The organism is Grimontia sp. AD028, assembly GCF_000973155.1.
Classification (GTDB): domain Bacteria; phylum Pseudomonadota; class Gammaproteobacteria; order Enterobacterales; family Vibrionaceae; genus Enterovibrio; species Enterovibrio indicus.
This window is the reverse complement of the sequence record NZ_LASY01000027.1, coordinates 1-57,671: the sequence shown is the minus strand read 5'-3', so window position 1 is coordinate 57,671 and position 57,671 is coordinate 1. Positions and strand designations below refer to the sequence as shown.

Sequence of the window (57,671 nt, the reverse complement as noted above, 5' to 3'; positions counted from 1 at the left end):
ATGCAAATTGATCAATCCCTACCCCGGTGTTAGCGTTTTTGTTAAAGAGGTATTAACGAAATCGCCATGGACGCTCAATACACCATTGTCATCGCTGACGACCACCCTTTGTTTCGCAATGCACTGTTTCAATCTGTGCATATGGCGATCAGTGGTGCCAATTTGCTGGAAGCAGACTCGCTAGACAGTCTGACTGCCCTGCTGGAAAAAGAACCCGACATTGATTTGTTGCTGCTGGATCTGAAAATGCCCGGCGCTAATGGCATGTCCGGTCTTATCCACCTTCGCGTCCAATACCCAGAGCTTCCCATCGTGGTGATTTCAGCCAGTGAAGAGGCCAGCGTAGTCCGCCAGGTGAAAGCCAATGGCGCGATTGGTTTTATTCCGAAATCCAGCGACATGCGTGAGCTGATAAATAGTCTCAACCACGTGCTTGAGGGCGAAACCTGTTTCCCTTCCGGGATTGATTTCAGTGATGACAGCGATGAAGAGTCACTGATGGATAAGATCTCTTCTCTCACACCACAGCAATACAAAGTGCTCAACATGCTCAATGATGGCCTGCTGAACAAGCAGATTGCCTATGAACTAGATGTGTCTGAAGCAACGATTAAGGCTCATATGACAGCCATTTTCCGCAAACTTGGGGTGAAAAACCGCACTCAAGCGGTCATTCTCTTGCAGCAAATGGACCAAGACGCTTAACGTCTCCCCGCGCACTTAAATCGAAGATTTTCTCAATCCCCTTCAGGCGCTGTTCAGTCAACTCGTGTACAATCACGCCTCATGGCTCGTCGCCCTGACGAGCCCCAATTGACCTTCTCTTGATTCCAAGGAGGCCAACATGTTAAGCGCACTTATCACCCAATTTGTTGTTCTCTGGGCTGTTATCGATCCTATTGGCTCAGTCCCTGTTTATCTCTCACAAACCAGCCATATGACTGAAAAGCAACGGCGAATCGTGGCTTTGAAAGCCGTTGGTATTGCAGCGCTGATACTACTGTTCTTTCTGATTGCCGGGCAGTTTTTACTGGAAGCCATGCAAATCCCTTTACCTGCCTTTCAGGCAGCAGGTGGGCTTGTATTACTACTGTTTGCCTTGAGCATGATTTTTGGTGAGAGCAAACCCGATCAGGAAACCAAACTATGCAGTCACTCACTATCACATTCTGATCTGGCCGAAGCCGCGGTATATCCTTTGGCGGTGCCTTCTATCGCCTCACCAGGTGCCATGATGGCGATTGTCATGTTGACCGACAATCATCGTTTCGCCGTAATGGAACAAGTCGTCACCGCAGGCATTATGCTACTGGTATTAATCGTCACTTTATTACTGCTTTTCAGCGCTGGATTTATCCATCGAATCATCGGCCGCGTGGGCGCTTCGATCATAAGCCGCGTTATGGGTCTCATCCTTGCAGCCGTTGCAACAAGTAATTTGCTACAAGGCATACTCGACTTTTACACCTTAGCCTAAAGCCTATTAGACCTTGGTCTAGCTTAACATTTCATTAACACGACGCTTTCTTGCCTCAAATCACAGAAACCCCCTAATAGCAGGGGGTTAGCTTCATTCCTCAGTCGACTAAAGTTGCAGTGTCTCCTTGTACCTTGGCTGCTATTGTCGAATCGTAACAATCCGTTAACTCGTCACTTAAGGAGATGGTGATGTCTGAGGAACAGAAACAAGATAACGCCAAAGCCTATTGGCAAAAGAACGTCAGGCTGATGATTTATTTGCTTGCCGTTTGGTTCGTGGTGTCGTTTGGATGCGGCATCCTGTTTGTTGATCAACTCAATGAAATTCGTATCGGCGGCTACAAGCTGGGCTTCTGGTTCGCACAACAGGGGTCAATTTATACCTTCTTGGCCATCATTTTTATTTACGCCTTTCAGATGCGCAAACTCGATAAAGAGTTTGGCGTAGATGATGACGAGTAAGGAGCAGTAGTCATGGATTTGAAAACCGTTACTTACCTTGTCGTAGGTTTCACGTTCGTTCTCTACATCGGGATCGCAATCTGGGCCCGCGCAGGTTCAACGAAAGAGTTCTATGTTGCAGGCGGTGGTGTAAACCCTGTTGCAAACGGCATGGCAACGGCAGCGGACTGGATGTCTGCAGCTTCGTTTATTTCAATGGCAGGTCTGATTGGTTTTATGGGATACGGCGGTTCTGTATTCCTGATGGGCTGGACAGGCGGCTACGTACTTCTGGCACTGCTGCTTGCGCCTTACCTGCGTAAGTTCGGTAAGTTCACTGTTCCAGAGTTTATCGGTGAGCGTTTCTATTCGAACACAGCACGTGTGGTAGCAGTTATCTGTCTGATCATCGCATCGGTGACTTACGTTATCGGTCAGATGAAAGGTGTGGGCGTGGCATTTGGCCGCTTCCTGGAAGTTGACTACGCAACGGGCCTTTACATCGGTATGGCGATCGTATTCATGTACGCAGTACTTGGCGGCATGAAAGGTATCACTTACACCCAGATTGCTCAGTACTGTGTACTCATTCTGGCTTACACCATTCCAGCGATCTTTATCTCGCTGCAACTGACTGGCCACCCTCTGCCACAAATTGGTTTGGGTAGTACCATGTCCGGCACGGATACCTATTTGCTCGACCGGCTCGATCAGGTGGTCTCTGAACTTGGGTTTAGTGAATACACCACATCAGTCCGCGGTGACACCCTTAACATGTTCGTTTACACCATGTCACTGATGATCGGTACTGCAGGTCTACCACACGTCATCATTCGTTTCTTCACAGTACCAAAAGTACGTGATGCGCGTATCTCTGCAGGTTGGGCACTGTTCTTCATCGCGATTCTGTACACCACTGCACCAGCAGTTGCAGCAATGGCGCGTCTGAACTTGATGGACACCGTTAACCCTGCACCAGGCCAGCACCTTGCTTATGACGAGCGTCCTGACTGGTTCAAGAACTGGGAAAAAACGGGTCTGCTTGGCTTTGATGACAAGAACAACGACGGCAAGATCAACTACACCTCTGATAAGTCTACGAACGAGCTGAAAGTTGACCGTGACATCATGGTTCTGGCGAACCCTGAAATCGCGAAACTGCCTAACTGGGTTATCGCGCTGGTTGCAGCGGGTGGTCTGGCAGCGGCACTGTCAACGGCAGCAGGTCTGCTTCTGGCTATCTCGTCGGCGGTATCACATGACTTGTTGAAAGGGGTCTTCAGGCCTGATATTTCAGAGAAAAATGAGCTCATGGCGAGTCGGATTGCGATGGCGGTGGCGATTGCCTTCGCGGGTTATCTGGGTCTCCATCCACCGGGCTTCGCAGCCGGTACGGTCGCCCTCGCCTTTGGCTTGGCCGCCTCGTCAATCTTCCCTGCACTGATGATGGGTATCTTCTCGAAGTCCATCAACAAGGAAGGTGCGATTGCCGGTATGATCGCAGGTATCAGTGTGACACTGTTCTACGTATTCCAGCACAAAGGCATCCTGTTCATCGCGGACTGGAAATACCTGGAAAGCTGGGGCAGCAACTGGTTCCTGGGCATTGAGCCAAATGCATTTGGTGCAATCGGTGCACTTGTGAACTTCACGGTTGCTATCGCGGTATCGCGCGTTACTGCAGAAACCCCACAACACGTTAAAGATCTGGTTGAGCACGTTCGTATCCCTGGCGGTGCGGGTGAAGCGCAAGACCACTAATCAATAACGCTGAGCACTTAGATGAGAGCGTCACGTTAACGCTAAAAAGCCCCGCTCAGGGGCTTTTTTTATCCTCGAGGGACTACCGCACTATGGTATGTTACCCCTTAGCCCAAGGACGAAAGCGAACTCTTTATCATGTTAAAAAACAAACACGTAATTGCCGCCATGCTCGTGGCCCCAATTCTTGCCTTGATAGCCTATTTTGGCGTGGACTTAGCAGTCAGTGAGAAACCCCACGCAGCAAAAGAAGGGGAAACCTACAAACTCGCCGCTGACTCAAACTGTCGATACACCAGTGGTATTTGCTCGCTGGAAAATGGCGACTTCAAACTCAAGCTGCGTTCAGAAAGTCTGTCTGACAGTGAAGTGGTGTTAAAGCTGACGTCAGAATACCCATTGGAAGGAGCAAAAATCAGTCTTATCCAGAAAGAAGGCGACCGTTCAAATCCGGTCGATATGGATGTTAACGGAGCAAACACGAAAGAATGGTGGGTTGATCTGCCAGCACCGAACTCAGAAGACAGTGAAATCCATCTGGTCGTGAAATCAGACGGCACGCTGTATTACGGTGAAACGACGGCGGTTTTCGTCGAGTACAAAACACTGTTGAACGAGGAGCAGCAATAAGCCGCTCCTAGCTTTCCAGCAGTCATTTTATTGAGTGACGAGGTAGAGTTTGGTGGCGGTTAGAATTTCCGCCACTCTCGCTTCGTGTTCTTGCTCTGACAGCCAAAAAGTTACATCCACCCAACCGTCTGTGCCCATCTGATCAATTTCAACCAGTTGGATTTCTCCGGTCACTGGATCCCAGGTCCCTTCGACCCGTACCAAGCCCACATCGGTGTCTAATCGGGGAATCGTAAACGCTTCCATATCAGCTTACCCCTTGTTGAAGCAGCGCTCTTAGTTTCAGCGGTTTTACTGGCTTGGCGATATAACCAAAGCCTAGCTCCCGCACCAGATTTCGTGTTTCTTGTGTTCTGTCGGCGGTGATCACTGCACCGACAAAGTCATCTCCCAGCATTTCACGACAACGTTGCAAAACGTCGAGCCCCGTCAGTTCCGGCGCCAAGTGATAGTCACTGAGAATGGCATCCGGCCTCTGGCCTTGTTCAATCAACGCAACAACGCCATCGAGATCTTCTGCCACATCAACCTGACACCCCCACCGTGTCAGCAGACTTTCCATACCCGCCAGGATGTCCCTTTCATTATCTACACAGAGCACGCGAACCCCAGCGAGTGGCTCACTATTTTTGTCCTTTTCTTCACGCTCAACGCCAGTGTCACAAACCTGAGGCGCAGATTCGATGCGGGCTGTAATGGAAAAAACTGTGCCTTCTCCCGGCCAGGAACGTAGGTTGAGAGGCTGGTTCAGAATGCGGCTGATCCCGCGGGCAATCGCCAGACCGAGGCCTAAACCAAGCTCAGCACCTTTACGGTCAATGCGGGTAAATTCATTGAAGATGTCCTGCTGCATTTCTTGTGGAATACCCGGACCGTTATCCCACACCTCTATGCGGCACTGCGAACCATGACGACGCACGCCCAACAGCACACGGCCATTCGGGTTATAGCGAAAGGCATTGGTGAGAAAGTTCTGCAATACGCGGCGTAGTAATCGTCTGTCAGAGCGAATGCGAAGGCCCGTTGGCTGAACACGGAAATCGATGCCCTGCTCGTTAGCGATAACGCCAAATTCTGCGGCCAGCGTTGAGAAGACTTCATCGAGCTCGAAGTTGGTGATTTTGGCCTTCATCTTGCCCGATTCAATGCGGGAAATATCCAGCAAATCACCAATAAGATCTTCTGCCGCTCCCAACGCACTCTCGATGTGACCCGCCATTTTTTGGGTTTCTTTTTCTTCCGCCATTTCGTTCAGAGAGGACGCAAAAAGACGCGCGGCGTTCATCGGCTGCATCAAGTCATGACTTACTGCCGCCAATAGCCGGCTTTTCGATTGCGATGCCTGCTCGGCTTTGGCGGTGGCACTGATAAGGCGACGGTTCAAGGTTTCAAGCTCTTTGGTCCGCTCTATGACCCGCGCCTCCAGCGTTTCATTGGATTGCTTCAGCGCTTCTTCTGCGTCCCGGAAGGCGGTGATGTCAGTAAAGCTCATGACAAATCCACCGCCCGGCATCGGATTACCCTGCACCTCAATCACCCGGCCATCAGGGTGAACACGGGAAGAAGTATGCGGCGAACCTTGACGCAAATAGCCCACGCGTTTTTTTACGTGTTCTTCAATATCACCAGGGCCACACAAACCGCGCTCGGCGTTGTAGCGGACCACATCCGCAATCGGTCTGCCGACCTGAATCAAATCCGGCGGGAAATTGAAAAGCTCCACATAACGCTGGTTCCATGCCACCAGCCGCAGCTGTTTATCGACAACGGAAATACCCTGACTGATGTGTTCGATTGCACCTTGAAGCAAGCCACGGCTGAAGTCGAAAAGCTCGGAAGCTTCATCCACAATGGTGGCGATTTCCTCCAGCTGCATGTTTCTGCCCTGCAGCGCAGAAGTCAGTACCAGCTTGGCGGAAGATGCACCGAATACACCAGCCAATACACGTTCGGTATGACGAATCAGCGCTGCACTCGCCTGCTGTTGTGGCAACAAGACTTCACCTCGTTGCTCGCCGAAGGTGCGAAACGTCTGGCGCATACGGGTACGGCCAACAAAGCGAGCGGCTAACATTTCAAGCTCTGCCACTGTCACACGGCTTTGATACAGGCTTGAATCATCCCCTTCTGGGAGCGGCGTACCAACAAAACTCGCTGCTTGCAGACGCTCACTGAGCGAAGGTCTCGTCGCCATCGACACCAGCACAAAGCAGAAGGTATTGACCATCACACTCAGGATCATGCCCCAGTTCACCGGGCTTAATGACTGGAAGAACGGGATATCCGGCGGTGCCAGAATCCAGAGCACCAGGTTGGTATCTTCGTTGCCGGCCAACATGCCCGTCTGCATCATCAGGGTCATCAGCCAGACAATGAAACCGGCGAAGAGCCCGGCATATACGCCTTTCTTATTGGCCTGACGCCAGTAAATTCCCGCGACCAGTGGCGGCGCGAACTGGGCAATTGCAGCAAAGGAGAGAAAACCAATCGCCGAGAGTGACGGCACTTCGAGGATCAGTTGATAGAAGCCCCAAGCCCCGATAAGCAAGAGGAAAATCAGCGCGCGGCGCACGTTCAGCAACAAACCGGAGAATTGGGTAAAGTTGCGATTCGACACCCGCATGCGGCGAAGCAGTTGTGGCAGTACCAGATCGTTCGACACCATGATCGCAAGGGCAATGGTCGACACAATGACCATGCCGCTTGCCGCCGATGCACCACCCAAGAATGCCAACAGTGCAATGCCCTCATTGCCGGTGGAAAGCGGCAGTTGAATAACATGGGTTTCAGCAGACATATTAGGCAGGAAGGCCTGACCTGCATACGCCAATGGCAAAACGAACATGCCCATCAACACAAGGTAAAGCGGAAACACCCAGCGTGCGGTGTGCAAATCCTGCGCACGGGCGTTTTCTACTACCATGGTGTGGAACTGGCGCGGCAAGCAGATAATCGCCGCCATGGTCAGCAGAGTATGAACCAGCAATGCGCCCCAATCTGGTGCTCCGACGACATTGGCTTCTTTCAATGTCGGCAATGGCCCTGGAGCATCGAGTAACAAGCCCACAGCAAAGAAGCCCACAACCAAAAACGCCACCAACTTGACGATAGACTCAAAGGCCACCGCCATCATCATGCCGCGGTGGTGCTCGGTAGAGTCGATATGGCGGGTACCAAACAACACGGTAAACATCGCCAGTGACATGCAGACCAGCCAGGCAATTTGTCCTTCGTTAAGCCCTGCACTCTCGCCAATGTCAGGCGCAATCACATCCAGTCCCATGGTGATCCCGCGAAGCTGCAGCGCGATGTATGGCAGAATACCGACCACCGCTATCACAGTGACCATCACCGCTAGGCCTTGGGATTTCCCATACCTGGCGGCAATAAAGTCGGCAATCGAGGTGATGTGCTCGCGCTTGGCGATCAGGATGATCCGGGCGAGAAACCGCCAGCCAATGGTAAAAACAAGGATCGGCGCAAGGTAAATAGGCAGGAATGACCAAGGCTGACTCGACGCCTGCCCCACGGTGCCAAAGAAGGTCCAGGAGGTACAATAAACGGCGATAGAAAGGCTGTATATCCACGGACGCCAGCCACGTAGCCAGCGCGGTCGACTATCTCCATACCAGGCGATAAGAAACAAAACGCCTAGGTATGCCAGTGCCACCGGCACCACTATCCATCCCGCCGACATAATCCCTTCCATGACAAACTTTTAACTAGAGTCTGTTTACCATGCTCTCAGTTGTACAACAACGCGCCACTTTATCTCCGTGAGCGAGCTCTAAATGCGTACCGCAAATTCAGGACCTTACTGCTTCTTCCGCGGTGTCGGCTTTCAATGTCAGCAGGAGAACAGGCAAGCCAAGAAGCGCCATGACATAGAAGCTGTCCCCGCCTAACTGTTCGTAGAGTTCACCGCTCACGACCGTCAGCAGTGCCATGACCACCCCCATGGGGATTGCGCTATACAATGCCTGCAACGCCATGATCTTGTCGCTTGCCTGTTGCTGGATATAGCGCATCGCGGCGATATGGGCGACGCCAAACGTCAGGCCATGAAGTGACTGTGCCGTAAACAGCACACCGAGATCGGTGCTCCACCCAGTCAAACACCAACGCAGAATCACCGCCAGCGCTGCCAGTCGAAACAGTGATTGCACCTGCCAACTTCCGAATAACTTTGCGGCCAGTGCAAACATCATCACTTCCACCACTACGCCAAAGCTCCACAGGTAGCCCACCATCACGTCGGAAACGCCTGCCTGGGTCCAATGAATCGCGCTGAATGCATAATAAGCGGCGTGGCTGCCTTGAATGAAGGAGACGATGGCAAGAAACACCAACACGGATTTCACGCGAAGTACCTGAAGCAATGGCGTTCTAACCATCGCTTGGGTTTCTTCCTTCGCGGGTAGTTGCTGAGGCGAAGACAGGCTCCAACACCAGGTCAACAGTAACGCCCCAGCAGCGAGAGGTACAATGATTGGCGGCCCAAAGCGCTCCACCAAGGTTCCTGCCATCATGGAACCCACCACAAACGCCAGCGAGCCCCAGAGCCTCGCCCGCCCGTAATCAATCAGCTTCCGGCGGTTGTAATGATTGGCTAATGCATCTGAAACGGGAATAGACGGCCCTATCACGCTGTTAATCGCAATAGAAAGCGCGGTTAGCCAGAGTAAATCCGGCGTTGCCATCAAATGCAGAAAACCAATCACTGTGGCTAAAAATGACAGCCACCGAATAGCGGGAAGCAAATGCTCAGGTAAGTGAAAACGAGGCGTGAGGGTCAGGTTCACCACAAAGCGCGCCATAACGCCTGCGCCCAACACGATACCGATGTCATCTGCAGAGAGGCCAAGCCACGCCAGCCATACTGACCAAAAAGGCAGATAAACCCCGAACGCAAAGAAATAGGCGCCGTAATAAATAGATAGCCAATGGTAGGGGGTGGGACGGGGGTAACTCATTCTGGCGCATCCTTTCTGCCGCAACGAGGATGGCTATTTTGACAGCGATTCATCCAAACTTACAGTCTCAACTTAGCATGGATTAATAGACTAAAGTCGGCTGGCAAGGCAACGGGTCGTACGACACACTGAGAGTTGCAAAGACGCGCTGCGCGCGTGGTTAATAACACGGAATTTGCCGCCATGCCTGAACCGTTCGACACTTCCTCTCCCCCATTTGACCGCCTTGATGCCAAGCAAGCAAAGCATCTGCTGTCCTCATTGGATATCGCCTATTACCGCCGTGGTGATGTACTGATAGAAAAAGGGGAAGGCAATAATGCCCTTTATATCGTCATCAAAGGACGCGTTCAGGAGGTTAACCCTGATACCAAGGAAGTGCAGGCGCAGTATATTAAAGACGATCTGTTTGATGCCCGTGCACTACTGAAAGGCCATGCACACCACAGATACCGCGTGGTGGAAGACACGCTTTGCTATGTACTGCCCAAAGCCGTGTTTCTCGAACTCTATGACCAAAACCAGTCGTTTGCTGACTACTTCAATACCAGTTTCAGTAAACGAAAACGCATGCTGGAAAAGGCGCAACAACAGCAGAACCTTGCCGAATTCATCCTGACTCAAGTGGATGAAACCAACATCCAGCCCATCATGACCATGCCCCACGGCACCTCGATTCAGGATGCCACGTTAAACCTTCGCCGCGAGCGTCAGGACTGCGCACTGGTCGCCCTCGAAGGCAAGCCGCACGATATTGGCATCATCACCCGAACCAACTTGCTGCACGCATTGGTTGAGGATGGCTGCACCTTAGAGTCTCCCGTGGGTGAAGTCGCCACTTCTCCAGTCATCAGTGTCGAGATGGGCGAGTATCTTTTCAACGTGATGATCCTGATGACCCGCGACCGGGTAAAACGGGTGCGCGTCACCGAAGATGGCGAGACGGTCGGCATGCTGGATATGACTCAGGTACTGAGTCTCTTTTCCACGCACTCTCACGTACTCACACTCCAAATCAACCGCGCGCACTCGATTGAGGAACTCGCGCTCGCAGCCAATAACCAACATCAGCTCGTCGCCAATCTCACGAATAACGGTATCCACACCCAATTTGTCATGGAACTGATTTCCGCCGTCAACGAACAGATCATCGAAAAAGCCTTCCGTCTCACCATTCCAGAAAGCTTCCACAATCAATGCTGCCTGTTTGTGATGGGCTCGGAAGGGCGCGGTGAGCAGGTGCTGAAAACCGATCAGGACAACGGACTTATTCTCGCTGACGATGCCGATTGGCCCGACGTTCAACATTACATGGAAAGATTCAGTGAAGTGCTGAGTCGTCTCGGCTACCCGCCCTGCCCCGGCAATGTCATGGTTAACAATCCGCGCTGGGTGAAAACCCAATCTGAGTGGATGAAAGAAATGGTCGCCCTGAGCAAAATTTCTGACGAACGCACCTTGATGGACCTAGCCATCATTGCTGACAGTCATGCTGTGGCTGGCAATAAAACGTTGCTGGAGCCTGTGATGGAAAAGCTTCATGCCACACTCAAAAACAATATGCTGACGCTCAATACCTTCGTCCGCCCCTGCCTTGCGTTCCGTGTTCCTCTGACGCTTTTCGGTAGCCTAAAGGCGGATAAAGAAGGGTTGGATGTCAAAAAAGGCGGCATCTTCCCGCTGGTGCATGGCGTTCGCACCTTGGCACTGGAAAAAGGGCTCACCGAAACCAATACCTTTGAGAGACTGGATGCACTGGTCGAATGCAAGGCACTGGATCAGGAAACCGCCAACAACCTCTCCGAAGCGTTAAAGCTTTTCGTGAAAGTGCGCCTGAAACAACAGCTCGACAGCGATGCCAGCACGGGCAACCAGTTAGACGTCACCCAGCTTTCTCGGACAGAAAGGGATTTGCTGCGAGATTGCCTCGGCGTTGTCAAAAAGTTCAAAGAACGGCTGGCTTCGCACTATCAGGTAAGGGACTAGCATGAACCTGGTGGAAAGGCTCTGGCTCAGGTATAAGTGGCGCGACAGCGAGTATGCCCCCCTGTTTTCTTCACCCAGTGATGAAGAGTTGGTTTCATTGGATTGCGAAACCACCAGCCTGGACCCGCACAAAGCCGAGCTGGTCACCATCGCCGCCACCAAAATCCGCGGCAATAAAATTGTCACCAGCGAGCCTTTCACCATTTCCCTCCGCGCGCCCAACTCGCTGAGCGCCCAATCGGTAAAAATTCACGGCATCCGACATCAGGATCTGAGTGATGGCGTCTCAGAAAAAGAAGCCATGCTCAAGCTGATCGAGTTTATTGGTAATCGGCCTATTGTGGGTTACTACATCCAGTACGACAAAGCGATACTTGACCGCTATGCCAAAAAGCATCTTGGCTTCAAACTGCCCAACCGCACGATAGAAGTGAGTGACATATACCGTCGCAAGCTGGAACACATTTTGCCGAATGCCTATTACGACCTGAGTATGGAGGCGATAGGACACCACCTCGACCTGCCCCTTTCCGGGCGGCATGACGCCCTCGATGATGCCATTAGTGCGGCGCTGATCTATGTTCGACTAAAGTACGGTGATGTACCAATGCCCACTTATTGATAATTTCCCCGCAACCCGCTGCATGTAAATGAGAGCGACGCCTCACTGTGACTGTTGAAAGGTCACAAAACCCAGAGAAAACGGCCTCTTCATCCTAAAGTCTAATTGTCGAGAATCCCTAACTATCCGACCTTAATGGAACAAGACCGTTAGACCGTACCCTATATTCTAATTTGTCGTGGTCGAATATTTGACGATGCCAGACAGCATCACGCAGGAACACAAGGAGAAAGATAATGAGTGAGGTTCACCTGCATCCGGTAATGCCGGAAATCGAAGCCAAAGCGCACGCAAACAACGACACCTACCGCGAGATGTATCAGCAGTCTGTTGTTAACCCAGAAGGATTCTGGCGTGAGCATGGCCTGATCGTAGATTGGATCAAACCTTTCACTAAGGTGAAGAACACCTCTTTTGATACCGGACACGTCGACATCAGATGGTTCGAGGACGGCACATTAAACGTTTCTGCCAACTGTATTGACCGCCACCTTGAGACAAAAGGCGACCAGGTTGCCCTGATCTGGGAAGGCGATGACCCGAACGACGACAAATCCCTGACTTACAAAGAGCTGCACACTGAAGTGTGTAAGTTCGCCAATGCACTAAAAGGCCAAGGCGTGCGCAAAGGCGATGTTGTGTGTCTTTACATGCCTATGGTAATGGAAGCGGCGATTGCGATGTTGGCATGTACCCGCATCGGTGCCGTTCACACCATCGTATTCGGTGGCTTCTCTCCAGAAGCACTGGCTGGCCGTATCGTCGACTCCAACGCAAAAGTGGTTGTCACTGCCGATGAAGGCGTGCGCGGCGGCCGTGCGGTACCATTAAAACAAAACGTGGATGCAGCGCTTGCAAACCCATCAGTCACGTCAGTTGAAAAAGTCGTTGTTTACCAACGCACTGGTAACACCATCGAGTGGAACTCAGACCGCGATGTATGGTGGCACGAAGCAACAGCCGTGGTGTCTGCGAACTGTGAACCAGAAGAGATGAACGCAGAAGACCCGCTGTTCATTCTGTACACGTCAGGCTCTACCGGCACACCAAAAGGTGTTCTTCACACCACCGGTGGTTACCTGGTTTACGCGACCATGACCTTCAAATACGTGTTCGACTATCAGGAAGGCGAAGTCTTCTGGTGTACTGCTGATGTAGGTTGGATCACCGGTCACAGCTACCTGATCTACGGACCGCTGGCAAACGGTGCGAAAACCATTCTGTTCGAAGGCGTGCCTAACTACCCATCAACTGCCCGTATGAGCGAAGTGGTTGATAAGCACCAGGTGAACATTCTGTACACCGCACCAACCGCAATCCGCGCCCTGATGGCGAAAGGTAACGAAGCGGTTGAAGGCACCAAGCGTGACTCACTGCGCATCATGGGTTCTGTGGGTGAGCCAATCAACCCAGAAGCGTGGGAGTGGTACTACAAGACAATCGGTGACAGCAAGTGTCCTATCGTGGATACCTGGTGGCAAACCGAAACCGGCGGCATCCTGATCACTCCACTGCCAGGTGCAACGGCACTGAAGCCAGGTTCGGCAACTCGTCCATTCTTCGGTGTTCAACCAGCACTGGTTGATAACATGGGTAACATCATCGAAGGCGCGACCGAAGGCAACCTGGTCATGCTGGATTCTTGGCCGGGCCAGATGCGTACCGTTAATGGTGACCACGAGCGTTTCGAGCAGACTTACTTCTCCACCTTCAAAGGCATGTACTTCACCGGTGACGGTGCACGTCGTGATGAGGACGGTTACTACTGGATCACAGGCCGTGTAGATGACGTACTGAACGTTTCCGGTCACCGCATGGGTACCGCAGAAATCGAATCCGCACTGGTGGCATTCGACAAGATTGCAGAAGCGGCAATTGTTGGTGTTCCACACGATATCAAAGGCCAGGCTATCTATGCCTACATCACGCTGAATTCAGGTGAAGTGCCAAGTGCAGAGCTGACCAAAGAAGTGAAAAACTGGGTACGTAAGGAAATCGGTCCTATCGCAACACCAGATTTCATCCACTGGACAGACGCACTACCGAAAACCCGCTCAGGCAAAATCATGCGTCGTATCCTGCGTAAGATTGCAACCGGCGATACTGGTAGCTTGGGTGACACTTCTACCCTGGCGGACCCAAGCGTGGTCGACAAACTGATCGCAGAGAAATCCAGCGTGGTATAACCACCAAGGTTTGATCCCGAAGGGCCGCTATACGCGGCCCTTTTTTTGGCTGAAATGCATGACCACAGGCTTGGGCGGCATCAATCGCGCTAACAGGTTATCGCGAAGCCAGAACTGGTGATACAAGGCGGCACCGATGTGCATGACCACGACAATCCCCAACACCGCACAACTCGCTCGATGAACAAAGAAGAAGAAATCATTAATGACCATATCAGTGACCGGATTAGGTATCTTAACCAGCCAGAAGAACCAGTAAGGCTCTTTGAGCATCAAATAACCGGAAACAAACACTAAGAACATTAAAAGGTAGATAACACTGTGGATGAACTTGGCGATGTTTTTTTCAAACGTAGTCGTTGAGTTAACCGACTCAACCTTTGGGCGAAAATAACTCCAAACCCATCGCATGATGAACAAGACAGTACCTATCGTTGCAAATGACATGTTCAGCACGGATAGCACATCAAACGCCTTTGTCCCCACCACCAAATGCATGACATAACCCGCCACCGTCGTATAAATGATGATGGCCGCCATACTCCAATGTAACAATCGACTCAATGAGTCATAGCGCTTCTGAATCATATTCCCCTCCCAATAATCTTGGGGCTCGCACCCAATGACGCTTGCTAAAACGAGGTGTTGCAGCACCTCAATGCCTTAATTATCGTACAGGTGAATCATTTTTTGAGCACTTAATTGATTAGTTTTTAGATAGTGCGGTATCGCTTCCGTAAACAGAACGACATCCCATTTAAAAACCTAAAACCCCGCTACATTGAGCCAGAAATAAAAAAATAGTGGATTATATGGCATGAAAATTGAGCCTAACTGCTCACCTTGACTAACTATTTCATCCTTAAGATGTTTCGATTTAATGTCTCAAGAATCAGACAAAAAGAGCACCAAAGAGGTCGGTAAGATGAGTGGCGAAAAACAGTGCGTTTAAAACGCCGGATGAGATCTGCCTAACAGATTCACCCTCCTAACTGGTCATTTCGTGAACTACTGCCACGAAATGTCTGTCATATCTGCGTAATCTTTACGCTGGATTGTCAGATTTTGTCTGATAAGACCAGTATTTTGCTGCCATTTGCGGTGAATTCTCTATAATTGCGAATCAGCAGATGGCTGGAGTGCCATTTTTCAGGTTCTCGCACCCTTGGGTGCTGAAAAGCAGAAGTTAACGCCTTTTCGCAACAAGAACAGGAACAAAGCGATCAATATGACGACAAATCGCAAAGTTTTACTTATTAATGGTCCGAACCTGAACATGCTTGGGGTTCGCGAACCAGGCCATTACGGACAGCAATCGTTAGATCAGATCGTCGCCGATCTGACGACACTAGCAGCATCCTTCAATATCCAACTTGAACACGTGCAGTCCAATGCGGAGCACGTCCTGATTGATACCCTCCATCAGGCCATGGGAAAGGTTGATTTCATCATTATCAACCCAGCTGCGTTCACGCACACCAGCGTGGCGTTGCGAGATGCCATTCTCGCTGTCGGCATTCCCTTTATTGAGGTGCACCTTTCAAACGTTCACGCCCGTGAGCCATTCCGCCATCACTCTTACTTCTCTGATAAAGCGGAAGGTGTGATTGTAGGACTGGGCGCTGACGGTTATGAATTTGCTCTGCGTGCAGTCGCCAAGCGTCTGCAAGCAGAGAACAACTGAACAATAACTTCAAAGAGATAGACATCATGGATATTCGTAAAATCAAAAAACTGATTGAGCTTGTTGAAGAATCTGGCATCGCTGAGCTGGAAATCTCTGAAGGTGAAGAGTCAGTACGCATCAGCCGCGCAACTGCGCCAGTTGCCACTCAGGTTTACGCAGCACCAGCAGCCGCTCCTGCTCCAGTAGCGGCACCAGCAGCGCCTGCGGCGGCTCCGGCAGCAGCAGAAGCACCAGCAGTTGAAGCAGAAGTTGCGGGTCACCAGGTTCTGTCTCCAATGGTGGGTACTTTCTACCGCTCTCCAAGCCCAGAAGCGAAGTCTTTCGTTGAAGTGGGTCAATCAGTCAACGTTGGCGATACCCTTTGCATCGTTGAAGCGATGAAAATGATGAACCAAATCCAAGCAGACAAAGCGGGTGTAGTGAAAGCTATCCTGTGTGAAGACGGCCAAGCAGTAGAGTTTGACCAAGCTCTGGTCATCATCGAGTAATCGAGGACAGCTATGTTAGATAAAATTGTCATCGCTAACCGCGGTGAAATTGCGCTTCGCATCCTTCGTGCGTGTAAAGAGCTCGGCATCAAAACGGTTGCCGTTCACTCCACTGCCGATCGCGATCTGAAGCACGTATTGCTGGCAGACGAATCTATCTGTATCGGTCCTGCATCAAGCGTTGAAAGCTACCTGAACATCCCACGTATCATCAGTGCTGCAGAAGTGACTGGTGCGGTGGCTATCCACCCAGGTTACGGCTTCCTGTCAGAGAATGCAGATTTTGCAGAGCAGGTAGAGCAATCAGGCTTCATTTTCGTCGGTCCTCGCGCTGAAACTATCCGCCTGATGGGTGACAAAGTGTCTGCCATCAACGCGATGAAAAAAGCGGGCGTACCTTGTGTACCAGGTTCTGATGGTCCACTTGACGACGACGAGTCTAAGAACAAGGCTTTCGCAAAACGCATCGGCTACCCTGTGATCATCAAAGCATCCGGTGGTGGTGGTGGTCGCGGTATGCGTGTGGTTCGCTCTGAAGCTGAACTGACTGACGCTATCGCCATGACCCGCGCAGAAGCAAAAGCTGCCTTCAACAATGACATGGTTTACATGGAGAAATTCCTGGAAAACCCACGCCACGTTGAAGTGCAGGTTCTGGCTGATGGTCAGGGCGGTGCGATTCACTTGGGTGAGCGTGACTGTTCGATGCAGCGCCGTCACCAGAAGGTTGTTGAAGAAGCGCCAGCGCCGGGTATCACTGCAGAAATGCGTAAGTACATCGGTGAACGTTGTTGCCGCGCATGTCTGGAAATCGGCTACCGCGGTGCAGGTACGTTTGAGTTCCTTTACGAAAACGGTGAGTTCTACTTCATTGAGATGAACACCCGTATCCAGGTTGAACACCCTGTGACCGAAATGGTCACTGGCGTTGACCTGATCAAAGAGCAGCTCCGCATTGCCGCTGGCCAGCCTCTGTCATTCACGCAAGATGACATCCAAATCCGCGGTCACGCGATTGAGTGTCGTATCAATGCGGAAGACCCAGAGCGCTTCCTGCCAAGCCCAGGTAAAATCGATCGCTTCCATGCGCCAGGCGGCATGGGTGTGCGTTGGGAATCTCATGTGTATTCCGGCTATTCAGTGCCACCACACTACGATTCTATGATTGGTAAACTGATCTGCTTCGGTGAAAACCGTGATGTAGCGATTGCGCGTATGCGTAACGCCCTGCAGGAAACCATCATTGATGGCATCAAAACCAACATTCCTCTTCAGCTGGAAATCATGAAAGATGAGAACTTCCAGCACGGTGGTGCAAACATCCACTACCTTGAGAAGAAGCTGGGCATTCAGAAGTAATTCTGAGCCAAAGCCAAAAGGTCGCGTTTACGCGGCCTTTTTTGTTTTTCGCGCCCAAACCCTGCACGTATAAATCTGTCACATTCTCCGTGGTTTTGTCACAATAGACCCCTTATCAACACTCTCTTATCGCGTTAAGTAAGAAGGCTCTAATGAAGACACTTAGCAGCCGATACCGCCAGGCTCATAAGGAAGCCAAATGGGCGATTGCACTCGCACTCGCGTATTTTGCATGGTGGTACGGATTTGCCTATGGTCTGGCCCCAGAAGGAATTGAACAGACTCCCCCGACGCTCTATTTCGGTTTGCCACTTTGGTTTTTGCTGGCCTGCGTTATCGGCCCCCTTTTATTTACCCTGCTGTGTGCATTGATGGTGAAATACCTCTACAAAGACATGCCACTCGACATCGAAGAGGAAGCGTCTGATGAATAGTCAGCTTCTTATCCCGATGGCGTTGTATCTGGTCGCCGTGTTTGCGCTGGCCATTTATTCGCGCAAACAAGGAGATCGCAGTGGCGGGTTCCTGAATGAATACCTGCTCGGCAGCCGAAGCATGGGCGGTTTTGTACTCGCAATGACTCTCGCTGCCACCTATGCCAGTGCAAGTTCATTTATCGGCGGCCCCGGTGCGGCTTACAAAATGGGACTCGGATGGGTGCTGCTGGCGATGATCCAGTTGCCTGCAGCCTGGCTGACGCTCGGTGTACTCGGGAAGAAGTTCGCCATTGAGTCTCGTCGCCACAATGCGCTCACCCTGAATGACATGCTCTATGCACGCTACAAAAACCGCGCTGTGGTGATTTTCGCCTCTCTGGCTTTATTACTGGCCTTTTTCGGCACCATGGTGGTTCAGTTCGTTGGTGGTGCACGCTTGCTGCAGACTGTCACCGGGCTTTCATACACCCACGGCCTGATGCTGTTTGCCTTTACGGTGGGCGTTTACACCACCATCGGCGGATTTCGCGCTGTGGTCATGACCGACACCGTGCAAGGCATCATGATGATCATTGGCACTATTGCGTTGCTGATCGGCATCATTCACGCCGGCGGCAGTCTGGGTGAGATGATTACTGACCTTCATGCCATCGACCCAGCACTTGTAACGCCCTACGGGCCGAATAACTTTCTGTCAGAGCCGTTTATGCTGAGCTTCTGGGTGTTGGTCTGTTTCGGTGTGATTGGCCTTCCCCATGCAGCGGTGCGCTGTATGTCTTACAAATCCAGTAAGTCTCTCCACAAAGGCATGGTGATCAGTACAGCGATGGTCGCGCTATTGATGCTTGGCATGCATTTGGCTGGAGCGCTGGGGCGTGCGATTGTTCCGGAGATTGATAATCCGGATCAGATCATGCCGACCCTGATGATGACAGTTTTACCCCCTGTCGTTGCCGGTGTGTTTCTGGCAGGCCCAATGGCGGCGATTATGTCGACCATTGACTCGCAACTCATTCAGGCATCCGCAACGCTACTGAAGGACTTGTACCTCAACTACATCAATCCCAATGCTGCCAAAGCGCCGGATGCAGAAAGCAAACTGCCAACACTCTCTTTGTGGGTAACGGGTATCTTCTCGCTGCTGGTATTTGTCGCGGCCACCAATCCGCCCGACATGATCATCTGGCTGAACCTGCTCGCCTTTGGCGGTATGCAGGCGGTGTTCCTGTGGCCTTTGGTGCTTGGCCTTTACTGGAAGAAAGCCACCGCCTCAGGCGCGTTAGCATCCATGATTACAGGCCTTGGCAGCTATGCCGCGCTTTCGACCTTTAAACCGGACATGAGCGGTGTACACGCCATTGTGCCTTCACTAACCATTAGTCTGTTTGCCTTCCTGCTTGTTAGCAGCCTGCAATACAGGAAGACGCACCCAGCAACCGCATAACTCCTCAGGGCAGCATTCGCTGCCCTTTTTCTTCCTTTCTTAACCCTGACAGTGCTAAGGCTATGCGGTCTGACTACTTTTTATGCTAGACTCCGCGCCTTAAAATCGTCGTTAAACGAAGAAGTGAAGAAACCATGCCTTGGATTCAAATCAAACTGAACGCAACCGCAGAAACCGCTGAAGCCATTGGTGACATGCTGATGGAAGAAGCTGGTGCGTTGTCAGTCACTTTCCTTGATGCCAAAGACACCCCGGTGTTTGAACCTATGCCGGGTGAAACCCGTCTATGGGGCGAAACCGACATCGTCGCACTTTATGACGCAGAAACCGACATGAATGCGGTGGTGGCCATTCTGAAAACCAGCCCACTACTGGGTGAAAACTTCACGCACAAAATTGAACAGTTGGAAGACAAAGACTGGGAACGCGCCTGGATGGATAACTTCAAGCCGATGCGTTTTGGTCAGCGTCTTTGGGTTTGCCCAAGCTGGTGTGATGCACCAGAGCCAGATGCCGTCAACATCATGCTTGATCCTGGCCTGGCGTTCGGTACCGGTACTCATCCAACGACAGCACTCTGTCTCGAGTGGCTAGACGGGCTGGACTTGTCTGGCAAGACAGTGATCGACTTCGGTTGCGGCTCAGGCATTTTGTCGCTAGCTGCGCTTTTGCTGGGCGCAGAGAAAGTCATCGGTATCGATATCGACCCACAAGCACTGCAAGCATCTAAAGCCAATGCAGAGCGCAATGGTGTCGCAGATCGCCTTGAGCTTTACCTGCCTCAAGATCAGCCAGAAAACCTGCAAGCAGAAGTCGTGGTTGCCAACATTCTGGCAGGTCCACTTCGTGAGCTTTCTCCAATCATCAAAAGCCTGATCGCCCCACAAGGTGTACTGGCGATGTCCGGTGTATTGGATAGTCAGGCTGAGTCTGTTGCCGACTGCTACCGCGATGAACTCAGTGTTGACGCGATTGATGAAAAAGAGGAATGGTGCCGCATTACTGCGCACAGAGCCTAACCCAGTGATAATTGAACAATTTTTATACTAAAAAATTGAATTATCTGGATTTTTGAAAAATCAAGGCAAAACGCTCAAATATTGGCCTTTTCAGAGCAGGAAAAAATGCGTAAAATGCGCGCCCTTGCTGACATAGAAGGTATCCCCTTGCAGATCGGACCATACAAACTGGAAAACCAACTTATCGTGGCGCCTATGGCAGGCGTGACTGACAGACCTTTCCGCGAACTCTGTTTGCGCTATGGGGCTGGCATGGCGGTAAGTGAAATGATGTCTTCCAATCCGGCGATGTGGCACACAGCCAAATCAAAAAACCGGATGGTTCATCTTGATGAAAAGGGGATCCGTTCTGTTCAGATCGCTGGCGCTGAGCCAGCACTGATGGCAGATGCCGCACGCTTCTGTGTTGAAAACGGCGCGCAAATCGTCGACATCAACATGGGTTGCCCGGTAAAGAAGGTCAATAAGAAACTGGCTGGATCAGCATTGCTGACCCGACCGGATATCATTGAGCAAATCCTGAAAGCAGTGGTTTCTGCAGTTGACGTTCCCGTCACGCTGAAAACCCGGACAGGCTGGGATCCGGACAACAAGAATTGTGTCCAGATCGCCAAAATGGCCGAAGACTGTGGCATTCAGGCGTTGGCCCTTCACGGCCGCACACGCGCTTGCATGTATAAAGGGGAAGCTGAGTACGACAGCATCAGAGCGGTCAAAGAAGCTATCTCTATCCCGGTTATCGCCAACGGGGATATCGATTCGCCTCAGAAAGCCAAATTTGTGCTGGATTACACAGGTGCCGATGCCTTGATGATTGGCCGCCCCGCACAAGGGCGTCCTTGGATTTTCCGCGAAATCCAACATTACCTTGCCACGGGTGAAGCACTCGATGCGCCACCGATGGAAGAGGTAAAAGCAATTTTGTTGGGCCATGTTCAGGGGCTTCACCAGTTTTATGGTGAGCTAAAAGGACTGCGTATCGCGCGTAAGCACGTGAGCTGGTACCTGAAAGAACATGACCAAATTGGCGATTTTCGCCAGACTTTCAACGCAATCGAAGACGCTCACGAGCAGATCGATGCGCTGCAAGATTACTTCGAAAACGTTGCATAAATACGAGAAGAGCTGACAGAGTATGTTCGAACAAAACCTGACTTCAGAAGCATTGACAGTGACTACTGTGACTTCACAAGATCAAATCACCCAGAAGCCACTGCGTGACTCAGTAAAAGCCTCCCTGAAAAACTACCTAGCGCAGTTGAATGGCCAGGAAGTCAATGACCTGTACGAGCTGGTACTGGCAGAAGTTGAGCAACCACTGCTGGACACCATCATGCAATACACTCGCGGTAACCAAACCCGCGCAGCAACCATGATGGGTATCAACCGTGGTACTCTGCGTAAAAAACTGAAAAAGTACGGCATGAACTAAGTTCCGCTAACTTAACAGTTTTCAGTAAAAGCCAGGCTGCGAAGTCTGGCTTTTATGTTTTCTAGCCCAACGCAGAATCACACTGCCCCTCTGATGCCCCTTCGTTATATACTCCCTGCTGACTTTGCAGCTTTTTATCTAGCCGCACGATAGACTTTTTCGGGAGAACACCATGGCTCAGGCTAACGCCTCAACGAGTACCTCAGACAACAAACCGGGCATTTTACATATTTGCCTGTCAACGGGCTGGGGCGGCTTGGAGATGTACCCATCGCGTATGGGCAAAGAGTTTATCGATAAAGGTTACCGCGTCTTTGGTCTTGCCTCGGAAAACTCCCGTGTAGCCAACGCGATGAAAGATGCCGGCATGGACGTTTTTACCGTACCGAAGAAAGCTGCGCTTTTCGGCCCAACACTCTTCAGCCTCAATAAATGGCTAAAAGCGAACAATGTGCAGATTGTGCATTGCCACAAATCCGGCGACATCCTGATTTCTGCACTTCTAAACATTCTGACCCGTCGCTACACCCTGTTTACCGAACACATGGGTGTGAAACGCCCTAAAAAAGACATCTATCACCGCTGGGTTTACCGACACGTTGACCAGGTACTGTCTATCAGTAATGAAACCTATCAACGTAATATCAAGGCACTGCCCGTAGCAGAAAGTAAAATCGAGAGACTGTGGCTTGGCACCTACATCGAGCAAAAGCAGTTTAACGAAGACAATCGCCCTCACCTGTTAGCCGATGAATATGGGCTATCTCATGACACCACTTTTATCGGCTCCGTTGGGCGGATTTGTGATGGTAAAGGCCAGGCCGATTTGCTGGCAGGATTCGAACTTATCGCTGCCGATTACCCGAACGCCCATTTAGTGCTGATTGGTGGACTAAACCCCGATGAGGGCGCAGACGAAGCCTTTTCAAACCAACTGCAGGAAAAGGTGAAAGCCTCTCTTTTTGCTGATCGGGTTCACTTGGCTGGTTACCGCAAAAACGTACCTACCTTGTTGGAGGAAATTCAGATTGTCTGCCTGCCGTATTGGAACGAGGCATTTGGTCTGACGGCCATTGAAGCTATGGCACAGCACTGTGCTTTGGTGGTCTCCAACACAGGTGCGCTGCCAGAAATTCTTGAAGATACCGGTGTGTACTGCACACCACAGGATGCCGAATCAATCGCTGTAGGGCTCAAACGCTATCTGGATGACGAGTCATTGCGTGCATCAAACGCTGCCAATGCCTATCAGCGAGCGCTGGAACATTTCTCCATGCAGGGTCATGCGGATAAGCTAGAGCAGATTTACCTTCGCGGTCTTTGATAGATCTCAGAAACAGAAAAAGCGCCGTTTAGGCGCTTTTTGCTTATCATTTGCAGTGAATTACAGGTATTCACAAAGGTATGCGGTCGTTTGCTCTACCTTCACCTGGAATGACGATTCACCCGGGACTTCGAAGTTATCACCTGAACCGAAGGTTTCCCACTCAATGTGGCCTGGCAGCTTCACTGTCAGTTCACCTTTCACGACATGCATACGCTCAGGTGCCGCAGTACCGAAGGTGTATTCACCGACTTCCATCACGCCCACGCTCAATGGACCTTTGTTTTCAAAGCTGATGGACTTTACGCCACCATCAAAATATTCGTTAACCTTTAACATCTGTTTCCCTACTTTCGTACTCCTGTCGAGTTTCTCCGACGCTACCATACAATTTTCACGTTCCCAAACAAATTTTCCGGGTTACCGGGTCTATTTTCGCGTGGCTGAGGTAAGTTGCTTATTTCTCAGTCATACCGTGATAAATCTGGCTATGATTGGCTAAAAGGAAAATTAACTAAAAGGAGAACAAAATGTCTCAAATCCTATTTCAGGGTCAACCAATACCGCTGAATGGCTCGCTCCCCCAAGCTGGCTCAGAAGCTCCTTCGTTTGTACTGACAGCGGGCGATTTGTCAGACCTCACTTTAGACACCTTTCGTGGTAATAAAGTGGTACTGAATATCTTCCCAAGTATCGACACTCCAACGTGCGCAAACAGCGTGCGTAAATTCAATGAAAAAGCCGCCTCACTTGGTAATACCAAGGTCGTTTGTATCTCAGCGGACTTACCTTTTGCTGCCAGTCGATTTTGTGAATTAGAAGGGTTGGAAAATGTGCAGCACGCATCAACGTTCAGAAGTCCATCTTTCATCGAGGACTATGGCTTAGCCATTGCAGAGGGGCCACTTAGAGGGCTATCAGCCCGCGCGGTTGTCGTGCTTAACGAAGGTGGTGTCGTTAAACATGTTGAGCTGGTTAATGAGCTGGCGGATGAGCCTGATTATGATTCAGCGTTGGCCGCGCTAGCTTAACTATGTAAACAGGGAAAGAAAGAGGCGCCTCTTTCTTTCCCTCTCTTGGTTAGCTATCTGAGCCAAGAGCCTCCAAAATCGAACAGTGGCTGGCATCGTCGTCCACATGCCCACAGCAAGCATCGTTGAGCTTTTTTAGCGCAGCGCGGATCTCAGTCAGCTCAGCGATTTTCTCGTCCAGTTCATCAAGTTTTTTCTGGGTAATTCCCTTCACCTCTGCACAGCTGTGTTGGGTAGCCTCTAAACGGATTTCGAGCAGTTCCTGAATCTCTTCCAACGTCAGTCCAATGCGTTTGCCTTTAATAATAAAGTGCACTCGAGACACTGCATCTTCATCATAAAGACGGTAACCACTTTCACTTCGGGATGCTGGCTGCAACAGGCCGACTTTTTCGTAAAACCGTAGCGTATCACCCGACACGCCTGCGCGTTTGGCTAACTGCCCGATTTGTAACATCTTCATAGATCCCTTCTCGCGTATTTTTGTGACAAAACCACAAAAGCAATCGATTGCGTCAATAAATTAGGTTAGAATGTGCGCCGATTCAATCAAGGCTTCGCCGTAGCGGGTATTTGGCAAAGCGGCTCTCACAGCGGCGGTTTTGCCAAATATCCTATCCCCACATTTAAAGAGATGGTAGCAATGGAAAACGCTCGTCCTATTCGTCGCGCATTGATTAGCGTATCTGATAAAACCGGCATTGTAGAATTTGCCAAAGCTCTCGCAGAAAAAGGTGTCGATATCCTGTCGACTGGCGGTACCGCTCGCCTGCTGGCAGAGCAAGGCCTGGCAGTAACTGAAGTGTCTGACTACACCGGTTTTCCTGAGATGATGGATGGGCGCGTGAAAACCCTGCACCCGAAAGTACACGGTGGCATCCTTGGCCGTCGTGAAACAGATGATGCTGTGATGAACGAGCACGGCATTTCACCTATCGACATGGTTGTCGTCAACCTGTACCCATTCGCGGAAACCGTCGCCAAAGAAGGCTGTACGCTGGAAGATGCGGTTGAAAACATCGATATCGGTGGCCCAACCATGGTTCGCTCTGCGGCGAAAAACCACAAAGACGTGACCATCGTGGTGAATGCATCAGATTACGACCGCGTGCTGGCTGAGCTTGATGCCAACAACGGTTCACTGACACTGCAAACCCGTTTTGATCTGGCTATCTCTGCATTTGAACACACGGCTGCTTACGACGGCATGATCGCCAACTACTTCGGTACCATGGTTCCGTCTTATGGCGACAACAAAGAGGGCGACGAGGAGTCGAAATTCCCACGCACCTTCAACCAGCAGTTCATCAAAAAACAGGACATGCGCTACGGCGAGAACAGCCATCAGGCTGCGGCGTTCTACACCGAAGCTAATCCGGAAGAAGCATCTGTCTCTACGGCTACCCAGCTTCAGGGTAAAGCACTGTCTTACAACAATATCGCAGATACCGATGCCGCGCTTGAGTGTGTGAAAGAGTTCATCGAGCCAGCGTGTGTGATTGTTAAGCACGCCAACCCATGTGGTGTGGCACTCGGCAAAAACATCCTTGAAGCATACGACCGTGCTTACAAGACTGACCCAACTTCCGCGTTTGGCGGCATCATCGCGTTTAACCGTGAACTGGATGCGGAAACCGCACAAGCCATCGTTGACCGTCAATTCGTAGAAGTCATCATTGCACCAAGCGTGTCAGACGCAGCGGTAGAAGTGGTTAGCGCGAAGAAGAATGTTCGCCTGCTGGTTTGCGGCGAGTGGAGCACACAGACAACTGGCTTTGACGTGAAACGCGTTAACGGCGGTCTGCTGGTTCAGGATCGTGACCAAGGTATGGTCTCTCTGGATGACCTGAAAGTTGTCTCCAAGCGTCAGCCTTCTGACGAAGAACTGCGTGATGCGCTGTTCTGCTGGAAAGTCGCGAAATACGTGAAATCCAACGCGATTGTTTACGCGAAAGGTAACATGACCATCGGCGTAGGCGCAGGCCAGATGAGCCGCGTTTACTCGGCGAAAATTGCGGGTATCAAAGCCGCTGACGAGAATCTGGAAGTAGCAGGCAGCGTGATGGCGTCTGATGCATTCTTCCCATTCCGCGATGGTATCGATGCTGCTGCAGAAGCTGGCATTACCTGTGTTATCCAGCCAGGCGGTTCAATGCGTGATGACGAAGTGATTGCCGCTGCAGACGAGCACGGCATGTCAATGGTCTTCACTGGCATGCGCCACTTCCGCCACTAAGCATTTTTCACAGCCCAGAGTCACTCTGGGCTGCTTTGATTGAAGGATTCAAAATGGACGTATTGGTTATTGGCAGCGGCGGCCGTGAACACGCTCTGGCGTGGAAAGTCGCACAGTCTGCAAAAGTTGAGACCGTTTTTGTCGCGCCGGGCAACGCAGGTACCGCACTGGAGCCAAAGCTTGAAAATGTCGCCATTGGCGTCGAAGACATCGCTGCGCTGGTCGCTTTTGCTCAGGATAAAAATATCGGCCTGACCATTGTCGGCCCGGAAGCTCCACTTGTTATTGGCGTGGTTGATGCTTTCCGTGAAGCGGGCTTGCCTATCTTCGGCCCAACCGAAGCTGCTGCGCAGCTTGAAGGCTCAAAAGCCTTCACCAAGGACTTCCTTGCCCGTCACCAAATCCCGACAGCGGAATACCAGAACTTTACCGAGATTGAGCCAGCACTGGCGTACGTGCGCGACAAAGGTGCACCTATTGTTGTTAAAGCAGACGGTCTGGCAGCAGGTAAAGGCGTTATCGTTGCGATGACCCTGGAAGAAGCGGAAAACGCGATTCGTGACATGCTGGCAGGCAATGCTTTTGGCGATGCAGGCAGCCGTGTGGTTATCGAGGAATTCCTTGATGGCGAAGAAGCGAGCTTTATCGTTATGGTTGACGGTGAAAACGTTCTGCCAATGGCCACCAGCCAGGATCACAAGCGTGTCGGGAATGGCGACACGGGCCCGAACACTGGCGGTATGGGCGCGTACAGCCCTGCACCTGTGGTCACCGCAGACATTCACGATCGCGTGATGAATGAAGTGATTTACCCGACCGTTCGCGGCATGGCGTCAGAAGGCCACCCATACACAGGTTTCCTCTATGCAGGCCTGATGGTGATGGCTGACGGTACACCGAAAGTGATTGAATACAACTGCCGCTTTGGCGACCCAGAAACCCAGCCAATCATGTTGCGTCTGCAATCTGATCTGGTTGAACTTTGCGAAGCTGCGGTAGCAGGTAAGTTGGATACCGTAGAGTCCAAGTGGGACCCACGCGCATCCATCGGTGTTGTGCTAGCAGCGGGCGGCTACCCTGCGTCATACAACAAAGGCGATGTCATTTCTGGCTTGCCAACCACTGAGTTGGATGCAGCGAAAGTGTTCCATGCCGGTACCGCAAAAAAAGACGGTAATGTTGTGACTGCTGGCGGTCGTGTGCTGTGTGCAACCGCAATGGGTGACACCGTTTCAGAAGCGCAAAAACGTGCTTACGAGCTGGCATCACAAATCAGTTGGGACGGTATGTTCCACCGCGATGACATTGGCTACCGTGCGATTGCACGTGAGCAGGGTGAGTAATCCCTCAAGCTAAAATGCTGTACTAAAACCTCAAAACGCGCCAATCGGCGCGTTTTTTCTTTCTGGGAGAAGCAAACTTTAGAATTCCGGTCTTTCGAAACAATCCGCACTGTCGTTATCCAGCACGATAATGGTTTCTGCCGTATTCGTGTTACGGCCGACTTTGCCGACAGCTGCGATGAAATTATCTTCTTTCTTCAGCCTGTGCAGAATGTAATCTGGAAACTCTGCACTGAACCTCAGTGTCTTTACTTCACCAGAGCCACACTCTTCAAACACGCCTTCATTCCAGTAACCTTGGAAGAAGCTTTTGTTGTTCTTTCCGAGCGCCTTAGCGGTCTCTAAGGCCTTTTCTGCTTGCTGGTAATACCTTATCAGCTCAGTGCTCCGTATTGGCAGCAACGCACCATCGAGGCGATATTGCTGATACACCGCTTGCCCTTCAGAGTCATAGCGGATCAGAATCGACTGATGCTTTAGCTCACCATCAATCAAAGCATTCCCTTCGCGCTGAATCTCACGCACGACACCTTTGCGCCAGCGGTATTCAGATGAATACTGACCATAGTCACCCATCATCACTGTTTCAGTGAGGGTTTCGGGAAAGCGTTGACGTTCATCAAGCCAGAAAATACTCGTGGCATCACCCTGCACAGAGGCAGTGACGGTTTGAACAGGAGGTTGGATTTTCTCTGTCGAGCTACAGCCCGCCAAAGTAAGAATAAGAGATGAAACGAGGAGAGACGCTTTAACGCGCATAAATATCCGCCAAAACAAAAAATTGCTTTGGCGGAGTATAACTTACTTAACTGCGTCTTTAAGCGCTTTGCCCGCAACAAACGCAGGAACGTTTGCAGCTGCAATTTGGATTTCCTGACCAGTTTGTGGGTTACGGCCAGTGCGCGCAGCACGGTGGTTAACTTTAAACGTACCGAAACCGATCAGTTGAACCTGGTCACCGTCTTTCAGTGCACCTTCGATACCCGCCAGAGTTGCTTCCAGTGCAGCTTTAGCTTGTGCTTTAGACAGGTCTGCTTTTTCAGCAATCAGGTCGATCAAGTTGGTCTTGTTCATTAGGTCTTCCCTTCTTAGGTTTTCTTGAGACAAGTGAACTCTAATTCAAAAGAAGCCCAGCTGGCAAAGGTTTGTGGCGCTACAAGTGACTGTATGCAGAGTCTTTAACCACAAACTGAGCGCATCCTCACAAAATATTGGGTATATTTTGGCGGCAACTCTTGTATTTACTGCCCTCAGACCCGATCTTTGGCGCTACTATTGGTTCTGTTTATTACATTTACGCTGGAAAAAGATGATCCTGCTATTCATGTTTGTGGCACTTTCTATTGGTGTCTCATTTATCTGTTCGGTGCTCGAAGCGGTGCTTTTGAGTATTACCCCGAGTTATCTCGCCCAAATGCGACAGCAAGGTCACCCGGCTGCCGGACGTCTGTCTTCGTTGAAAGATGATATCGACCGTCCATTGGCTTCTATTCTGACCCTGAACACCATCGCTCACACCGTAGGTGCAGCAGCATCCGGTGCACAAGCAGCAAAAGTCTTCGGTGATGCCTGGTTAGGCGTGTTCTCCGGCGTACTTACGCTAGCGATTCTTGTGTTGTCTGAAATCGTGCCAAAAACCATTGGTGCAACCTACTGGCGTCAACTGGCACCGGGCGCAGCCACCGTGCTTCGTTGGATGGTATGGGCATTGACCCCTTTCGTTTGGGCTTCGGAGCAACTGACCCGTCGACTGGCGCGCGGTAAAGAGCAGCCAAAGCTGCGTGATGAAATTTCTGCCATGGCGATGCTGGCGAAAGAAAGCGGCGAGTTGGAAGACGATGAGTCAACCATGCTGACCAACCTGCTGAGTCTTCGCGACGTGCCGGTTACCAAGCTGATGACACCGCGTCCTGTTCTGTTCCGTGTTGATGCGACCATGACTATTGAGGATTTCCTGCGTGAGCACCACGACACGCCGTTCTCCCGTCCGCTGGTTTACGCAGAGTCACGTGACAATATTCTGGGCTTTGTTCACCGTCTCGAGCTGTTCTCCGCCAGCCAGCACGGTAAAGGTCAGAAGCAACTCGGCAGCCTAATGCGCCCAATCCCTGTGGTTCATGATTCCACTATCGTGCCGAAAGCGTTTGACCGCCTGATGGCACAGCGCTCTCAACTGGCGCTGATCGTCGACGAGTACGGCGACGTTCAGGGCATCATCACGCTGGAAGATATCTTCGAGCACCTGATGGGCAAAGAAATCATGGATGAGGCGGACAAGACTTCAAACATGCAAGCGCTTGCGCATGAACGCTGGGAAGACTGGAAAGAAGCCCACGGCGTGATTGAAAGCAAAGATGATGACGAAGAAGAAGCGGATAAAGCGGCGGAAGAATTGGCAGAAGCCTCAGAAAAAGAAGAGGCCTCTCAAAAGAACACCGAGGACGGGAAAGCGACTTCGCTGAACGATGAAGAGAAAACCTCCAAGTAATCGACACCAAAAGAAAACGGGCCTTCAGGCCCGTTTTTTATTTTATCAGTACTATGCTGGCTTAGAGTGATAAGCCGAGGTTACTCACGCCTTCTTCACGCAGTTCATTGCGAATGCCGCGAATCATCTCAACATCGCGCTCTTCCGCTTCTTTTAGTGCACGGAAGATAGCCCACTGCATGTCCCACTCGGCACACACAGATTCTATTTCTTTCTGGTTCTCGTTCGTCACTTCAACGCCGGTTTGCGCTTCTTCAAGCTGCGCCACACTTGCCACTGATTGCTGGCTGACTTTCAGCACAGATTCCAGCAACAGGTCGCGGTCCAGCAGCGTGTGGATCAGCGTTGACATCGACACACAGGCATCAATCGCTGGGTAAACCAGATAAATATCGAATTCTTCCGTGGTCGGGATCAGCTCTTCCAACTTCTCCAGTTGACGCTCAAAGTTGATTTTGGCGTTCTTAACCGTCAGCACTTCCCATACTGCATCCAAAAGCTGGCGGAATGCCTGAGGCTCCGCAAACTCAGTCTGTTGGCAAAATGCCGCGTAGTTGGGATACATGCGCTCCACCAGCGCCGTCATAAAAGTGATATGCTGCCATGAGTCGAGTTTTTCGAGTCGCAGCTGGATCGGATTCTGTAACATGGTCTGCCGTCTACAGTGATTGCCGACGTGTAATGCCGGATAGGATTTCCGCGCAAGTGTACTTTATATACTGCAATAGCAAAAGGAACAGATTTGAACCATCTTTATCTTTGCTCAGCCCAACAAAAACGTTATCTGGCGTTATTGGAAGACGCCGCCTTACCCGATCTGCAAATCACCGAAGATATCAGCAAAGCCAATATCATCCTCGCCGACCCGCCGAAATTCGCGCCGGAGCTTGATAAGGCAGAGAACCTACAGTGGTTACAGTCAACCTTTGCAGGTTGTGATGCCCTGTTGGCCAAACCAAAAAGTGACTATCAACTTACGAATGTGCGTGGGATTTTCGGCCCCTTGATGTCGGAGTATGTTATCGGTCAGCTTCTGACATTAACCCGCCATTTTGCCCATTACCGCGATGCACAGCAGGAAAGCAAATGGTCACCAGTGCCTTATCAAGGCCTGACCGGAAAATGCATGGTGATACTTGGGACAGGCTCGATTGGTGCGCATGTTGCTAAGACCGCACGCCATTTTGGGATACAGGTGATTGGTGTGAGCCGCTCCGGAAAAGCCGTAGAAGGGTTCGATAACGTCATCACCAACGCCAACATGACTGAGGCTTTTTCCAAAGCAGATGTGATTGTCTCAGTATTACCTTCCACGCCGGAAACCAAAGGCTTACTCAACCGGGATACGCTGTCTGCTTGCAAACAAGCCATTCTGTTTAACGTTGGTCGTGGACCTGTGCTGGAAGAAGAAGGTCTCCTCGAAGCGATCGAAGGCGCAAACATCCAGCATGCGGTGTTGGACGTGTTCAGCAAAGAGCCACTCGCACCTGAGCACCCGTTTTGGACGCATCCTTCCATTACGGTCACGCCTCATATCTCAGCCGAGAGCTTCCCGGAGCAAGTGTTTGGTATTTTCGTCGACAACTACACACGCTGGCTAAATGGCGAGCCATTAAACTATCAAATGGACTTCACGCTGGGGTATTGATGACAAACACGCCTTTGGGAATCTTGTTGAAAGAGGTGCAAGAGTGCCGCCACTGCGAAGCCCATTTACCATTGGGTCCGCGTCCTGTGGTGCAGGCTGAGTCTTCCGCTAGGTTGCTGATTATCGGTCAGGCACCAGGAACCCGCGTGCATGAAACCGGGATTCCGTGGAATGATCCCAGCGGTGATCGGCTGCGCGACTGGCTTCAGATGGGTAAAGCAAGATTCTATGACCCTGCTCAGGTCGCCATCATGCCGATGGGATTTTGCTATCCGGGGCGCGGCAGTTCCGGCGACCTGCCGCCAAGACCCGAGTGTGCACCCAAGTGGCACGCTGCGATTAAGTCCCATCTTCCCAATGTGGAACTAACCCTTCTGATTGGCGATTATGCGCAGCGCTATTATCTGGAAGGGAAGCCCAAGACTCTGACTGAAACGGTGAAAGCCAACGCTAACTGGTCACCGGATTTTATCGCGCTCCCCCACCCTTCTCCCCGCAATAATCTGTGGCTGAGGAAAAATCCATGGTTCGACGCAGAGATCCTGCCCATGTTGAGAAAACGCATTGATCAGCTTTTCTTGTGACAATCAGCTTTTTTCTGAACACCAAATAGCATCGAATAGCAACTAAATTTTAATTGCATGATTTTTAAATCATTAATTGGACTGTACAGCTTTGCGAGGAATTTTACTGGTGAACCTGTTCGATGCAATTTCGGTTAAATAACCAAAAATTTTCATCCCCAAATAATTTGATCAGCATTTAACAAGTCAAACAGCTTTAACCTGTACATCATTTTTTAAATGAAAGAGCAAACAATCTAATTATTTGTTTTTAAAAGAAATAAATATCATGTACAGCTTTCTTAGGAAAATCCCCGAAGAACCCTGAACAAGACGGCAGAAACGAAAAAGGCCAGCATCTGCTGGCCTTAATAAACGTATACTGTGTTACTTGTGGTAAGGCTTGGAAAGCTCGTGTACCGCATCCACAAACACACCTGCATTTTCAGGTGGCACGTCCAAGTGAATGCCGTGACCTAGGTTGAACACATGGCCAGTGCCATTGCCGAAACCTTCCAGAATCGTCGCCACTTCCTGACGGATACGCTCTGGTGATGCGTAAAGCATGGATGGGTCCATGTTGCCTTGCAGCGCCACTTTGTCACCGATGCGACGTTTGGCGTCTGCCATATCAATGGTCCAGTCCAGACCCACACCATCACAGCCTGTTGCCGCGATTTTCTCCAGCCACATCCCGCCGTTTTTGGTGAACAGGGTGACTGGTACGCGACGGCCATCGTTTTCACGGATCAGGCCATCAACAATCTTGTGCATATATTGCAGCGAGAAGTCGTTGTAATCACGTGGGGTCAGCACACCGCCCCAAGTATCAAATACCATGACTGACTGTGCACCCGCTTTGATTTGCGCGTTCAGGTACTCAATCACGCTGTCCGCCAGCTTATCCAGCAACAGGTGCAGGGTTTGTGGCTCGGCGTACATCATCTTTTTGATTTTAGTGAAGGCCTTCGAACTACCGCCTTCCACCATATAAGTCGCCAATGTCCATGGGCTGCCAGAGAAACCAATCAGCGGCACTTTACCTTCCAGACCTTTACGGATAGTGCGAACGGCATTCATCACGTATTGCAGTTCACCTTCCGGATCTGGTAGACCGATTTTTTCCACGTCAGCTTTACAGGTGATTGGGCGCTCGAATTTCGGGCCTTCGCCAGTTTCGAAGTAAAGGCCCAGACCCATTGCATCTGGAATGGTCAGAATATCGGAGAACAGGATAGCCGCGTCCAGATCGTAACGACGCAGCGGCTGAAGGGTCACTTCACACGCCAGCTCAGCATTTTTACACAATGACATAAAGTCGCCAGCTTCCGCGCGGGTTGCCTTGTACTCAGGCAGATAGCGGCCAGCCTGACGCATCATCCATACCGGCGTGTAATCTACCGGTTCCTTCAACAGCGCACGCAAATAGCGGTCATTCTTTAGTTCTGTCATTGTCTACATCCTGCAAATTTGGTGGCGGTATTGTACCACCCTCGGAGGACAACAAAAGACACCCTTTGTGGAGGCGATCATAAATATTGTCTCTAGTGATACCGTACATTTGCCGGATCTTTAATGACATGTTAAATATTTGCACAAATAACAAAATGTCTGACAGACACTACCCATAATCGCATCTTACCCCCGCCTCCCTACGGCGGGTTTTTTTTGCCTGTTTTCCATCCCCTGTTGCGACACCTGAAGCGCGACACCTGTTGCACTTTGCTTCATCACCCTGACTAAGCAACCAGTTAACCGATTGATTTAAAACAACACTCATATTGGCACTTTACTTGCGATAGGCGACCAAACCCATTGCAAAGGATGCAAAGTGATGACAAAAAATGCCACCTACTCATATTGGCTTGCTCTCCCCCTGCTATTCCTAGTGGCCATTTATTTTATTCCACCGGCTAACGCTGCAACATCAGACAGCGACTGGCCCAAATACCATCGACTGGATAATGGCTGGCGATACAGCCCTTTGTCAGACATCAATAAAGCCAATGTGGACAAACTCAAAGTGGCATGGATTCACCAACCCGGGGACATTCAACATGGCTTACAGGCCACCCCTATCGTCATTGATGGTGTGATTTATTACGTGGCAGCCAACAACAATGTCTATGCCGTGGATGGCGAAACAGGCGAAACACTGTGGCACTACCAGCCTGAGCTCGACCCTATTGTGACCCGGGTGTTTTATCAAGCCGCCAGCCGCGGTGTGACGGTAGGGCATGGCATGGTTTATCTTGGCACTCTGGATGGACGTTTTATCGCCCTCAACCAGAAAACGGGTAAGCCCGTCTGGAAGCGCAAAATTACGGACCTGAAATCCTGCTACGGTTGCCTGTTTTCATCACCACCACAACTGGCGGGCGAGGTGCTGTATGGCGGAACAACAGGCGGCGACCAGCCTCAGCGGGGAAAAATTTATGCGGTCAATGCCCTGAACGGCCAACCGATTTGGGAGTTTGACACCATCAGTGATGATCCTGAAAGCTGGCCAGGCGACACAGGAAATGTCGGAGGCGGCGGAGCGTGGATGCCGGGTGTGTACGACGAGAAAACCGACCTCATCCATATTGGAACCTCCAACGCTGCCCCGGATTTTTTTGGTGAAGTGCGCAAAGGTGACAACAAATACACTGCGTCCTTACTGGCGATTGAAGCCAAGACCGGGAAGTTGAAATGGTTCTTTCAGGAGGTTCCTCACGATGTCTGGGACTATGACTCGGCGTATGAAATTGTCACCATTGAACACGAAAACCGGGATGTCATTTTCCATCTCAACAAAGGCGGATTCGTTTACGTTCTGGATAAAAAGACTGGCAAGCCTATTAATATCTGGCCCCTTTCACAAACCTACAACTGGGTCGAATCAGTCAATCCAAAAACCGGAGAGTTGATAGGTCGCAACGAGCCTAAACTGGGTGAAGAAAAAGTTCTCTGCCCTTACCTTCTCGGTGCGCGCAGTTGGAACCACGGTGCCTATAGTCCGAAAACTGGGCTCTGGTATACCAATGCAATGGAAGTCTGTAACAAGATCATCGCCGCAGAGCAAAATCCCGAGAAAATTGGCATATCAGGTCTCTATCTAGGTGTTTCCCTGCTGGAAGCCGTAGCTCCACCGAATCAAAAAGCCAGTGCCCGACTCGATGCCCGCGACCCCATCACGGGTGAAGTCCGTTGGAGTGTTAATTATCCCATTCCTGGTTTAGGCAGTGTTTTAGCCACTGCAGGCGGGTTGGTTTTTAACGGAGATGTGTTTGGCAAAGTGTTCGCTTATGACGCTGCTAACGGTGATGAGTTGTGGTCTTTCAACACAGGGTCTGGTATTCGCTCAGGGATAATCAGTTACGGAAAAAATGGAAAACAATATCTACTCGTGCCAAGTGGCTTTGGCTCCCACGCCCCAGGCTTTATGGCAAGTGCGTTTCCTGAAGTCTCCGGCCTGCCCGGCGGGGCGGCGCTCATCGCATTCAGCATCGACAAATAAGGAGAATTTGCGATGAATAGGCCATTTACTTCCAACGCTCTAGGGCAATGTTTAGCAGTGATAGGACTGGTATTGATGCTACTCCTATCCAATGAAGCAATTGCTGTCGCCGTACCAATTACACAGGAATCACCACTAAACATCCCCACCTCTCCTGCCGAAATAAAGCAGGGAGAAATCCGCTTCTACCAGAATTGTGCCTACTGCCATGGCGCAAAAGGAATTGGCGGGAAGTCTAAAAAGCTGCAATGCCGTGACTTTGAGGGTGATTACCTGTTTGACACCATTTCAAATGGGCTCCGAAGGGGCAGTCAGTTCATGCCCCCTTGGGGCGATACGTTTTCCGAGTCTGAACGGCTGGAGCTGGTCGCGTATATTCTTTCACTTCGCACTCTTGAGACCTGCCTGTGAGTCCTGAATCTAGAAAGCATTTTGTTTGGCTGATAATAAGTGGGCTATGGGCGATATCGCCCATAGCCCGTCCTTTTTCCCTTCAGGAGTCAGTGCAGCAAGCAGGGCTCCTTACCGTCTGTGCCTCCCGTGAGGCTCTCCCCCTTTCTGGCGAAGACAGCCCCAAAGGCGCATTCATTGAGATTGCCGAAGCGGTGGCCAAAGCATGGCATGTATCCCTGTCCGTTGAATGGATCTGGGCAAGGTATCAGATACGAAAGTCCGACTGCCAATTGATACTCGGCGTTGCGCTGGCACAAAATCCACAAACCCATGCCCGCTTTGCCCCAGCGCTACTTGAGCATAATCTTGTTTGGGTGCAGGCTGTGCCGAACTCCTATGAACTTGCCTCACTCCCAGACAACCTGCGAGTTGCAGTCTCTTCAGGGTCAGCCGCCCACCGGAAAATGCTGGAGCATCTGCCAAACAGTCAACTCAGGGTAGGATTCGGCAATGACCAAGATATGCTGAGCGCAGTTATGGCTGGTGAGGTGGATATGGCTATCGTCTCGAATCTCTCGTTTTCATGGTTTATCCACCAGTTGGCCAATAATAAGGAGCGGTTACGCGCTTCGCCATTTCCTGATACTGAGCAGGTCATTTCCTATCCCATGACCATAAGTATCCGCCATGCTGACTCGCTGGACGAGTCAGATGTTCGTGAAGTGCTAGAGAATTTGGAAGAAAGTGGCACGCTAACCGAGATTTTAAGCCAGTATGGTCTGACATTGAGTCCAAGGTTTTCAGACGCCGATGCCAGCCTCCCCCGCCAATATCAGGAACCTATTGGGAAGTCGCCTCGCCACAACATCATTACTGGTCAATAACGTTGAATTAGCGTTTCCCTTGCGGTTGGTAGTGACGCCCGATTCTCTCTTTTTTCATCCTGCGATGGATGGTGGATCGATCCACTCCCAAAGCACGGGCAGTTTCTGAAATGTTCCAGTTGTAGGCTTCCAGTGTTGCCAACAGCTCTTGCGTGACGGAGGAAACACACTGTGGCCGCCCTAACCCTGTTTTAATCTCTTCGGGTAAATGCTCTGGCTGGATTTCACCCTCAACACAAAATGCCAACGCGAAGCGGAGCGTATTCTCTAGCTCCCTGATATTGCCCGGCCACGAGTACTTTTCAAGCAGATCGCCCGCCAGTGTTGAAACGTGTACTGGCTTATCTGTCAGTCCCGTTAGAATCTGTCCCGCCAACCACAATATATCCGAGCGCTCGCGCAGGGCGGGAATTGTAAGGGTCGCTCCGTTGATGCGATAGAAAAGGTCTTCCCTAAAACTGCCATTACTTACCAGATCTGGCAAAGCTTTATGAGTAGCTGCAAGCACCCGGAATGACACAGGGATCGCTTTGGTCGCTCCCACTGGAAGCAACTCTCTTTCGGCGAGAACCCTGAGTAACCTTGCCTGAAGCGACAAGGGCATATCCCCAATTTCATCCAAAAACAGGGTGCCGTTGTTGGCCTGCTCAATCAGCCCTCTTTTGCCTTTGCTGCGCGCGCCGGTAAAGGCACCGTCTGCATAACCAAAGAGCTCGCTTTCAATCAGACTTTCGGGGATCGCTGCACAATTGATGGCAATGAAAGGGCCGGATTTGCGTGACGAACTCTCATGAATGGCTTTAGCCAAAAACTCCTTCCCTGTGCCGGTTTCCCCGTTCAGCAGAAGTGGCAAGTCCGACATTGATAGCGTGGTCGCTTTGATTGCCAAATCCGCCATCTTGGCATCATCACCATAAAGCGATGCCAAACTGCCACTCACGACTTTTTTGCGCCGCTGTATTGAAGAAGGCTGCGGGGCTATAGCATGGGCAAACCACAAATCACCATGAATGGTGGCCAGCAACCTTTCTTCCGTGGGAAGTGCACGGCTGAGCGCGGGAAGCTCATTGATATCGAGATTGAAAAAGTCCGACAGCAAGCAGCCTAGTATTGCGTGTGGTTGCCGCCAGTCATTGCCTTTAATCCGCGAAAGCAGGCGTTGGGTACTATGTGTCATCCCAATAATCCGGCCTTCCGCATCCACCGCCATCGCGCATTCAGGGTCGACATCCAAAAACGCCGGAGATTGACTGAGCCGGATTATCCAGTCCCGCCTGAAGGTATTCATCAACGACGCCATCTCGATGCGACGCGTGCAGGAAGTGACAAGCTGCAAGGTCAATGCCTGGCTGGCTTTGGGCTCAGGGCTTTGGAGCGCAGAGATATCGAGCACAGCAGCAAGTGAACCGTCTACATCGTAAATAGGCGCAGCCGTGCAGGAGAGTGGCGAATGCGTGGCATCAAAGTGATCGCTCTGGTGCACCGTCAACGCTTCCCCGGTGTAGATACAGGAGCCCACACCACAGGTTCCTGCCCGCGCTTCAGACCACTCTGCCCCAAGGTAAAGCCCGGCTTTTTTGAGCTCCCAAGTGAGCGATGCATCACCCTGATAATCGACAGTGACTCCCTCAGCATCGGTCAGCATCAACACATAACCATGATCAGCCACCTGGTGATACAAGGCATCGAGTCCGTACTTTGCCGTGCGAATAAGCTTATCTAGCCGTTCCCTATGCTCCTTGAGCTGGGTATGGGGAACAATATATGCCTCCTGCATCACCACAGGATCAAGGTGATAATCGTCGATACACCGTGTCCAAGACGTGGCAATGACATCGTCACGGGATGTTTGACTCCCTTCAATAACGCTTTGCACTTCCTTGATGTGTTCACTGACTCGCATAGTGACTGCCATATGCTACCGCTCCTGTCATTTGGTTAATTATTAACCAACAACAAAACAGTCATACAACTCTGTACAACGATAAAGCCGACTTTCCTGCTCCGATTTCTCACTCACAACACAGAATTTATTTCCCTGTGACATCCACTACCTGATAACGCCACACCTGTTGCACGCCGAGGCATCAGTGCCACACATCACCGTAAGAATAAAAACAGTAAAACCATGATATTTATGAATATATTCAAGAGTCACTGGTTGGCACGCATCTTGTTCAGTCCCTTCCACCAGCCAAGGATGAGGAATGACTGTGACAGGATTGACAGTAGGGATCATTGCCAACCCCATTTCTGCCCGCGATATTCGCCGGGTCATTGCCAAAGGCGCAAACCTGCAACTGACAGACAGAGCCAACATGGTACTTCGCATTCTGACAGGACTTGCTCAGGGTGGCGTTGAGCATGTGGTGATGATGCCAGAACGGGCTGGCCTTAGAACGCATATAGAACGTGGATTACATCAGGCTTCGCTGGATAGTTTCCGAATGCCAGATGTGCGCTGGCTCTCCATGCCTGTTTCATCCACGGCGCAGGATACCCTTGATGCCAGCCATGCCATGCGCGAACTCGGTGTTTCCGCGATTGTCGTTCTTGGCGGAGACGGTACTCACCGTCTGGTGGTCAAAGCCTGTGGAAACATTCCCATTTCAGGCGTTTCCAGCGGCACCAATAATGCCTTTCCACCACTGACAGAGCCCACCATCACCGGCATCGCCACAGGCCTTGCAGTATCAGGGAGAATTCCACCCTCTCAGGCTTTTGAAGCCAATAAACTACTGGAAGTGAGGGTTAACAACACCCCTGACATTGCCCTTGTCGATGCCGCTATCGTGCAGGAGCGTTTTGTCGGTGCCCGCGCGGTCTGGCGGCCAGAAAGCCTTCGAGAGCTGTTTGTTACCTTTGCCGACCCATCACTGATTGGGCTTTCTTCCATTGCCGGTCTAATCCAGCCCATCGCACGCAAAGCGCCTATGGGCATGCACCTTACGTTTACCCGTCCACAAGAAGCACTTTATTCCGTCAATGCGCCACTCGCTCCCGGATTGCTGACGCCAGTTCATATTGAGCACAGCCAGCTTTTTGAACCCGATTTACTCATTACGCCTGTCAGCCAGCAGGGCTCTTTCGCCCTCGACGGCGAGCGGGAACTGCCATTTGGCCCTGACGATAAAGTCTCAGTCACCCTCAAACATGACGCTTTCAACACGGTCGATGTGCCGCGCTGTATGACCTTTGCCGCTGAGCATGGCCTGCTTCGCTTCCCATCGACACACACAACGACAACATCAAGGAGAAACTCATGAGTGATAATCCATTTCCACTCTCTCGTGAACAGTTGCTGGACGCATACCGGATGATGAAAACCATCCGCGATTTCGAAGAGCGCTTGCACGTCGATTTTTCCCGTGGCGACATTCCGGGTTTTGTACACCTCTATGCTGGTGAAGAAGCCACGGCCGTTGGCATCATGATGCATTTGAATGACAACGACCGCATCGCTTCCACTCACCGCGGACACGGTCACTGCATTGCCAAAGGCGTGGACGTGCACGGTATGATGGCCGAAATCTATGGCAAGGAAACCGGGTCCTGTCGCGGCAAAGGCGGCTCAATGCACATTGCGGATTTATCCAAAGGCATGATGGGCGCCAATGGCATTCTAGGTGCTGGCTCCCCATTAGTATGTGGCGCCGCCCTTGCCGCAAAACACCTTGGCCACGGCGGTGTGGGCATCAGCTTTACCGGTGATGGCGCATCCAACCAGGGCACCTTTCTGGAAAGCTTAAACCTTGCTGCCGTCTGGCAACTCCCAACCATTTTTGTGATTGAAAACAATGGTTATGCGGAATCAACCTCCGTGGATTGGGCGGTAGCCTGTGACTCCTATGTCGACCGCGCAACTGGCTTTGGACTGCCGGGCGTCACTGTCGATGGCACGGATTTCTTCGCTGTTTATGAAGCCGCTGGAGAAGTCATCAAACGCGCCAGAAACGGCGGTGGCCCCTCCATGCTCGAGTGCAAAATGGTGCGCTTTTTTGGCCATTTTGAGGGGGATGCCCAGACCTACCGGGCTGACGGCGAAGTGGAAGATATCCGTACCAACCGCTGTTGCCTGAAACTCTTCCGCCAGCGCGTGGAAGAAACTGGCCTTATCAACGCTGACGAATTCAACACCATTGATGGCGAAGTGGCCGCACTTATCGAAGATGCCGTTCGCGCTGCGATTGATGCGCCACAACCACCAGCAAGTGCCCTACTGACGGATGTTTACGTCAGCTATTCAGAATAACAAGGAGAGTGATGATGGCCAGAACACTATCAATCAAGGATGCAATTAACGAAGCAATTGATCAGGAAATGTCCCGTGATCCTAACGTCATTATGATGGGCGAAGACATTGTCGGTGGTACCGGCGCACCGGGTGAAGACGATGCATGGGGTGGCGTACTTGGTGTCACCAAAGGGCTTTATGCCAAACATCCTAACCAGATGATGGATACGCCTCTGTCGGAAAGTGCCTATGTGGGTGCTGCCATTGGCGCTGCTACCTGCGGGCTCCGTCCGATCGCAGAGCTGATGTTTATCGATTTTATGGGCGTCTGCTTCGATCAGATTTTCAACCAAGCCGCCAAGTTCCGCTATATGTTTGGGGGGAAAGCGGAAACGCCAGTTGTTATCCGCGCCATGTGCGGTGCTGGCTTCAGAGCCGCAGCACAACACAGCCAGATGCTCACGCCTCTTTTCACCCATATTCCAGGGCTAAAGGTGGTTTGTCCATCAAATGCCTACGATGCCAAGGGGCTGCTTATTCAGTCCATCAGAGACAATGACCCAGTGATCTTCCTTGAGCATAAAAACCTCTATGCCACCGAATCTGATGTGCCGGAAGCCCCATATGCCATTCCTTTTGGCGAAGCCAATGTACTTCGTGAAGGTAAAGACGTCACTCTTGTGTCTTATGGTCTGACCGTAACACGTGCAATGGAAGCGGCTGAGCAACTGGCGAAACAAGGCGTGCAATGTGAGGTGATTGACTTACGCACCCTCTCCCCACTCGATATCGATACTGTGGTGGAAAGCGTCGAAGAAACAGGTCGTTTGGTGTGTATAGACGAAGCCAGCCCACGCTGCTCAATCGCTGCGGACGTTTCTGCACAAGTGGCTGAGTCAGCCTTCTCGTCACTAAAAGCATCGATTGTCATGGTGACCCCTCCCCATACTCCCGTGCCTTTCTCTCCATCACTGGAAGACATCTATGTACCGACCGTTGATGACATTATCAGCGCCGTAAACCGAACGATGGGAGCGAATACATGAGTGAGAAAATCATACCTGTGGTGATGCCCAAATGGGGGCTTTCCATGAAGGAAGGCACCCTCACAGAATGGCATGTCGACGAAGGGGATACCATTGAAGTCGGTCAGGTGATCATGGATGTGGAAACCGACAAGATTGCCAGCGAGGTGGAAGCGCCGGATGCAGGGCTCCTAAGACGCAAGGTCGCTGAGGAAGGTGACGTCTATTCGGTTCAGGCTCTGCTCGGTGTACTTGCGCCACCAGAGGTGACAGACGAAGAAATCGATGCCTATATCGCCGCCTTTGTTCAGCCCTCCTCCGAAGAAGGAGATGAGAAAGAAGCGGCATCGGCCTATGCATTTATCGACACCGACGCAGGACGCATTCGTTACAGTCATCTGAATGCCGACGCCTCAGGAACACCTTATGTGCTGATACATGGCTTTGGCGGCGACTTGGATAACTGGTTGTTTAATCTGGATGCCCTTGCCGAAAAAGCGCCAGTGCTGGCGCTTGATCTTCCAAACCATGGACAGTCGGCGATTTCAGCAGATGTGCAGTTTAACGACCTCATCAACACCATCGTGACTGTGATGGACAAGCTCAATATTGAGAGAGCCCATTTGGTCGGTCATTCGATGGGCGGGCTTATCAGTGGTGAACTCGCAAGGCTCCATCCCAATAAGGTCGCTTCGCTGACTTTGATTGGCAGCGCTGGCCTTGGGAAAGACATCAACAGCAACTACATCCGTGGCTTTGTCGATTCAGAAAGCCGGAAAACCCTAAAACCTGTCTTGCAGCTGCTTTTTGCAGACAGCAGTTTGGTCACGCGTAATCTGGTCGATGATGTGCTCAAATACAAACGGCTTGATGGAGTAAAAACCTCACTGAACACGCTCGCCGATCAGCTTTTTGTGGATGGCACCCAAAGCGTTGCGCTGGACTTGGATGCGATTCCGTCACCGCTTGTGATTTGGGGGGAGTCGGATGCGGTAATCCCTGCTTCACACGCTTCAAACATCAGCAATGCAGAAGTGCACGTTCTCGCGGAGGCTGGGCATATGGTGCAGATGGAACAGGCCGCAGCCGTTAATGCCCTGATCCTTTCCCATACCCAATAACGCTTCGGTAACCACTAAAAAGGGATGCTCTGCATCCCTTAATTCTGCACTTTGACCGCTTCAATCAAGCGTCTGGCAATGGTCCCTTCCGGTGCCACCAGCGGCAGGTCATCGACATCAAACCACTGCGCGTCAGTAAGCTCTTCATAGTCTGGATTAATCTCACCGCTCTCATAGTCTGCGATAAACCCCATCATCAAATTGGAAGGAAAAGCCCAAGGCTGACTGTCAAAGTAGCGGATGTTACTGACGTCTATTCCTGTTTCTTCTTTCACCTCACGAGCAACGCATTGCTCCAGCGTCTCTCCCGCTTCGACAAAACCGGCAATCACTGTATACATACCGTTTTTATGGCGAGGATGATGAGCCAGCAGAATTTGGCCGCCCTTTTTAACAGCCACAATCACACAAGGTGAAACCCGTGGGTAATGAACTGTCTCACAGGCATCGCATACCATCGCAGGATGAGACGGCTCAAAACGGTTTTTACTGCCACAACGGCTACAAAACACCTGAGAATCACGCATGTAATCAATCTGAATAGCGCGCCCTGCGAGATTGAACAATTCCCCGGGCAGGTGTAACAAAGATCGCAATCCACCCAACTCAGTTTCAGATGCATTATGTTGCTCATACACATACACAACCTCATGCCCATCAAAGTGTCCTATGGCGTAGCTTGCCTTAACCCAATTATCCAATTGATTTTTAGAGATAAGTGGCAGGTTGTGATCCGCCAACCAGAGTTGCCCTTTAGTTACACAACACAGATATACAAGATCTTTTTGATCAGACATAACAACACTTCGATCCTTGCTTGGCCGGGCGATTTGAGGCACTCTAAAATCAGTAACCTGATGTTAGACAATTGATGGCCTGATTGATATGGCTGTAATCCTATAAAAGCGCTCAGGTGCGCTGATCATGAGGAACGTGGTCATGCTTAATAAACTCGAAAAAGCACAACAGCAGTGGGGCGGTTACAGTGATGTGATCGACTACTGGTTAACGTTAAGACAGGAACTGTTGGTTCAGTACTGCAAAGTGGCTGGTCTTTCTGGCAACAATAAAAACTGTCTGCCAACCGAAGAAGAATTGAATCGCTTCTGTGAAGCTTTGGTGGACTATATCTCCGCCGGTCACTTCAAAATCTATGACATGGTCATGGAACGTTGGAAAGCCACTGGTTTCTCCACCAACGAAGAGATTGATGGTCTCTACTTACATATAGTAGAAACGACAGAGCCCCTTCTGAACTTCAATGACAAGTACAGTGGGTTTGTCTTAGATGACGACAATTTCGCGGGTTTTGACAACGACATCTCTACTGTTGGCGAAATCATGGAAATGCGCTTCGAGAAAGAAGACATGCTGATCCAGCTGATTGCGGACAGCTTAGCAATTCCTCCCGGCGCTTAATATTTAACGTTTTCAGGCCTTCCGGTTGATGTTATTCATCAGCCGGTTTTCTAGACTCCGCTTCTCGCTTCTCGCTTCTCGCTTCTCGCTTCTCGCTTCTCGCTTCTCGCTTCTCGCTTCTCGCTTCTCGCTTCGCAAATAGTCTCTGGCTTATTGAAAATCAGGCAATAAAAAAGGCACCCCGAAGGATGCCTTTTATCAGTCATGATGCGAGATTAGTTCTCGTCGCTCAGACCTGCGTTCAGCAGTGCTGCCAGATCCTGAGATGCTTGTTCAGCATCGATTTGCGGAGCTACTGGCTCTTCTACCACGTTGCGACGCGCTTGGCGCGATTTGTGGTAAGCAAAACCGGTACCCGCAGGGATCAGACGACCAACGATTACGTTCTCTTTCAGGCCGCGCAGTTCGTCGCGCTTGCCAGATACAGCTGCTTCGGTCAGTACGCGGGTCGTTTCCTGGAACGATGCCGCAGAGATGAACGATTCAGTTGCCAGAGACGCTTTGGTGATACCCAGCAGATCGCGCTCGAAGCTTGCAGGCTGTTTGCCTTCCGCTTCCAGCATACGGTTCGCGATAGTGACGCGAGAGTATTCTACCTGCTCGCCTTCCAGGAACTCAGAGTCACCTGAAGACAGGATAGTTACTTTGCGCAGCATCTGACGAACGATAGTCTCGATGTGCTTATCGTTAATCTTAACGCCCTGCAGACGGTATACGTCTTGTACTTCGTTAGTGATGTACTCAGTTACCGCACGCACGCCACGAAGACGCAGAATGTCGTGTGGAGATTCTGGACCATCGGCGATGACGTCACCTTTCTCAACCTTCTCACCTTCGAATACGTTCAGCTGACGCCACTTAGGAATCATCTCTTCGTATGGAGAACCGTCAGTTGGCGTGATGATCAGGCGGCGTTTACCTTTGGTTTCTTTACCGAAGGAAACTGCACCCGTGATCTCTGCCAGAATTGCAGGCTCTTTTGGCTTACGAGCTTCGAACAGGTCCGCAACGCGTGGCAGACCACCGGTGATATCTTTCGTACCGCCAGATTCCTGAGGAATACGAGACAGGGTATCACCCACGCCTACGTTTGCACCGTCTTCCAGCTGGACAATTGCTTTACCAGGCAGGAAGTATTGTGCAGGCATATCAGTACCTGGGATCATCACAGCGTTACCAGATGCATCAAGCAGTCGAACGGTAGGACGCATGTCTTTACCCGCTGACGTACGCTCTGCAGCGTCCAGAACAACCATTGAAGACAGACCGGTCAGTTCGTCCGTTTGACGTTGAACGGTTACACCGTCAATCATGTCAACGAACTCGATACGACCTTCTACTTCAGTGATGATCGGCATGGTGTGCGGATCCCAGTTAGCCACGGTTTCGCCCGCGTTAACTGCATCGCCATCCAGCTTGCTCAGCACACAACCGTAAGGCAGCTTGTAGCTTTCTTTGGTACGGCCGAACTCATCAACGATAGTCAGCTCAGATGCACGTGAAGTGATCACCAGCTTGCCAGCGTTGTTGGTAACGAACTTCGCATTGTGCAGGTGCATAGAACCGTTGTTCTTCACCTGAATGCTGCTTTCTGCTGCCGCACGAGATGCCGCACCACCGATGTGGAACGTACGCATCGTCAGCTGGGTACCTGGTTCACCGATTGACTGTGCCGCGATAACACCAACAGACTCGCCGTGGTTAACAATGTGACCACGAGCCAGGTCGCGACCGTAACAGTTTGCACAACAACCGAAGTCAGTTTCACAGGTTACGACAGAACGCACTTTCACCTGGTCAACAGAGTTTTGCTCCAGGATGTCACACCACTTCTCATCAAGCAGGGTGTTGCGTGGCGCCAGTACTTCATCAGTACCTGGCTTGAGTACGTCTTCTGCAACCACACGGCCCAGAACACGCTCACGCAGTGCTTCTTTAACGTCACCACCTTCGATAACTGCCATCATGTTGATACCTTCTGAGGTACCACAGTCAGTTTCAGTGACCACAACATCTTGAGCTACGTCTACCAGACGACGGGTCAGGTAACCGGAGTTCGCAGTCTTCAGTGCGGTATCCGCAAGACCTTTACGTGCACCGTGCGTCGAGATGAAGTACTGAAGTACGTTCAGACCTTCACGGAAGTTTGCGGTGATAGGCGTTTCGATGATCGAACCATCTGGTTTCGCCATCAGACCACGCATACCCGCCAACTGACGAATCTGTGCAGCAGAACCACGAGCACCTGAGTCGGCCATCATGTATACGCTGTTGAACGACTTCTGCTCTTCTTCTTCACCGTCACGGTTGATCACGGTGTCGAAAGACAGGTTATCCATCATCGCTTTAGCAACTTGTTCGTTCGCTGCAGCCCAGATATCGATAACTTTGTTGTAACGTTCGCCAGCAGTAACCAGACCAGACTGGAACTGCTCCTGGATCTCAGCAACTTCAGCTTCTGCCGCTTCGATCAGGTCGTATTTCGCCTGTGGGATAACCATGTCGTCGATACCAACAGATACACCAGACAGTGCCGCGTAAGCGAAACCGGTGTACATGATTTGGTCAGCGAAGATAACGGTATCTTTCAGACCCAGTGCACGGTAACAGGTGTTCAGCAGAGCAGAGATTTGCTTCTTGCCCAGCGCCTGATTAACGATGCTGTATGGCAGGCCTTCAGGCACGATTTGCCACAGCATTGCACGACCAACAGTGGTGTCTACCAGCTCAATTTTCTCAGAGCGGTTACCCATTTCGTCGAACAGCACTTCTTTGATACGAACCTTAACGCGCGCGTGCAGTTCTGCACTGCCAGTACGGTATGCTTTTTCAGCTTCCGCAGGGCCAGACAGGTAAAGTGCTTCACCTTTCGCGTTAACTTTCTCACGGGTCATGTAGTACAGACCCAATACAACGTCCTGAGAAGGTACGATGATTGGATCACCGGACGCAGGAGACAGGATGTTGTTAGTCGACATCATCAGAGCACGCGCTTCTAGCTGTGCTTCCAGTGTCAGAGGTACGTGAACAGCCATCTGGTCACCATCGAAGTCGGCGTTGTATGCCGCACAAACGAGTGGGTGCAGTTGGATTGCTTTACCTTCAATGAGCACTGGTTCAAACGCCTGGATACCCAGACGGTGAAGTGTCGGTGCACGGTTCAGCAGTACTGGGTGTTCACGGATAACTTCATCCAGAATATCCCAAACGACCGCTTCTTCGCGCTCTACCATTTTCTTAGCCGCTTTGATGGTGGTCGCCAGACCACGAGCTTCCAGCTTGCCGTAGATAAATGGTTTGAACAGCTCAAGTGCCATCTTCTTAGGAAGACCACACTGGTGCAGACGCAGGTATGGACCAACGGTGATTACCGAACGGCCAGAGTAGTCTACACGCTTACCAAGCAGGTTCTGACGGAAACGACCTTGCTTACCTTTGATCATGTCAGCCAGGGACTTCAGAGGACGCTTGTTCGAACCAGTAATGGCACGACCACGGCGACCGTTGTCCAGCAGGGCGTCAACTGACTCTTGCAGCATACGTTTTTCGTTACGTACGATGATGTCAGGTGCAGCCAGATCCAGCAGGCGCTTCAGACGGTTGTTACGGTTGATAACACGACGGTACAGATCGTTCAGATCTGATGTCGCGAAACGACCGCCATCCAGCGGTACCAGCGGACGCAGATCCGGCGGCAGTACTGGAAGAACAGTCAGGATCATCCACTCAGGGTTGTTTCCAGACTGCAGGAATGCTTCAACAAGCTTCAGGCGCTTGGTGATTTTCTTGCGCTTGGTTTCAGAGTTGGTTTCTTCCAGCTCTTCGCGCATCAGTTCAGCTTCAGCTGCCAGGTCCATGTTCGCCAGCAGGGCTTTCACTGCTTCGGCACCCATACGAGCGTCGAATTCATCACCCCATTGCTCCAGCGCGTCCAGATACTGTTCTTCAGACAGCATTTGGCTACGCTCAAGATCGGTCATGCCTGGTTCGATCACAACGTATGATTCGAAGTACAGAACACGCTCGATGTCACGCAGAGGCATGTCCATCAGCAAACCGATACGGCTAGGCAGTGATTTCAGGAACCAGATGTGGGCAACAGGTGAAGCCAGCTCAATGTGACCCATACGCTCACGACGTACTTTGGTCTGAGTAACTTCAACACCACATTTTTCACAGATCACGCCACGGTGCTTCAGGCGCTTGTATTTACCACAAAGACATTCGTAGTCTTTTACCGGGCCAAAGATACGTGCACAGAACAGACCGTCACGCTCAGGCTTAAAGGTACGGTAGTTAATGGTTTCTGGCTTTTTCACTTCACCAAAAGACCATGAACGGATCATGTCTGGTGAAGCAAGACCGATTTTGATTGCATCAAATTCTTCGGTCTTGTGCTGTGCTTTCAGAAACTTAAGTAAGTCTTTCACATTCGGCTCCTGTGAGGAGTTGACCCATAAAAGTGCAGACACTCTGCACTTTCATATTGATACCGGAAATTCCCTTTGTATTTGAGATGCAGCCTTATTGCTGCATCTCGTTTTACGCTGGGAAGTGCAAACAAGCCTGGGCTTATTCGTCTTCCAGCTCGATGTTGATACCCAACGAGCGGATTTCTTTCAGCAATACGTTGAAAGATTCCGGCATACCCGGTTCCATGCGGTGATCGCCGTCGACGATGTTCTTATACATCTTCGTACGACCGTTCACGTCATCCGACTTAACAGTCAGCATTTCCTGCAGGGTGTATGCTGCGCCGTATGCTTCCAGCGCCCACACTTCCATCTCACCGAAACGCTGACCACCGAACTGAGCTTTACCACCCAGCGGCTGCTGAGTAACAAGGCTGTAAGAACCGGTAGAACGGGCGTGCATCTTATCGTCAACCAAGTGGTTCAGTTTCAGCATGTACATGTAACCAACAGTTACAGGACGCTCAAACTTCTCACCAGTACGACCGTCGAACAGGTTCAACTGGCCAGATTCTGGCAGATCACCCAATTTCAACAGTTCTTTGATTGCCGGCTCTGGTGCACCATCGAACACAGGGGTTGCGATTGGCAGACCGCTTCGCAGGTTCTTGATCAGCGTATGCACTTCTTCGTCAGTCAGCGTACTGATGTCCACTTTCTGACGCGTGTCACCCAGATCGTAAACCTTCTGCAGGAACTCACGGAATTTCGCCAGTTCTTGCTGCTCTTTGATCATCTTGTTGATCTTGTTACCGATACCTTTAGCCGCCAGGCCAAGGTGGGTTTCAAGGATCTGACCGATGTTCATACGAGACGGTACACCCAGTGGGTTCAGTACGATGTCTACTGGCTCACCGGTTTCGTCATACGGCATGTCTTCAACAGGGTTGATCTTAGAGATAACACCCTTGTTACCGTGACGACCCGCCATCTTATCACCAGGCTGGATGCGACGTTTAACAGCCAGGTATACCTTAACAATCTTAAGGACGCCCGGCGCCAGATCGTCACCCTGAGTGATCTTACGGCGTTTGGTGTCGAACTTCTTATCGAAGTCAGCTTTCAGTTCGTCGTACTGCTCAGCCAGTTGCTCCAGCTGAGTTTGCAGTGCTTCGTCGTCAAGAGTCTGAGAAAGCATCGCCTGACGATCCATGTTCGCCAGTTTGTCTTGGCTGTAACCAGCATTTGCCAGTACGCCACGAACACGTGCTACCAGACCACCTTCCAGAATAGAGAACTCTTCTGTCAGGTCTTTCTTGGCTTCTTTCAGCTGCATTTCTTCGATTTCAAGCGCACGCTTGTCTTTCTCTACACCATCACGGGTAAATACTTGTACGTCGATAACCGTACCAGATACGCCGTTAGGAACACGCAGAGAAGAGTCTTTCACGTCAGACGCTTTCTCACCGAAGATTGCACGTAGCAGTTTTTCTTCTGGAGTTAGCTGAGTTTCGCCTTTAGGCGTCACTTTACCTACCAGAATGTCGCCACCTTTCACTTCCGCACCGATGTATACAACACCAGATTCGTCAAGCTTAGACAGCGCAGCCTCACCCACGTTAGGGATGTCAGCAGTAATTTCTTCGCTACCCAGTTTAGTATCACGCGCCACACACTGGAGTTCCTGGATGTGGATGGTAGTCAGGCGGTCTTCCTGTACTACGCGCTCAGATACAAGGATGGAGTCCTCGAAGTTGTAACCGTTCCAAGGCATGAACGCGATACGCATGTTCTGGCCAAGTGCCAGTTCACCCAGATCAGTCGACGGACCGTCGGCCAGTACGTCACCGCGCTGCACAGGCTCGCCTGGCATCACACATGGACGCTGGTTGATACAGGTGTTCTGGTTAGAACGGGTGTACTTCGTCAGGTTGTAGATGTCGATACCTGCTTCGCCTGGTACCAGCTCATCTTCATTAACCTTAATAACGATACGTGATGCGTCTACGGACTGAACCATACCGCCGCGTTTCGCAACAGCTGTTACGCCCGAGTCAACCGCTACTGCACGTTCAATACCAGTACCTACCAGCGGCTTATCAGCGCGCAGAGTTGGTACTGCCTGACGTTGCATGTTCGCACCCATAAGTGCACGGTTAGCATCGTCGTGCTCAAGGAATGGGATCAGAGATGCCGCCACCGATACAACCTGGTTGGTTGCAACGTCCATGTACTGAACATGGTCGCGTGGGTGCAGACCTGATTCACCTTTCTGACGAGCAGTGATCAATTCATCTGTGAAAGAGCCGTCTTCGTTCAGCGCGGCGTTTGCCTGCGCGATAACGAACTGACCTTCTTCAATCGCAGATAGGTAGTCGATGTCATCGGACACTTTACCGTCAACAACTTTACGGTAAGGCGTTTCCAGGAAGCCGTACGGGTTAGTACGCGCAAACGCTGAAAGCGAGTTGATCAGACCGATGTTTGGACCTTCAGGTGTTTCGATAGGACACAGGCGACCGTAGTGGGTTGCGTGTACGTCTCGAACTTCAAAGCCTGCGCGTTCACGCGTCAGACCGCCTGGACCCAGTGCAGAAATACGACGCTTGTGCGTGACTTCTGACAGCGGGTTGTTCTGGTCCATAAACTGTGACAGCTGAGAAGAGCCAAAGAACTCTTTAACCGCCGCAGAGATAGGCTTAGCGTTGATCAGATCCTGTGGCATCACATTGTCGAGATCGCCAAGGCTCAGACGCTCTTTAACCGCACGCTCAACACGCACCAGACCTACACGGAACTGGTTCTCAGCCATTTCACCAACAGAACGGATACGACGGTTGCCCAGGTGGTCGATATCGTCCACCTCACCGATACCGTTACGGATATCGATCAGCTTGCGCATCACTTCGATGATGTCATCGTGGCTCAGTACGCCCGGACCGGTCATTTCTTCACGAGTCAGGGAGCTGTTGAACTTCATGCGGCCTACCGCAGACAGATCGTAACGATCTTCTGAGAAGAACAGGCTTTCGAACAGCTGTTCTGCTGCTTCACGCGTTGGTGGCTCACCAGGACGCATCATGCGGTAGATTTCAACCAACGCGGTCAGACGGTCAGTCGTGCTGTCGATACGCAGGGTATCAGACATGTACGGGCCGTGATCCAGGTCGTTGGTGAACAGGGTTTCGATCTTCTTGTGGCCAGCCTGAGACAGAAGCGCCAGAGTTTCCAGGCTCAGCTCTTGGTTAGCACCCGCGATGATCTCACCGGTTTCCTCGTTGATGTAGTCACGTGCAGCAACTTTGCCCACGATGTACTCAACAGGGACTTCAATTTGTTTCACGCCGTCTTTTTCGAGCTGGCGAATGTGGCGCGCAGTGATGCGGCGACCTTGCTCGATGTATACCTTACCGTCAGCTTCAATATCGAAGCTCGCAGTTTCACCACGAAGACGATCAGGTACCAATTCCATCACCAGTGACTTGCCCTGAACTTCGAAAACAACTTTCTCGAAGAACATGTCCAAGATCTGGTCGGTGGTGTATTCCAACGCACGCAGGATGATAGATGCAGGCAGCTTACGACGACGGTCAATACGTACGTACAGCAGGTCCTTAGGATCGAATTCAAAGTCCAACCATGAACCACGGTATGGAATGATACGCGCGTTATACAGCACTTTACCTGAGGAATGGGTTTTACCCTTATCGCTGTCGAAGAAGACGCCCGGGCTACGATGCAGCTGGGATACGATAACCCTCTCAGTACCGTTAATAACAAAGGTACCATTGTCCGTCATGAGTGGAATTTCACCCATGTAGACTTCTTGCTCTTTGATGTCTTTTACGGTGCCAGCAGGTGCATCTTTGTCAAACATCACCAGGCGCAGTTTAACGCGCAGTGGTGCAGAGTAAGTTACGCCACGGATCTGACATTCTTTAACATCGAAAACTGGCTCACCGAGACGATAGCTAACGTATTGCAGCTCGGAATTGCCGTTGTAGCTCTGAATCGGAAAGACAGAGCGAAAGGCAGCTTCAAGACCGTATTGCCCTTCTGGATCCTGCTCGATAAACTTTTCAAAAGAATCAAGCTGGATCGACAGCAAGTATGGCACGTCCAGAACTTGAGGACGCTTACCAAAATCCTTACGGATACGCTTTTTCTCGGTATAAGAGTAAACCATAGGGTTCCTCAGCTCGCTGATAAGTGACCCAAACTGTCCAGACTGAGGGACAGTAACTAATAACCACCGTTTACTGTAGGAACATCAGAGGGTTAATTCCGATGTATTTGCATGGTCAGCAGTGACTAAACGGGGTGCAAAATTCACCACTGCCCTACAGCGCAAAAAGGCCGGTGGCTATTTAGCCACCAGCCATTAGCCTTTTCAGGCTAAGAAGCTAAGCAATAATTACTTAACTTCAACAGAAGCACCAGCTTCTTCCAGATCTTTCTTCAGAGCTTCTGCTTCTTCTTTAGAAACAGCTTCTTTCAGAGGTGCTGGAGCGCCGTCAACGACTGCTTTCGCTTCTTTCAGGCCCAGACCAGTCGCGCCGCGAACTGCTTTGATTACTGCAACTTTGTTTGCACCAGCAGCAGTCAGGATTACGTCGAATTCAGTTTGCTCTTCTGCAGCTTCACCAGCAGCAGCGCCGCCAGCAACAACTGCTGCAGCAGCAGAAACACCGAACTTCTCTTCCATAGCTTCGATCAGTTCAACAACTTGCATTACAGACATTTCTGCAACTGCGTCTAGGATTTGCTCGTTAGTGATAGACATAACAATTCTCTTTAAAGTCAACAATTAGTTTAAATAGCAACCAGTAAAAAGCAATGCGAATTACGCAGCTTCTTTCTGATCGCGAACAGCCGCGATAGTGCGAACCAGCTTGCCAGCAGACGCTTCTTTCATGCACATCATCAGACGTGCGATAGCTTCGTCGTAAGTTGGCAGCGTTGCCAGTACGTCAGCGTTAGTCAGCGCGCCTTCGAATGCAGCAGCTTTGATCTCGAAATCTTTGTTCTCTTTCGCGAAGTCTTTGAAAAGACGCGCTGCAGCACCTGGGTGCTCAGTAGAGAACGCAATCAGTGTAGGACCAACAAAAATGTCTTTCAGACATTCGTAGTCAGTACCGTCTACTGCACGACGAGCCAGTGTGTTACGAACAACTTTCATGTAAACACCCGCTTCACGCGCTTGTTTACGAAGAGAAGTCATCGCGCCAACTGTTACGCCGCGAGAATCAGCTACAACTGCAGACAGGGCACCGCTGGCAGCTTCGTTGACTTCAGCAACAATTGCTTTTTTGTCTTGAAGATTTAATGCCATTTGGATTTGCTCCTGGATTGTTTTTACACCACTCGCTGCTTCACAGCAGGAGAGTAATTACGGCGCAGATCCAAGAAAGAAATATATCTATCATGTTCCTGGCACCGTCTACGTAGGTAACGATTAAGTCTTACTTATGTAAGACGCCTACGGTCTTGGACGAAGTTCGGCAAGCCGAACTTAGCCATAAATTTGAAGCGACGAATTATACAGCAACTCATCGCTTCAAGCAATTAGTTTGCTTGTGCGTCCAGAGTGTTCTGGTCAACCGCAACACCTGCACCCATAGTGGTAGAGATGCTTACTTTCTTGATGAAAGCGCCTTTCGCTGAAGAAGGCTTAGCTTTCTTCAGAGCTACCAGCAGAGCTTCCAGGTTACCTTTCAGCTTGTCAGCGTCGAAGTCAACCTTACCGATGGTGGTGTGGATGATACCGTTCTTGTCGTTACGGTAACGAACCTGACCAGCTTTAGCGTTCTTAACTGCTTCAGCAACGTTAGGAGTTACAGTACCAACTTTCGGGTTTGGCATCAGACCGCGAGGACCCAGGATAGTACCCAGTTGACCTACAACGCGCATTGCATCTGGAGATGCGATAACTACGTCGAAGTTCATTTCGCCTTTCTTAACTTGCTCAGCCAGGTCTTCCATACCAACGATGTCAGCACCTGCTTCTTTAGCAGCTTCAGCGTTCGCACCTTGAGTGAATACCGCTACGCGGATGTCACGGCCAGTACCGTGTGGCAGTACAGTTGCGCCACGAACGTTTTGGTCTGATTTACGTGCATCGATGCCCAGGTTAACAGCAACGTCTACACTTTCAACGAATTTAGCAGTAGCCAGTTCTTTCAGAAGAGCAACAGCTTCGTTGATGTCGTACTCACGAGTCACATCAACTTTCTCGCGGATTACGCGCATGCGCTTAGTCAGTTTTGCCATTGTCTTAACCCTCTACTACCAGACCCATTGAACGAGCGGTACCAGCGATTGAGCGTTTCATCGCTTCAATGTCTGCACCAGTCATGTCTTTCGCTTTAGTTTCAGCGATTTCCTGGATCTGAGCGTCGGTAACAGTACCAACTTTCTCAGTGTTAGGACGGCCTGAACCAGACTTAATACCCGCTGCTTTCTTCAGCAGAATTGCTGCAGGTGGAGTCTTCATTTCGAAAGTGAAAGAACGGTCGCTGTATACAGAGATAACTACTGGAGTTGGCAGACCTTTCTCTAGAGATTCTGTACGTGCGTTGAACGCTTTACAGAATTCCATGATGTTCACGCCGTGCTGACCCAGAGCTGGACCAACTGGTGGACTTGGGTTAGCCATACCAGCTGCAACTTGCAGCTTGATGTAAGCTTCTACTTTTTTAGCCATTACTAAATACCTAAATTTGGGTTCAAACGTCTACTTTTGACAAGCAGACTCCCCGTTTAACAAAAGGGCGCGAAATTGTATTCAAATTTCGCGCCCCTCGCAACTGTTACCGAGCAAAAAATGTTCAGGATTTTTCTACTTGGCTGAATTCCAGTTCTACCGGTGTCGCACGGCCGAAGATAGATACAGATACCTTCAGGCGGCTCTTCTCGTAATCAACTTCTTCTACCACACCGTTGAAGTCCGCGAATGGGCCTTCAGTAACACGGATAACTTCACCCGCTTCATACACAGTTTTGTGTACTGGCGACTCGCTCGCTTTCTCCAGGCGGTTCAAGATAGCGTCTGCTTCTTTATCAGAAATCGGCGCTGGGCGATCTGGTGTACCGCCGATGAAGCCCATTACACGTGGTACGCTACGCACCAGGTGCCATGATTCATCGTTCATCAGCATCTGAACCAGAACATAACCTGGGAAGAACTTACGCTCGCTCTTGCGACGCTGACCTGCGCGCATTTCAACCACTTCCTCGGTCGGTACCAATACCTCACCAAAGAAGTCTTCCATCTCGTGCATTTTGATATGTTCTTTCAGCGACTTCGCTACACGGCCTTCAAAACCAGAGAAAGCCTGAACAACATACCAACGTTTTTTTGGAGCTTCGCTCATGTAGTTAACCTCACACGCCAGTGAATAGGCGGACCAGACGGACCATGATTCCGTCGATGCCCCACAGGATGAGCGCCATGACGACAGTGACAGCCAGAACGATGAGAGTGGTTTGCAAAGTTTCTTGGCGAGTAGGCCATACCACTTTACGCACTTCCATACGCGATTCACGTGCAAAGGTGATCGCTGCTTTACCTTTGGCAGTCAGTGCAGCAACACCACCAGCGGCGGCAACTAACACAACAACTGCAGCAGCACGTAGCACGACAGACATATCACTGTACAGGCTATTTCCCACCACCGCTACGGCCAATAAGGCAAAGACCACAACCCATTTCAGGGCGTCCATTGACCCGGTTTGGGCTTCAGCATTCGCTTTCATACATTCTACCTGTAACTAGTCTACTTCATAGACGACAACAACCTCGCGTCAGCGAGGTAAAAGAACAAGGAAAATAGCTTTAGATTCATATGATCGTCTATTTTCTTATCCCTAAAACAATGTTCACTGCGGCAAACCGGTGAAAAAAAATCCAATCCAAAGATTTGGCGCAGAAAAAGGGCATCAAATGATGCCCTTTTTGCTAGTGTGTCGTCAAATCTTATTCGATGATTTTAGCAACAACACCCGCGCCAACAGTACGGCCGCCTTCACGGATTGCGAAGCGCAGACCTTCATCCATCGCGATTGGTGCAATCAGAGTTACAACCATCTGGATGTTGTCGCCTGGCAT

51 protein-coding genes and 1 pseudogene are annotated in these 57,671 nt (G+C 50.9%); 31 read left to right on the top strand and 21 right to left on the bottom strand.

The window, feature by feature from the left end; genetic code table 11:
• The first annotated feature begins 66 nt into the window (after positions 1 to 66).
• The 5 genes from RN22_RS06705 to RN22_RS06685 all read left to right on the top strand — a co-directional run bounded on the left by RN22_RS06705 (position 67) and on the right by RN22_RS06685 (position 4,311).
• A complete protein-coding gene (locus RN22_RS06705; protein WP_046303627.1) occupies positions 67 to 705 on the top strand; it encodes a response regulator transcription factor in 639 nt (212 codons plus the stop codon).
• A gap of 139 nt (positions 706 to 844) precedes the next feature.
• Positions 845 to 1,477, top strand: coding sequence for a MarC family protein (locus tag RN22_RS06700; RefSeq protein WP_046303626.1), 633 nt, complete (start codon positions 845 to 847; stop codon positions 1,475 to 1,477).
• Between the two features lie 191 nt (positions 1,478 to 1,668).
• Complete coding sequence (locus tag RN22_RS06695; RefSeq protein WP_002541987.1) at positions 1,669 to 1,941, top strand: DUF4212 domain-containing protein; 273 nt, start codon at positions 1,669 to 1,671, stop codon at positions 1,939 to 1,941.
• Positions 1,942 to 1,953: 12 nt separating this feature from the next.
• Complete coding sequence (locus tag RN22_RS06690; RefSeq protein ID WP_002541988.1) at positions 1,954 to 3,681, top strand: sodium:solute symporter family protein; 1,728 nt, start codon at positions 1,954 to 1,956, stop codon at positions 3,679 to 3,681.
• Positions 3,682 to 3,819: 138 nt separating this feature from the next.
• A complete protein-coding gene (locus RN22_RS06685; RefSeq protein WP_002541989.1) occupies positions 3,820 to 4,311 on the top strand; it encodes a hypothetical protein in 492 nt (163 codons plus the stop codon).
• 27 nt (positions 4,312 to 4,338) lie between these two features.
• On the opposite strand, the gene RN22_RS06680 is transcribed toward RN22_RS06685, so the two are convergent.
• The 3 genes from RN22_RS06680 to RN22_RS06670 form a co-directional block, all read right to left on the bottom strand.
• The gene (locus tag RN22_RS06680; RefSeq protein WP_002541990.1) at positions 4,339 to 4,557 is read right to left on the bottom strand and encodes a hypothetical protein; all 219 of its coding nucleotides are present in this window, start codon (positions 4,555 to 4,557) and stop codon (positions 4,339 to 4,341) included.
• A 1-nt stretch (position 4,558) separates the two neighbouring features.
• A complete protein-coding gene (locus tag RN22_RS06675) occupies positions 4,559 to 8,008 on the bottom strand; it encodes a PAS domain-containing hybrid sensor histidine kinase/response regulator (RefSeq protein WP_046303625.1) in 3,450 nt (1,149 codons plus the stop codon).
• A gap of 109 nt (positions 8,009 to 8,117) precedes the next feature.
• Positions 8,118 to 9,284, bottom strand: a complete 1,167-nt coding sequence (locus RN22_RS06670) for a 3-phenylpropionate MFS transporter (protein ID WP_082111376.1) — start codon at positions 9,282 to 9,284, stop codon at positions 8,118 to 8,120.
• Positions 9,285 to 9,467: 183 nt separating this feature from the next.
• Between RN22_RS06670 and RN22_RS06665 the strand changes: the two genes are divergently transcribed.
• The 3 genes from RN22_RS06665 (at position 9,468) to acs (ending at position 14,078) form a co-directional block, all read left to right on the top strand.
• Positions 9,468 to 11,270, top strand: a complete 1,803-nt coding sequence (locus RN22_RS06665) for a DUF294 nucleotidyltransferase-like domain-containing protein (RefSeq protein WP_046303624.1) — start codon at positions 9,468 to 9,470, stop codon at positions 11,268 to 11,270.
• Position 11,271: 1 nt separating this feature from the next.
• Complete coding sequence (locus RN22_RS06660; protein ID WP_002541995.1) at positions 11,272 to 11,892, top strand: 3'-5' exonuclease; 621 nt, start codon at positions 11,272 to 11,274, stop codon at positions 11,890 to 11,892.
• 236 nt (positions 11,893 to 12,128) lie between these two features.
• A complete protein-coding gene (gene acs, locus RN22_RS06655) occupies positions 12,129 to 14,078 on the top strand; it encodes an acetate--CoA ligase (RefSeq protein ID WP_046303623.1) in 1,950 nt (649 codons plus the stop codon).
• A 27-nt stretch (positions 14,079 to 14,105) separates the two neighbouring features.
• Here the strand turns inward: acs and RN22_RS06650 are convergent, their stop codons facing one another.
• Positions 14,106 to 14,666 (bottom strand): cytochrome b, encoded by a 561-nt coding sequence (locus RN22_RS06650; RefSeq protein ID WP_046303622.1) that lies wholly within the window; start codon positions 14,664 to 14,666, stop codon positions 14,106 to 14,108.
• A gap of 640 nt (positions 14,667 to 15,306) precedes the next feature.
• Between RN22_RS06650 and aroQ the strand changes: the two genes are divergently transcribed.
• From aroQ to RN22_RS06605, 9 genes are all read left to right on the top strand, one after another.
• On the top strand, positions 15,307 to 15,762 hold the full coding sequence (aroQ, locus tag RN22_RS06645) for a type II 3-dehydroquinate dehydratase (protein WP_039850575.1): 456 nt from the start codon (positions 15,307 to 15,309) through the stop codon (positions 15,760 to 15,762).
• A 26-nt stretch (positions 15,763 to 15,788) separates the two neighbouring features.
• A complete protein-coding gene (gene accB, locus RN22_RS06640) occupies positions 15,789 to 16,253 on the top strand; it encodes an acetyl-CoA carboxylase biotin carboxyl carrier protein (protein WP_046303621.1) in 465 nt (154 codons plus the stop codon).
• 12 nt (positions 16,254 to 16,265) lie between these two features.
• A complete protein-coding gene (gene accC, locus RN22_RS06635; protein WP_002542000.1) occupies positions 16,266 to 17,612 on the top strand; it encodes an acetyl-CoA carboxylase biotin carboxylase subunit in 1,347 nt (448 codons plus the stop codon).
• A gap of 152 nt (positions 17,613 to 17,764) precedes the next feature.
• Positions 17,765 to 18,046, top strand: coding sequence for a YhdT family protein (locus RN22_RS06630; RefSeq protein ID WP_046303620.1), 282 nt, complete (start codon positions 17,765 to 17,767; stop codon positions 18,044 to 18,046).
• Positions 18,039 to 19,493 carry a sodium/pantothenate symporter gene (panF, locus tag RN22_RS06625; RefSeq protein WP_046303619.1) on the top strand — a complete coding sequence of 485 codons (1,455 nt, stop codon included), beginning with the start codon at positions 18,039 to 18,041 and terminating at the stop codon, positions 19,491 to 19,493. Before RN22_RS06630 ends, panF begins: the two co-directional genes overlap by 8 nt.
• 134 nt (positions 19,494 to 19,627) lie before the next feature.
• Positions 19,628 to 20,512: a 50S ribosomal protein L11 methyltransferase gene (gene prmA, locus RN22_RS06620; protein ID WP_046303618.1), complete on the top strand. Its 885-nt coding sequence runs from the start codon at positions 19,628 to 19,630 to the stop codon at positions 20,510 to 20,512.
• Between the two features lie 147 nt (positions 20,513 to 20,659).
• A complete protein-coding gene (gene dusB / locus RN22_RS06615; protein ID WP_197076262.1) occupies positions 20,660 to 21,625 on the top strand; it encodes a tRNA dihydrouridine synthase DusB in 966 nt (321 codons plus the stop codon).
• Between the two features lie 22 nt (positions 21,626 to 21,647).
• Positions 21,648 to 21,944, top strand: a complete 297-nt coding sequence (fis, locus tag RN22_RS06610; protein ID WP_002542007.1) for a DNA-binding transcriptional regulator Fis — start codon at positions 21,648 to 21,650, stop codon at positions 21,942 to 21,944.
• 172 nt (positions 21,945 to 22,116) lie between these two features.
• Positions 22,117 to 23,268 (top strand): glycosyltransferase family 4 protein, encoded by a 1,152-nt coding sequence (locus RN22_RS06605; protein WP_046303616.1) that lies wholly within the window; start codon positions 22,117 to 22,119, stop codon positions 23,266 to 23,268.
• A gap of 60 nt (positions 23,269 to 23,328) precedes the next feature.
• On the opposite strand, the gene RN22_RS06600 is transcribed toward RN22_RS06605, so the two are convergent.
• A complete protein-coding gene (locus tag RN22_RS06600) occupies positions 23,329 to 23,607 on the bottom strand; it encodes a pyrimidine/purine nucleoside phosphorylase (RefSeq protein WP_002542010.1) in 279 nt (92 codons plus the stop codon).
• 191 nt (positions 23,608 to 23,798) lie between these two features.
• On the opposite strand from RN22_RS06600, the gene tpx reads away from it, so the two are divergent.
• Positions 23,799 to 24,299: a thiol peroxidase gene (gene tpx, locus RN22_RS06595; RefSeq protein ID WP_002542012.1), complete on the top strand. Its 501-nt coding sequence runs from the start codon at positions 23,799 to 23,801 to the stop codon at positions 24,297 to 24,299.
• A 49-nt stretch (positions 24,300 to 24,348) separates the two neighbouring features.
• Here tpx and zntR read toward each other — a convergent pair whose 3' ends face one another.
• The gene (gene zntR, locus RN22_RS06590) at positions 24,349 to 24,762 is read right to left on the bottom strand and encodes a Zn(2+)-responsive transcriptional regulator (protein ID WP_039850570.1); all 414 of its coding nucleotides are present in this window, start codon (positions 24,760 to 24,762) and stop codon (positions 24,349 to 24,351) included.
• Between the two features lie 180 nt (positions 24,763 to 24,942).
• Here zntR and purH point away from each other — a divergent pair, with 180 nt between their 5' ends.
• Both purH and purD read left to right on the top strand, forming a co-directional pair.
• Entirely contained in the window at positions 24,943 to 26,535 is a 1,593-nt protein-coding gene (purH, locus tag RN22_RS06585) for a bifunctional phosphoribosylaminoimidazolecarboxamide formyltransferase/IMP cyclohydrolase (protein WP_046303630.1), read from the top strand.
• A gap of 53 nt (positions 26,536 to 26,588) precedes the next feature.
• Positions 26,589 to 27,878 carry a phosphoribosylamine--glycine ligase gene (gene purD, locus RN22_RS06580; protein ID WP_046303615.1) on the top strand — a complete coding sequence of 430 codons (1,290 nt, stop codon included), beginning with the start codon at positions 26,589 to 26,591 and terminating at the stop codon, positions 27,876 to 27,878.
• Between the two features lie 78 nt (positions 27,879 to 27,956).
• Here purD and RN22_RS06575 read toward each other — a convergent pair whose 3' ends face one another.
• Complete coding sequence (locus tag RN22_RS06575) at positions 27,957 to 28,637, bottom strand: DUF1481 domain-containing protein (RefSeq protein WP_046303614.1); 681 nt, start codon at positions 28,635 to 28,637, stop codon at positions 27,957 to 27,959.
• 42 nt (positions 28,638 to 28,679) lie between these two features.
• On the bottom strand, positions 28,680 to 28,952 hold the full coding sequence (gene hupA / locus RN22_RS06570; protein ID WP_002542017.1) for a nucleoid-associated protein HU-alpha: 273 nt from the start codon (positions 28,950 to 28,952) through the stop codon (positions 28,680 to 28,682).
• A gap of 235 nt (positions 28,953 to 29,187) precedes the next feature.
• On the opposite strand from hupA, the gene RN22_RS06565 reads away from it, so the two are divergent.
• The gene (locus tag RN22_RS06565; protein ID WP_046303613.1) at positions 29,188 to 30,366 is read left to right on the top strand and encodes a hemolysin family protein; all 1,179 of its coding nucleotides are present in this window, start codon (positions 29,188 to 29,190) and stop codon (positions 30,364 to 30,366) included.
• Between the two features lie 61 nt (positions 30,367 to 30,427).
• On the opposite strand, the gene RN22_RS06560 is transcribed toward RN22_RS06565, so the two are convergent.
• Positions 30,428 to 31,015, bottom strand: a complete 588-nt coding sequence (locus tag RN22_RS06560; RefSeq protein WP_046303612.1) for a YjaG family protein — start codon at positions 31,013 to 31,015, stop codon at positions 30,428 to 30,430.
• A 93-nt stretch (positions 31,016 to 31,108) separates the two neighbouring features.
• Here RN22_RS06560 and RN22_RS06555 point away from each other — a divergent pair, with 93 nt between their 5' ends.
• Positions 31,109 to 32,014 carry a D-2-hydroxyacid dehydrogenase gene (locus RN22_RS06555; RefSeq protein ID WP_046303611.1) on the top strand — a complete coding sequence of 302 codons (906 nt, stop codon included), beginning with the start codon at positions 31,109 to 31,111 and terminating at the stop codon, positions 32,012 to 32,014.
• Entirely contained in the window at positions 32,014 to 32,598 is a 585-nt protein-coding gene (locus tag RN22_RS06550; RefSeq protein ID WP_046303610.1) for a uracil-DNA glycosylase family protein, read from the top strand. The genes RN22_RS06555 and RN22_RS06550 overlap by 1 nt, the downstream gene beginning before the upstream one ends.
• Positions 32,599 to 32,964: 366 nt before the next feature.
• Here the strand turns inward: RN22_RS06550 and hemE are convergent, their stop codons facing one another.
• Entirely contained in the window at positions 32,965 to 34,029 is a 1,065-nt protein-coding gene (gene hemE, locus RN22_RS06545; protein ID WP_002542022.1) for a uroporphyrinogen decarboxylase, read from the bottom strand.
• Between the two features lie 382 nt (positions 34,030 to 34,411).
• Between hemE and RN22_RS06540 the strand changes: the two genes are divergently transcribed.
• From RN22_RS06540 to RN22_RS06530, 3 genes are all read left to right on the top strand, one after another.
• Positions 34,412 to 36,076 (top strand): PQQ-binding-like beta-propeller repeat protein, encoded by a 1,665-nt coding sequence (locus RN22_RS06540; RefSeq protein WP_046303609.1) that lies wholly within the window; start codon positions 34,412 to 34,414, stop codon positions 36,074 to 36,076.
• 12 nt (positions 36,077 to 36,088) lie between these two features.
• A complete protein-coding gene (locus RN22_RS06535; protein WP_052737501.1) occupies positions 36,089 to 36,487 on the top strand; it encodes a cytochrome c in 399 nt (132 codons plus the stop codon).
• Between the two features lie 92 nt (positions 36,488 to 36,579).
• Entirely contained in the window at positions 36,580 to 37,353 is a 774-nt protein-coding gene (locus RN22_RS06530; RefSeq protein WP_046303608.1) for an ABC transporter substrate-binding protein, read from the top strand.
• A gap of 7 nt (positions 37,354 to 37,360) precedes the next feature.
• Here the strand turns inward: RN22_RS06530 and RN22_RS06525 are convergent, their stop codons facing one another.
• Positions 37,361 to 39,268, bottom strand: coding sequence for a sigma-54-dependent Fis family transcriptional regulator (locus RN22_RS06525; protein ID WP_002542026.1), 1,908 nt, complete (start codon positions 39,266 to 39,268; stop codon positions 37,361 to 37,363).
• Positions 39,269 to 39,560: 292 nt separating this feature from the next.
• Here RN22_RS06525 and RN22_RS06520 point away from each other — a divergent pair, with 292 nt between their 5' ends.
• The 4 genes from RN22_RS06520 to RN22_RS06505 are packed head-to-tail and all read left to right on the top strand — an operon-like array spanning position 39,561 to position 43,733.
• Entirely contained in the window at positions 39,561 to 40,619 is a 1,059-nt protein-coding gene (locus RN22_RS06520; protein WP_046303607.1) for an ATP-NAD kinase family protein, read from the top strand.
• Entirely contained in the window at positions 40,616 to 41,605 is a 990-nt protein-coding gene (locus tag RN22_RS06515) for a thiamine pyrophosphate-dependent dehydrogenase E1 component subunit alpha (protein ID WP_002542028.1), read from the top strand. The genes RN22_RS06520 and RN22_RS06515 overlap by 4 nt, the downstream gene beginning before the upstream one ends.
• Before the next feature lie 14 nt (positions 41,606 to 41,619).
• A complete protein-coding gene (locus RN22_RS06510; RefSeq protein WP_046303606.1) occupies positions 41,620 to 42,633 on the top strand; it encodes an alpha-ketoacid dehydrogenase subunit beta in 1,014 nt (337 codons plus the stop codon).
• Positions 42,630 to 43,733, top strand: coding sequence for an acetoin dehydrogenase dihydrolipoyllysine-residue acetyltransferase subunit (locus tag RN22_RS06505; RefSeq protein ID WP_046303605.1), 1,104 nt, complete (start codon positions 42,630 to 42,632; stop codon positions 43,731 to 43,733). Before RN22_RS06510 ends, RN22_RS06505 begins: the two co-directional genes overlap by 4 nt.
• 38 nt (positions 43,734 to 43,771) lie before the next feature.
• Here the strand turns inward: RN22_RS06505 and nudC are convergent, their stop codons facing one another.
• Positions 43,772 to 44,530, bottom strand: coding sequence for an NAD(+) diphosphatase (gene nudC, locus RN22_RS06500; protein WP_046303604.1), 759 nt, complete (start codon positions 44,528 to 44,530; stop codon positions 43,772 to 43,774).
• 142 nt (positions 44,531 to 44,672) lie between these two features.
• Between nudC and RN22_RS06495 the strand changes: the two genes are divergently transcribed.
• Entirely contained in the window at positions 44,673 to 45,152 is a 480-nt protein-coding gene (locus tag RN22_RS06495) for an Rsd/AlgQ family anti-sigma factor (RefSeq protein WP_046303603.1), read from the top strand.
• 215 nt (positions 45,153 to 45,367) lie between these two features.
• Here RN22_RS06495 and rpoC read toward each other — a convergent pair whose 3' ends face one another.
• The 9 genes and pseudogenes from rpoC to tuf all read right to left on the bottom strand — a co-directional run.
• Positions 45,368 to 49,582 (bottom strand): DNA-directed RNA polymerase subunit beta', encoded by a 4,215-nt coding sequence (rpoC, locus tag RN22_RS06490; RefSeq protein ID WP_046303602.1) that lies wholly within the window; start codon positions 49,580 to 49,582, stop codon positions 45,368 to 45,370.
• Positions 49,583 to 49,724: 142 nt separating this feature from the next.
• Positions 49,725 to 53,750 (bottom strand): DNA-directed RNA polymerase subunit beta, encoded by a 4,026-nt coding sequence (rpoB, locus tag RN22_RS06485; RefSeq protein ID WP_002542037.1) that lies wholly within the window; start codon positions 53,748 to 53,750, stop codon positions 49,725 to 49,727.
• 228 nt (positions 53,751 to 53,978) lie between these two features.
• Positions 53,979 to 54,347 (bottom strand): 50S ribosomal protein L7/L12, encoded by a 369-nt coding sequence (gene rplL / locus RN22_RS06480; RefSeq protein WP_002542039.1) that lies wholly within the window; start codon positions 54,345 to 54,347, stop codon positions 53,979 to 53,981.
• 60 nt (positions 54,348 to 54,407) lie between these two features.
• The gene (gene rplJ / locus RN22_RS06475) at positions 54,408 to 54,896 is read right to left on the bottom strand and encodes a 50S ribosomal protein L10 (protein ID WP_002542041.1); all 489 of its coding nucleotides are present in this window, start codon (positions 54,894 to 54,896) and stop codon (positions 54,408 to 54,410) included.
• Positions 54,897 to 55,129: 233 nt separating this feature from the next.
• A complete protein-coding gene (gene rplA, locus RN22_RS06470) occupies positions 55,130 to 55,834 on the bottom strand; it encodes a 50S ribosomal protein L1 (RefSeq protein WP_002542043.1) in 705 nt (234 codons plus the stop codon).
• A gap of 4 nt (positions 55,835 to 55,838) precedes the next feature.
• The gene (rplK, locus tag RN22_RS06465; RefSeq protein WP_002542045.1) at positions 55,839 to 56,267 is read right to left on the bottom strand and encodes a 50S ribosomal protein L11; all 429 of its coding nucleotides are present in this window, start codon (positions 56,265 to 56,267) and stop codon (positions 55,839 to 55,841) included.
• Positions 56,268 to 56,391: 124 nt separating this feature from the next.
• The gene (gene nusG / locus RN22_RS06460; protein WP_002542046.1) at positions 56,392 to 56,937 is read right to left on the bottom strand and encodes a transcription termination/antitermination protein NusG; all 546 of its coding nucleotides are present in this window, start codon (positions 56,935 to 56,937) and stop codon (positions 56,392 to 56,394) included.
• A 10-nt stretch (positions 56,938 to 56,947) separates the two neighbouring features.
• Positions 56,948 to 57,319 carry a preprotein translocase subunit SecE gene (gene secE, locus RN22_RS06455; protein WP_002542047.1) on the bottom strand — a complete coding sequence of 124 codons (372 nt, stop codon included), beginning with the start codon at positions 57,317 to 57,319 and terminating at the stop codon, positions 56,948 to 56,950.
• Between the two features lie 220 nt (positions 57,320 to 57,539).
• A pseudogene (gene tuf, locus RN22_RS24645) lies at positions 57,540 to 57,671 on the bottom strand (elongation factor Tu); the annotation flags it as partial.

Bases quoted from the DNA above. Each gene is read 5' to 3' on its own strand.
- RN22_RS06705 (WP_046303627.1), top strand. From the start codon at position 67: ATGGACGCTCAATACACCATTGTCATCGCTGACGACCACCCTTTGTTT.
- RN22_RS06700 (WP_046303626.1), top strand. From the start codon at position 845: ATGTTAAGCGCACTTATCACCCAATTTGTTGTTCTCTGGGCTGTTATC.
- RN22_RS06695 (WP_002541987.1), top strand. From the start codon at position 1,669: ATGTCTGAGGAACAGAAACAAGATAACGCCAAAGCCTATTGGCAAAAG.
- RN22_RS06690 (WP_002541988.1), top strand. From the start codon at position 1,954: ATGGATTTGAAAACCGTTACTTACCTTGTCGTAGGTTTCACGTTCGTT.
- RN22_RS06685 (WP_002541989.1), top strand. From the start codon at position 3,820: ATGTTAAAAAACAAACACGTAATTGCCGCCATGCTCGTGGCCCCAATT.
- RN22_RS06680 (WP_002541990.1), bottom strand. From the start codon at position 4,557: ATGGAAGCGTTTACGATTCCCCGATTAGACACCGATGTGGGCTTGGTA.
- RN22_RS06675 (WP_046303625.1), bottom strand. From the start codon at position 8,008: ATGTCGGCGGGATGGATAGTGGTGCCGGTGGCACTGGCATACCTAGGC.
- RN22_RS06670 (WP_082111376.1), bottom strand. From the start codon at position 9,284: ATGAGTTACCCCCGTCCCACCCCCTACCATTGGCTATCTATTTATTAC.
- RN22_RS06665 (WP_046303624.1), top strand. From the start codon at position 9,468: ATGCCTGAACCGTTCGACACTTCCTCTCCCCCATTTGACCGCCTTGAT.
- RN22_RS06660 (WP_002541995.1), top strand. From the start codon at position 11,272: ATGAACCTGGTGGAAAGGCTCTGGCTCAGGTATAAGTGGCGCGACAGC.
- acs (WP_046303623.1), top strand. From the start codon at position 12,129: ATGAGTGAGGTTCACCTGCATCCGGTAATGCCGGAAATCGAAGCCAAA.
- RN22_RS06650 (WP_046303622.1), bottom strand. From the start codon at position 14,666: ATGATTCAGAAGCGCTATGACTCATTGAGTCGATTGTTACATTGGAGT.
- aroQ (WP_039850575.1), top strand. From the start codon at position 15,307: ATGACGACAAATCGCAAAGTTTTACTTATTAATGGTCCGAACCTGAAC.
- accB (WP_046303621.1), top strand. From the start codon at position 15,789: ATGGATATTCGTAAAATCAAAAAACTGATTGAGCTTGTTGAAGAATCT.
- accC (WP_002542000.1), top strand. From the start codon at position 16,266: ATGTTAGATAAAATTGTCATCGCTAACCGCGGTGAAATTGCGCTTCGC.
- RN22_RS06630 (WP_046303620.1), top strand. From the start codon at position 17,765: ATGAAGACACTTAGCAGCCGATACCGCCAGGCTCATAAGGAAGCCAAA.
- panF (WP_046303619.1), top strand. From the start codon at position 18,039: ATGAATAGTCAGCTTCTTATCCCGATGGCGTTGTATCTGGTCGCCGTG.
- prmA (WP_046303618.1), top strand. From the start codon at position 19,628: ATGCCTTGGATTCAAATCAAACTGAACGCAACCGCAGAAACCGCTGAA.
- fis (WP_002542007.1), top strand. From the start codon at position 21,648: ATGTTCGAACAAAACCTGACTTCAGAAGCATTGACAGTGACTACTGTG.
- RN22_RS06605 (WP_046303616.1), top strand. From the start codon at position 22,117: ATGGCTCAGGCTAACGCCTCAACGAGTACCTCAGACAACAAACCGGGC.
- RN22_RS06600 (WP_002542010.1), bottom strand. From the start codon at position 23,607: ATGTTAAAGGTTAACGAATATTTTGATGGTGGCGTAAAGTCCATCAGC.
- tpx (WP_002542012.1), top strand. From the start codon at position 23,799: ATGTCTCAAATCCTATTTCAGGGTCAACCAATACCGCTGAATGGCTCG.
- zntR (WP_039850570.1), bottom strand. From the start codon at position 24,762: ATGAAGATGTTACAAATCGGGCAGTTAGCCAAACGCGCAGGCGTGTCG.
- purH (WP_046303630.1), top strand. From the start codon at position 24,943: ATGGAAAACGCTCGTCCTATTCGTCGCGCATTGATTAGCGTATCTGAT.
- purD (WP_046303615.1), top strand. From the start codon at position 26,589: ATGGACGTATTGGTTATTGGCAGCGGCGGCCGTGAACACGCTCTGGCG.
- RN22_RS06575 (WP_046303614.1), bottom strand. From the start codon at position 28,637: ATGCGCGTTAAAGCGTCTCTCCTCGTTTCATCTCTTATTCTTACTTTG.
- hupA (WP_002542017.1), bottom strand. From the start codon at position 28,952: ATGAACAAGACCAACTTGATCGACCTGATTGCTGAAAAAGCAGACCTG.
- RN22_RS06565 (WP_046303613.1), top strand. From the start codon at position 29,188: ATGATCCTGCTATTCATGTTTGTGGCACTTTCTATTGGTGTCTCATTT.
- RN22_RS06560 (WP_046303612.1), bottom strand. From the start codon at position 31,015: ATGTTACAGAATCCGATCCAGCTGCGACTCGAAAAACTCGACTCATGG.
- RN22_RS06550 (WP_046303610.1), top strand. From the start codon at position 32,014: ATGACAAACACGCCTTTGGGAATCTTGTTGAAAGAGGTGCAAGAGTGC.
- hemE (WP_002542022.1), bottom strand. From the start codon at position 34,029: ATGACAGAACTAAAGAATGACCGCTATTTGCGTGCGCTGTTGAAGGAA.
- RN22_RS06540 (WP_046303609.1), top strand. From the start codon at position 34,412: ATGACAAAAAATGCCACCTACTCATATTGGCTTGCTCTCCCCCTGCTA.
- RN22_RS06535 (WP_052737501.1), top strand. From the start codon at position 36,089: ATGAATAGGCCATTTACTTCCAACGCTCTAGGGCAATGTTTAGCAGTG.
- RN22_RS06525 (WP_002542026.1), bottom strand. From the start codon at position 39,268: ATGGCAGTCACTATGCGAGTCAGTGAACACATCAAGGAAGTGCAAAGC.
- RN22_RS06520 (WP_046303607.1), top strand. From the start codon at position 39,561: ATGACTGTGACAGGATTGACAGTAGGGATCATTGCCAACCCCATTTCT.
- RN22_RS06515 (WP_002542028.1), top strand. From the start codon at position 40,616: ATGAGTGATAATCCATTTCCACTCTCTCGTGAACAGTTGCTGGACGCA.
- RN22_RS06510 (WP_046303606.1), top strand. From the start codon at position 41,620: ATGGCCAGAACACTATCAATCAAGGATGCAATTAACGAAGCAATTGAT.
- RN22_RS06505 (WP_046303605.1), top strand. From the start codon at position 42,630: ATGAGTGAGAAAATCATACCTGTGGTGATGCCCAAATGGGGGCTTTCC.
- nudC (WP_046303604.1), bottom strand. From the start codon at position 44,530: ATGTCTGATCAAAAAGATCTTGTATATCTGTGTTGTGTAACTAAAGGG.
- RN22_RS06495 (WP_046303603.1), top strand. From the start codon at position 44,673: ATGCTTAATAAACTCGAAAAAGCACAACAGCAGTGGGGCGGTTACAGT.
- rpoB (WP_002542037.1), bottom strand. From the start codon at position 53,750: ATGGTTTACTCTTATACCGAGAAAAAGCGTATCCGTAAGGATTTTGGT.
- rplL (WP_002542039.1), bottom strand. From the start codon at position 54,347: ATGTCTATCACTAACGAGCAAATCCTAGACGCAGTTGCAGAAATGTCT.
- rplJ (WP_002542041.1), bottom strand. From the start codon at position 54,896: ATGGCATTAAATCTTCAAGACAAAAAAGCAATTGTTGCTGAAGTCAAC.
- rplA (WP_002542043.1), bottom strand. From the start codon at position 55,834: ATGGCAAAACTGACTAAGCGCATGCGCGTAATCCGCGAGAAAGTTGAT.
- rplK (WP_002542045.1), bottom strand. From the start codon at position 56,267: ATGGCTAAAAAAGTAGAAGCTTACATCAAGCTGCAAGTTGCAGCTGGT.
- nusG (WP_002542046.1), bottom strand. From the start codon at position 56,937: ATGAGCGAAGCTCCAAAAAAACGTTGGTATGTTGTTCAGGCTTTCTCT.
- secE (WP_002542047.1), bottom strand. From the start codon at position 57,319: ATGAAAGCGAATGCTGAAGCCCAAACCGGGTCAATGGACGCCCTGAAA.